This is a genomic window from Streptomyces sp. NPDC059534 (assembly GCF_042743475.1).
Lineage (GTDB): Bacteria > Actinomycetota > Actinomycetes > Streptomycetales > Streptomycetaceae > Streptomyces.
In genome coordinates, this window is sequence record NZ_JBHWAQ010000043.1 from 1 (window position 1) to 54,577 (window position 54,577).

Genomic DNA, 54,577 nt, shown 5'->3' on the forward strand with positions numbered 1-54,577 from the left:
TGCGGGTTCGGGCGCGGAAGCCTAGGCCCGGCAACGGGCACCGTTCCGTTGTGCCCACCCGTTCCGCCCCAGCGGAACAGTTGCCCACAACGTGGTGGGCCCGGTCACGGCCGCGGGAGCGGCACACGGCGAGGGGCCCCGGGGCCGGACGGGCGCGTGTGAAGGGGCCCGGGGCGTGGCCCCGGGCCCCGTACCGCGGTGGCGGTCAGAGGTTGCCGCGCTTCTCCTGCTCGCGCTCGATCGCCTCGAAGAGGGCCTTGAAGTTGCCCTTGCCGAAGCCCATCGAGCCGTGGCGCTCGATCATCTCGAAGAAGACGGTCGGACGGTCCTGGACCGGCTTGGTGAAGATCTGCAGCAGGTAGCCGTCCTCGTCGCGGTCGACGAGGATCTTCAGCTCGCGCAGGGTCTCCACGGGCACGCGGGTCTCGCCCGCCCACTCGCCGAGGGTGTCGTAGTACGAGTCGGGGGTGTCGAGGAAGGCGACGCCCGCCGCCCGCATCGCCCGGACCGAGGCGACGATGTCGTTGGTGGCGAGGGCGATGTGCTGGACGCCGGCGCCGCCGTAGAAGTCCAGGTACTCGTCGATCTGCGACTTCTTCTTCGCGATCGCCGGCTCGTTGATCGGGAACTTCACCTTGAGGGTGCCGTCCGCGACGACCTTCGACATCAGCGCCGAGTACTCGGTCGCGATGTCGTCGCCCACGAACTCCTTCATGTTCGTGAAGCCCATGACCTTGTTGTAGAAGCCGACCCAGTCGTTCATCTTGCCGAGTTCGACGTTGCCGACGCAGTGGTCGATGGCCTGGAAGGTGCGCTTGGCCGGCGGCTCGACGATGGGCTTGGCGGTGACGAAGCCCGGCAGGTAGGGGCCGTCGTAGCCGGAGCGCTCGACGAGGGTGTGGCGGGTCTTGCCGTAGGTGGCGATGGCGGCGAGGACGACGGTGCCGTTCTCGTCCTTCACCTCGTGGGGCTCGGTGATGCCGGTGGCGCCGTGCTCGACGGCGTAGGCGTACGCGGCCCGCGCGTCCGGCACCTCGATCGCCAGGTCGACGACGCCGTCGCCGTGCTCGGCGACGTGGTCGGCGAGGAAGCGGCCCCAGTCGGTGGAGACCTTGATGACGGAGGTGAACACGAAACGGGCGGCACCGTTGGTGAGCACGTAACTGGCGGTCTCGCGGCTGCCGTTCTCCGGTCCGGAGTAGGCGACGAGCTTCATGCCGAAGGCGGTGGAGTAGTAGTGCGCGGCCTGCTTGGCGTTGCCGACGGCGAAGACGACCGCGTCCATTCCCTTGACCGGGAAGGGATCGGCCTTACGCGCGGTGGAAGGGGTGTGATCGATGGTCTCAGTCATGGCAGCAATGTCCCGCCGTTCGGCAAGGTGCGCAAGAGTTCCCTAATCTACTGGTCAACTTGTACAGCGATCGTCGAGTATGGCGGTGCGACTTGTACATCATGACCATGGGGAGAGCGCTGTGGCGATCGATCATTTGGACGGCCGGCTGATCGGGCTCCTGGCCCGCGAGCCCCGCATCGGCGTCCTGGAGGCGTCCCGCCGCCTCGGGGTGGCGCGCGGCACGGTCCAGGCGCGCCTGGACCGCCTCCAGGAGAGCGGGGTGATCCGCGGCTTCGGACCCCAGGTGGACCCGGCGGCGCTGGGCTACCCGGTCACCGCCTTCGCGACCCTGGAGATCAAGCAGGGCCAGGGCGCGGACGTCCGGGGCCATCTGGCGACCGTCCCCGAGGTGCTCGAACTGCACACCACGACGGGCCACGGCGACATGCTCTGCCGGCTGGTCGCCCGCTCCAACGCCGACCTCCAGCGGGTGATCGACCGCGTCGTCGGCTTCGAGGGCATCGTCCGGGCCTCCACGGCGATCGTGATGGAGAACCCGGTGCCGCTGCGGATCATCCCGCTGGTGGAGCAGGCGGCCGGGGACGAGCCGCTGTAGCGGGCCCTCTTCGCGACGGGACTCCGGAGCCGCCGCCGGACCGGAGGCGCCGCCGACCGGGGGCGACACCGGCCCGGGGCGACACCGGCCGGGGGCGACTCCGGCCCGGGGCGCCAGGAGCCCGGAGACCCCGGCCGCCACTTACAAAGAACCAGTTGCAAAGAATCCCTTGCAACTGGTTCTTTGCAACTCTACGCTCGGAACATGCCCGAGCCCGAGGAATACCTGAGCCGCCAACTGGACCCGCGCTCCCTGCGCGGGCTCGCCCACCCGCTCCGCATCCGGCTGCTGCGCGCCCTGCGCCGGCACGGCCCCGCCACCGCCTCCCAACTGGCCGAGCAGCTGGGCGAGTCCAGCGGAGCGACCAGCTACCACCTGCGCCAGCTCGCCGCCCACGGCTTCGTGGAGGACGACCCGACGCGCGGCAAGGGGCGCGAGCGGTGGTGGAAGGCAGGCCAGCAGGGCACGAGCGTCGACGAGTCGCTCTACCGGAACCCGGACCCGGAGGTCCGCGGCGCCCTCGACATCTACGTCCACGAGATCGCGACCATCCACACCCAGGAACTGAGCACCTACCTCGGCACCTGGCACGACTGGGACCCGAGCTGGCTCGGCGCCTCCGACATGAGCGACTTCACCCTGCGCCTGCCCCCCGAGAAGCTCCGCGAGCTCGACGAGAAGATGCACGCCCTCATCGAGACGTACCGGGACATCGAAGAGGCGGACGCGCCGGGCGCCGAGCGCGTACGCATCCATCTGCACGCGTTCCCGCAGCACGACAACTGACGGAAGGAAACCCCCGAGCCATGCACGCGGACATCCACCTCCAGCTGCACGGGCTGCACGCCGCCGAGCTCCACCGGCAGGCCGCCGCCACCCGGTCGCGCACCCCGCTCCACGCACCCGCCCCCACCCCGGCGCTTCGCGTCCAACTCGGCTGGAAGCTCGTCGAGTTCGGCCTCAGGCTCGCCACGCCCGGCCCCACCGCCACCACCCGCTTCACCACCGCCACCTGACGGAGCCGAACCACCCCGGGGGGAACCACCCGTGCACCCGCGCACACCACTGACCACCGTCCTGGCCGCCAACGCCATCTCCATCAGCGGCAATTCGCTCACCCTCATCGCCGTCCCCTGGTTCGCCCTGGAGACCACCGGCAGCCCCGGCAAGGCGGGGCTCGTCGCCTTCTGCGCCGCTCTGCCCGTCATCGCCTCCGCCGTCGTCGGAGGCCCCGTCATCGACCGGATCGGCCGCCGCCGGGTCTCCGTCGCCTCCGACCTCGTCTGCGCCCTCGCGCTCGCCGCCATCCCGCTGCTCAACCACGCCGGCGTACTCCGGTTCTGGATGCTGTGCGCGCTGATGGCCGTCACCGGCTTCTTCCACGCCCCCGGCGAGACCGCCCGCAACGTCCTCACCCCCGACCTGGCCGCACGGGCCGGCATGCCGCTCTCCCGCGCCACCAGCTTCTACGACGCGGTCTCACGCGGCGCCCGCATGACCGGCGCCGCCCTCGCCGGCCTCCTCGTCGCCCTCATCGGCGCCGACACCGTGCTGTACGTCGACGCCGCCACCTTCACGGTCTCCGCGCTCCTCGCCTTCATGGGCCTGCGCGGCGTGCCGTCCGCCGAACCCACGCGCGGAGCACCGCCGCTGTCCCTCGCGCTCTACCGGTCGGACCTGCGCGAGGGCTACGCGTTCCTGCTGCGCACCCCGCTGATCCTCGGCGTCAACCTCATGGTGATGATCACCAACGGCCTGGCCCAGAGCTGGAGCGCGGTCCTCCTGCCGGTCCACGCGCGCGAGGAACTCGGCGGCTCGACGGCGCTCGGCCTGCTCGTCGCCGTCTTCGGCGGCTGCGCCCTCGCCGGCGCCCTGCTCTACGCGGCGGTCGGCCACCGCTTCCCGCGCCGCCCCGTCGTCACGGTCGGCTTCCTGCTCGCCGGACCACCCGTGTACGTGACGGCGGCCCTCACCGACACCACCGCACCCCTGCTCGTGGCGATGGCGCTCGGCGGGCTCGGCGCCGGGGTCCTCAACCCCATCCTCGGCGCGGTCTTCTACGAGACCGTCCCCGAGGAGCTGCGCAGCCGCGTCGGCAGCGCCAGTACCGCCAGCGTGCTGCTGACCACCCCGCTCGGCGGGCTCGCGGCCGGACTCCTGGTCGAGCGCACGGGCATCACCACGGCGCTGCTCACGGTCGGCGCGCTGTACTTCCTGGCCACGCTCTCGCCGGTGATCCTCCCCTCCTGGCGCGGCATGGACGCGCCGCCCGCCGGGAAGAGCCCCGGCGGCCCGGGGGTCAGCAGGCCGGAACCTGCTTCTCCTGCCCCTGTTCCAGGGCCCGGAGGGACGCCACCGCGTCGTTGAGCGCGGTGACGGGGACGAGCCGCATGCCCTTCGGCAGCTCGGCCCGCGCGTCCGAGCACTCGTCCTTCGGCACCAGGAAGACGGTCGCCCCGTCCCGCGCGGCGGCCTGCGTCTTCAGGGAGACCCCGCCGACGGCGCCGACCGTGCCGTCCGCCTCGATCGTGCCCGTACCGGCGACGATCCCGCCGCCGGTGAGGTCGCCGCCGTCCCCGTCACCGTCCAGCTTGTCGACGATGCCGAGGGAGAAGAGCAGGCCCGCGCTGGGCCCGCCGATGTCGGCGAGGTGCAGGTCCACCTTCACCTTCGCGGGGTCCATCTTCAGATAGCCGAGGGCGGCGAGGGTGGCCGCGTCCTGCGACTCCTTCATCTGTCCGAGGTTGTGCTTCTCGATCTCGGCGTCGGACTTCCCCGACGGGTAGACGGAGTCGTGCGGCAGTACGGCCCGGTCCGTCCGGAACCACGCGTCGACCACGTCGCCGAGGTCGACGTCCGTCGACGGCCCCGTCGCGACGATCGTCGTCATCCGCAGCTGTCCCTCGGTCGGCCGCACCGGGGCACCCGTGATCGTGATGATCTCCCGGCCCTGGTCCTTGCCCAGCACATCGGCGGTCGAGCCGGGCTGCGCGATCGCGTACGGCAGGGGCGCGAGCCCGACGACGGCGAAGAGCGCGGCGACGGGGAGGGCGCACACCGCGAGGGCACGGGGGCGGGAGAGACTGGAGAGCACGTCCCCAATCTACTGGGGCGCGCGGGGGGCCGGGGCGTGGGTGTGCCGGGGGTACGCGCGGTGGGGCGGGAGACGGCGGTACGTGCGCAGCCGCCGCGGCCTCCCGCCTGTCGCTGTTCGCCACCCGTCGCGGTGCGGGCCCGGGCACGGATGCCCAGGCCCGGCCGGGGGCGCCGTCCCGTGTGCCCACCCGTCCCCGCCCCAGCGGGGCGATTGCCCACACGTGGGGGGGGTGGGCAGGCCCGGCGGGGTCACGGGCGCCGCGCCGCGACGACGGCGGAGGCACAGGGGCCGCGCCGTGTCGGCGGGGGCGCGGGGCCGTGCCGCGTCGGTGGCGGGGCCGCGGGGTCAGCGGAGGGCGTCGGCGACCTCGCGGGCGGCGTCGACGACGCGGGGGCCGACGCGCTCGGGGACGGCGTCCGCGAGCATGACGACGCCGACGCTGCCTTCGACGCCGGTGACGCCGACGAGGGGCGCGGCGGCACCGCTGGCGCCCGCTTCGAGTTCGCCGTGGGTGAGGGTGAACCCGGGTTCGATCAAGGAGCCCTGGCGCGCGGCGAGGATGGCGCGGCCGGCGGCGCCCCGGTCCAGCGGGTGACGGAAGCCGGCCCGGTAGGCGACGTGGTAGTCGGTCCAGGTCGGTTCGACGACCGCGACGGCGAGCGCCTCGGCCCCGTCGACGAGGGTCAGGTGGGCCGTGGCCCCTATGTCCTCGGCGAGCGAGCGCAGCGCGGGCAGGGCGGCCTCGCGCACCAGGGGGTGGACCTGGCGGCCGAGCCGCAGCACACCGAGGCCGACGCGGGCGCGTCCGCCGAGGTCGCGGCGGACCAGGGCGTGCTGTTCGAGCGTGGCGAGCAGACGGTAGACGACGGTCCGGTTGACACCGAGTTTGTTGGACAACTCGGTGACCGTCAGGCCGTGGTCGGTGTCGGCGAGCAGTTTGAGGACTCTGAGTCCCCGGTCGAGCGTCTGGGAGGTCTCCGCGGTCACGACGCCCTCTCCTTCGGAGTGAGTGGCGACGGGCTCTCACGGGATTGCGACGCCGGTCCCGTCGGCGACGCACGTCAGAGGCCGCCGGCAGGAAGGGGTACACCGGCTGCGCTCCGCGGCGGCGCTGCCACGGGGCGATTGCTTTTGAGCCGGGACAGTAGCGACCCGCTCCGCTCAGCGGAAGACCTCGTCCAGAATCCGGGCGTCGGCGACCGGATAGAGACGGTTCGGGACCTTCGTCGGCCGGACTGAGGACTTTGGCGGACAAGATCGGCTTTGTCGTGCCCGTAGCGTGGAGGGTGCCCGGAGGCCGACCGTGGGGGCCGGCCGCCGGTGTGTCCCGCCGCCGCGGGACGGCCGAGGCCCGTACGAACGACGTCGTACGGGCCTCGGTCATGCTCGGGGTCCTCGCCCCGGGTCACCGCATCCGGTGCCCCGGGTCACCGCATCCGGGTGGCCCACTCCTGCACCTTCTTGATCCGTTCCCGGATCTGTCCGGCGGTGGCCTCGGCGCTCGGCGGCCCGCCGCACACCCGGCGGAGCTCGGTGTGGATCACACCGTGGGGCTTGCCGGTCTGGTGGACGTACGCGCCAACCATCGTGTTGAGCTGCTTGCGCAGCTCCAGCAGTTCCTTGTGGGAAACGACAGGGCGCCGCTCGGCGGGCAGCTCCAGGAGGTCCGCCTCGTCGTCCGGCTTCTTGCGGCTGTGCGCGATCTGCCGGGCCTGGCGCTTCTGCAGCAGCAGCTGCACCTGGTCGGGTTCGAGGAGGCCGGGGATGCCGAGGTAGTCCTGCTCCTCGGCGCTGCCGGGGTGGGCCTGCATGCCGAACTCGGCGCTGTTGTAGAGCACGCGGTCGAAGACGGCGTCGGACTCCAGCGCCTCGAAGGGCAGCATGTCCTGCTCGCCGGTGTCCTCGTCCTGCAGCTTCTCCGCCTCCGCCAGCTCCTTCTCGGACTCGGCGTAGGGGTCGTCCTCGCCCGCCTTCTTGGGCTTGTCGAGGACGTGGTCGCGCTCGACCTCCATCTCGTTGGCGAAGCCGAGGAGGCTGGGGATCGTCGGAAGGAACACGGACGCGGTCTCGCCGCGCCTGCGCGAACGCACGAAACGGCCGACGGCCTGCGCGAAGAACAGCGGGGTCGAGATCGTCGTCGCGTACACGCCCACGGCGAGGCGGGGGACGTCGACGCCCTCGGACACCATGCGGACGGCGACCATCCACCGGGCGTCGTTCTCGCTGAACTCGTCGATGCGGTTCGAGGCGCCGCTGTCGTCGGAGAGGACGACGGTGGCCTTGGTGCCGGTGATCTCGCGGATCAGCTTGGCGTACGAGCGGGCCGACTCCTGGTCGGAGGCGATGACGAGGCCGCCGGCGTCCGGGATGGACTTCCTGACCTCCGTCAGCCGCCGGTCGGCGGCGCGCAGCACGTTCGGCATCCAGTCGCCCTTGGCGTCCAGCGCGGTGCGCCATGCCTGCGAGACGGCGTCCTTGGTCATCGGTTCGCCGAGGCGGGCGGCGATCTCGTCGCCCGCCTTGGTCCGCCAGCGCATGTTGCCGCTGTAGGAGAGGAAGATGACCGGCCGCACGACGCCGTCGCCGAGGGCGTTGCCGTAGCCGTACGTGTAGTCCGCCGAGGACCGCCGGATGCCGTCGTTGCCCTCCTCGTACGTGACGAAGGGGATCGGGTTCGTGTCCGACCGGAAGGGCGTACCGGTCAGCGCGAGGCGCCGGGTCGCGGGCTCGAACGCCTCCAGGCACGCCTCGCCCCAGGACTTGGAGTCTCCGGCGTGGTGGATCTCGTCGAGGATCACGAGGGTCTTGCGCTGCTCGGACCGGTTGCGGTGCAGCATCGGGCGGACGCCGACACCGGCGTACGTGATGGCGACCCCGTCGTACTCCTTGCTGAGCGGCCCGGCGCTGTAGTCGGGGTCGAGTTTGATTCCTATGCGGGCCGCGGCGGCCGCCCACTGCTTCTTCAGGTGCTCGGTGGGCGCGACGACCGTGATCTGCTGCACGACGTGGTGGTGCAGCAGCCACGACGCCAGGGTCAGCGCGAAGGTGGTCTTGCCGGCGCCCGGCGTGGCGACCGCGAGGAAGTCACGGGGCTGCTCCTGGATGTACCTCTCCATCGCCCCCTGCTGCCAGGCGCGCAGCTTGCCGGCGGTACCCCACGGGGCCCGTCCTGGGAAGGCGGGAGAAAGGTGATGTGAGGTGGTGGTGGTAGTAGTCACGATCTCCGGGTTCGACGCTCGTCCAGATATGACAACCGGGCCACCTTACCGGCGGCCCGGTCGGAACCTCGTATGAAACCAGGTGGGTGCGCCCCGGTTGCGATTCAGCTCACGTCGCGGGGGAACTCACCCCGCGTCGGGGGCGATCAGCTCGCGCAGCCCGTCCGCGATCACGTCGACCTCGTCGGTCTCGCCGGTAGCCACGGCGATGACCAGGCGTTCCGCGGCGTCGATGTCCGGCCGCAGCTGGACGCCGTTCATGGCGAGGAAGGTGACGCAGGACAGCCAGGCCGTGCGCTTGTTGCCGTCGACGAAGGGATGGTTGACCGCGAGGGACTGCAGGAGCGCGGCGGCCTTCGCCAGGAGGTCGGGATACGCCTCCTCCCCGAACATCGCGGCCGAGGGGCGGTGCACCGCCGAGTCGAGCAGCCCGGCGTCCCGGACGACGATCTTCTGGTCGTCGACCGCGTGCTCGGCGATGATCAGGACGTCTTCGCCGGAGAGGTAGACGCAGGTCACTTGAGCCGCTCCATCAGCTCGTGCCACTTGGTCGCCTGCTCCATGGCCGTCTTGCGCACGATGGCCTCCTGGGCCGTACGCGCGAGGTAGTCGTCGACGGCCCGCAGCAGTATGGCGTGCATGCTGGTGCCCTCCTGCTCGGCGCGCTGCTTCAGGGCCTCGGTCTGGTCGTCGCGGAGACGCAGGTTCATAGCCATACCAGAACGGTACCACCGTGGGGTCAATCTGGTACCGGAGACTCAGCCTTGCGCCGGCGCCGCGTGCAGCCGCGTCGCCACCCACGCCCCGACCGCCGCCACGCCCGCCATCGGCAGGAAGACCGCGGCGAAGGCCGCCGGGTGGGAGCCGGCGCCGGCGTGGGAGGTCACGGCGTGGCCGACGGCGCCGCCGCCCAGGGCCGCGAAGGCGGCGCCGCCCGCGGCGAGCAGGAGGACGTTGGAGAGGCCGTCGGAGATCTGGAGGGCGGCGGAGTTGGCGCCGACCTCCTCGGGGGCGGAGAGCTTCATGAGGATCACGCTCGTGGAGGCGATGACGGCGCCCATGCCGAGGCAGCCGAAGCCCCAGACCACCGCGAGCGCCCACACCGGCACGGAGGCGATGAGCACGCTCGGCGCCGCCGCGATCGCGAGGGCGACCAGGACCATGCCGAGGACGACGAGACGCTCGCGGTACGGCTCCGTCCACGGCCGGGACTGGATCCAGGAGCCGAGCGCCCAGGTGAGGCCGCCGGCGGCGAGGGAGAAGCCCGCCAGGGTGGGGCTCAGGCCCCGCTGGGTGACCAGCATCAGCGGCACGAAGGACTCGGCCGCGATGAACGCGCCGGCGGCGATGCCCCGCAGCAGGACGACGGACGGCAGGCCCCGGGCGGCCCGGTAGGTGCCGCGCGGCAGCAGCCCGCGGACGGCGGGCACGAGGAGCGCGACGCCCGCGGCCGCCGGAATCAGCGAGAGCCACCGCAGCTCCTGGCCCGCGTACTGGAGGAGCGCCGCGCCCGCGGAGATGCCGAGCGCCAGCCGGATTCGGTGCCGGTCCCAGGGGGCGACGGGCGCCTCCGGGTCGGCGGGGCCCGAGGCGGTGCGGCGTATCGCGGGGAGGGCGAGGGCGAGCGGGAGGACGACGAGGGCGGGGATGCCGACGAAGACCCAGCGCCAGCCCAGGTGCTCGGTGATCGTTCCGGCGGCGAGGGGTCCGACGACGGAGGGGACGACCCAGCCGGCGGCGAAGGCGGCCATGATCGCGGGCCTGAGGTGTTCGGCGTAGGCCCGGCCGACGACCACGTACAGCGCGACGATCACGAGGCCGCCGCCGAGCCCCTGCACGGCCCGGCCGAGGATGAACAGCCACATGGTGCCGGCCGTCCCGGAGAGGAGCAGTCCGGCGGCGAAGGCGCTCATCCCGGCGGCGAGGGGGCCGAGCGGTCCGCTGCGGTCGGACCACTGGCCGGCCAGGACCATGCCGAAGAGGCTGGTGGTGAAGTACGCGGAGAAGGCGAAGGCGTAGACGGAGACGCCGTCCAGCTCGCGGGCGGCGACGGGCATGGCGGTGCCGACGGCCGTCGCCTCGAAGGCGATGAGCAGGACGACGGAGACGATGCCGATGCTGAGCGCCCGGTGGGCCGGATCGAGGACGGACCCCTGGGCGTCGTCGTCGAGGGCGGCACGGGGCCCGGGGTGCGGGGCGACGTCGGCGTCGCGGGGTTCGAGGGCGCTCATTCCCCCAGGGTAAGAGGTGAAGCGCTCGGTGACCCCTGTCAGGAGTCCCGGCTCCCCTCGGTCCTTGGACGTACGACCGCGAACGGAGTGTTGCGGCCGTGTGGCAGTCGTATGGCACGGCCCGGGAACCCCTTGAGCCCCTTCCGGACCCCGCCTACGGTCGTACTCGTTGCACCACACGACCGTGTGCCCGAGTGGTTCAGGGACTCGCCTGCAAAGCGAGTTACGTCGGTTCGATTCCGATCACGGTCTCTGAATGATCTTCCTTACGGAACCTTCACATCCGCAGGTCGGCTGTGCCAGAGTCCCCCCATGAGCGATCAAGGCGTACGCAAGCTCGGCGTCCTCGTCGGAGTGGCGCTGGCCGGGGGGCTGCTGCCCGGCATCACCCTGGGCGCGGAGACCGTCGACGCGGCCCTCGCCGTCCTCCTCGCCACCGTGGTGATCGTCGTCCTCACCCAGGTCGTCCACATCGGACCGTCCGGCCGCGTGCCGCTCCCCGCGCTCCTCGCCCTCGGCGTCGCCGGCTTCGTCCAGGACGCCCTCATCTGGTGGCTGCTGTCCTGGCTGGGCCCCAAGCTCTCCGACCTGCGGATCGACGGCCTCGCCACGATCCTCCTCGCCGCCCTCATCACCCGCGCGACGGTCCTCCTCCTGTCCCAGCTGTCCCCGGCCGCGCAGACCGCCGAGGACTGAGGCCCCCCCGCCGCCGAGACGGCCGAGGCGTGAGCCCGCCCCACGCTCGCCGCCTCACCCCGGCAGGGCGCCGGGAACGGTCACCTTCTCAGCAGGCCGTCGGGGATCGGGGGCTTCTCCGCGCAGCCGAGGAGTGCGCGCGTGCTCTCCGCGAGGGACTTCAGGAGCCGGTCCGTGGACACGGACCGGTCCGTGCGGTCCGTGTCGGCCACGGAGACCTGGAGCGGCAGCTCCTCGCCTTGTCCGGCGCGGGTGCCGGGAACCGTGCACGACATGATGAGGGGGTAGCCGTCGAGCCCCTCACGGCTGTCGAGATAGACCCCCTTCGCCACCTCACGGAAATCGCGCGCGTGCTTCCCGTCGGTCACGAAGGTCACGTCGTACGTCGACCATCCGACCTTGGCGTTGACCCAGGCTTCCTTCCCGTCCACCCGGCCCTCGATCTGACAGGGACGGAACGTCGTCCGCGAGAGCTTGTCCGTGTCGGGATTCCAAGCCTGCGCCTCCGCGAGCATCCGCTCCTTCATCTCGGTGAGCGAGCGGTCGTGCGGCTGGAAACCCTCCCCGAGGTCGGTCCGGAGCGCCTCGACGTTCCGCTCCCCGAACACCTGCCCGCAGTTCTTCAGCGCCGCCGGGGACACGGCCTCCGCGCGCCCCTCCCGCTCGCCGTCCCCCTCGCCGGAGCACCCGGTCAGGACCAGGGCCGCGGCCAGGGCAACGGCGGCGATCCCCGGCAGCCTCCGCCTCGTGTCGTTCACTGTCCGCTGCCTCACTTGTTCGCGGTAAGGTCGTCGACGCTCTTCGCGCCCGTGTTGTACGAGTACTCGATCTCGCGGATCAGTTCCTGCCGCTCGGTCCGCGTCAGCCCCTGCGTCTCGGCGACGTTGAGGGCGGGAACGACCACGGCGCGACGGCCTTCCTGACGGGCGTCCACGACCGCGGAGTCCGCGTCGTCGTCGTTCTTGTACTCGTTGTCCTTGAGGTACTGCAGGGTGTCCGAGGCGTAGTCCGTGCTGACCGCGGAACCGACCGTCTCCATGATGATCGGGACCGCGGTCGCCGCCACGAGTCCCGCGGCGGGCCCGAGCACCACGGCGGAACCGACGCCGACCACCGCGGCGACACCGCCGCTGACGGCGGACTTCCGCCACTCGGCCTGCTTCTCCATCTCCAGGTTCTTGGCCTCCTCCTGGTCCTTGAACTCCAGGGAGATGGCGTCGATCCGCGACTCGTCCAGGATGCCGTGCAGCTTGGTCGAGTTGTGAAGGAAGGTGAGCTGGGAGTCCTTGTCCCCTTCCAGCGCCTTCAGACCGCCGGCCTCGAAGACCTGCTGCGCGGCGGAGAGCGTCTTGTACCCGTCCTCGTCGCCCGCGACGGCGTTCATGAACCGGAGGCTGGCGCCCTCGCCGAAGTCCGTGCGCCGGCTTCCGTCGCTGCTCGCGCCGAAGAGCGTGTCCCGGCCGAGGGCGTCGCCGGAATCGCCGAAGTTGTACGTCGAGTAGTTCAGGTCGTCGATGTACGCCGCGCCCATCCGGCCGAGGCTGTCCATCAGCGGCTTGTGCTGCCCGCGCAGTTCGGTGTTGGTGCCGTAGGAGTCGATCACCTGCTTCATGATCTCGGCGGACTTCTCGTCGCGGTGCAGCTGGGGGTTGGGGTCGTCCCAGCCGTGGCCCGTGGTCGCCGCCTCCAGCGCGTGGCCGAGGGCGTCCGGCATGTACTCCGCGGTCTTCTTCCAGTCGTCCGGGTTGTGCCCCTCGACGTCGGGGAAGAAGTCGTACTCCTTGTTCTGGAAGTAGTCCAGGTAGCTGTTCTGGTCCCCCTTCTTCTTCCCGTCCAGGTCGACCGTGCCGCCGGGGCTGCCGTCCGTGTTGTACGACGTCGGCTCCTTGGAGAAGTACTCCTTGGCCGCGTCCGGGCTGTGGCCCAGCGCCTCCAGCATCGGGATCATCGGGTCGAAGCCCGAGCCGTTGATCCCGGACGGGTTGTACTGGTTCTTCAGCCAGCCGCCGCCCAGCGGCTTGCTGTTGGCGAAGAGGTACGGGTCCTTGGCGTGGAGCTGGGTGACGTGCTCGGCGATGGGGACCAGGAACTTGGGGTCGTAGTTGCCGTAGCGCATGATGCCGCCGAGCAACTGGTATCCGAAGGCCGGGTTGTTGTCGTACTTGACGAGCGGGATGCGCTCCGTGCCGATCCTGCGCATCTCCGTGGACCACTTGTCGGTCCACGCGTCGCCGCCCTGCGTGGCCGTCGCCAGGTTGAGGCCCAGGTTCTTCTGCAGGTCCTGGACGTCGGCGAGGCGCTCCTTGTCGACCTTCGAGTAGTCGTACGTGTCGGTGGAGAGCTGGCCGAAGAACTCCAGCGCGCCCTTCGGGCCCATGCCGTCGTAGAACGCCCGGGAGAACTCCTTGGAGCCGCTGTTGTCCTTGAGCAGCTCGTTGAGGCGCATCAGCTCCTCGTGGGAGATGTCCCGGCCCTTCTTGGCGAGGTCGACGGCGCGCTGCGCCTCCTCGGCGTCGAGGCTGGTGTACTTCGGGCCGCTGAAGTTGTGCCGGTCGCCGGTGATGTTCGCCTTGAGGGCGTTGGAGCAGGACACGTCGGCGTCGTCGCAGGTCTCGATGATCGCGTCGATCCGCCGCTGCATCTCCAGGATGTCGGCGTTCTCCTTGCGGACCATGTCCTGGAAGTCGGGGTCGTGCCGCATCCCCTGGTCCTTGGTCCGGGACAGCGGCTCGACGGCCTCGACCGTGCCGTCCGACCGCACCCTGAAGCCCTTCCCCGGGGCCTCCGTCTCGACGATCTTCTTCAGGTCGTCCCTCGCCTTCTTGAAGGCGTTGTGGCCGTCCTCCAGGACCTTGTGGATGCCCTCGGCCGCCTTGGCGGCGTCGCCGAACTCCTTCGCCGTCTTGTCCACGAAGGGCTTGGTGACCTCGGCGTTCACCCCGCGCCAGTAGTCGTCCCTGGCCTTCGCGGCCATCGTCGACTGCGCGTCCTGGGCGAGCGTGTCGAGCTTGCCCTTCATCGCGGCCCAGTCGTCCGCCGACGCCTTCATCTTGTCGAGCGGCGCCTGGTACACGTTGTCAAAGGTCAGCACAGCAGGTCCCCCGCCTACTTGAAGTACTCGTTGATCTTGGATGCCGCGAGGGCCGCCGTGATGTCCGCCTCTTCCTTGGCGTGCGAGGCGGCGCTGTAGTCGAGGTGGTTGGAGATGTTGGCGCAGGCGTCGAGCAGCGTGTTCAGCTGCGAGCTCCACGTCTCCTGGACGGTCGACATCGCGGACCCGGTGAGGAAGCCGTGGCTGGACATGCCCGTCGCCGCCTCCGTCGTGTTCGTACGGGCGTGGTTGCCGTCCTTGACCAGCCGGCCGTGCAGCGCGTACGCGGCGCTGCCGATCGCCCCGAGCTTGTCCTGGTCGACGCTGAGGTCGGCGTTCCCGCCGCCACCGCCCCCGGGCTCCGGGGCGACCTGATTGAGCCGCATGCTCACGTTGGCCGTCGACGTGGACCTTACGGACGCCCACTCCTCTTCGAACGACATGCTCGCCCCCCGCTGCTCCCGTGACCCTCTGACGGTGTTCGTTCCGGCTTCGCCCCAGCAAGTTCCACGCCCAGGGAAACATCGCGATCGTAGTCCCCGCGTACGCGTTCGAGCACGAGCTGCCGGGAAATACCCCGACCTTCACGCTCCCCACGAGGTCCACGCGCCCACTTCACCTTCGCAACTCGGACAGCCCGGACGTTCTCGGCACCACCACCGCGCCGCAACCCCTCCCGCACAGGCCCCCGAACGGCACCGCACCGCCCCCGGACCCGACGGCACGGGCCGCTCCCGGCCACGGCCCCGCGCCCCCGCCTCGATAGGCTCGTCCCGCCCCCGTCGTCACGGGGCGCCGGAACGACGGGGGGACGTACACGTGGAACAGTCGCGCACGCAGTCGCGCACGCGGGAGGAGTCCGCCCGCCTGATCGGCCCGTACCGGCTGATCACCCGCCTCGACCCGCCCGGCCCGGCCGCCCCCTGCCGCCGCTTCGTCGCCCGCACCCAGGACGGCGAACGCACCGTCCTGCTGCACGCCCCGCTGCCCGGCACCGACCCGGCGCGCTTCGCCACCGAAGCCGACGAGGCCCGCCGCCTCCTCGGCCCCTGGACCGCCCCCGTGACGGACCTGGCCGCCCCCGGCGAGACCCCCTGGTACGCGACCCCCTACCTCCCCCTGCTCCCGCTCCCCGTGGCCCTCGCCGTCCACGGCGGCCCGCTGCCCGAGACGACCGTACGAGCCGTCGGCGCCGCCCTCGCCGAAGCGCTGGCCGCCGCACACGCCCAGGGCCTCACCCACGCCGGCGTCTCCCCCGCCGCCGTCCTCCTCACCTCCGACGGCCCCCGGCTGAGCTGCTACGGCGCCGTACGGGCAGCCGGCCCCGACGGCGAACCCCGCACCGGCCTGCCCGGCCTCGACCCGGGCGCCCTCGCCCCCGAGCAGGCATCCGGCGGCCGCCCCCGCCCCCCGGGCGACGTCTTCGCGCTCGGCGCCGTCCTCGCGTACGCCGCCACCGGCCACACCGTGCCCGAACGCGACGAACTCCCGCCCTCCCTCCGCCCCGTGATCTCCTCCTGCCTCGCCCGCGACCCCGCCGACCGCCCCACCGCGGCCGCCCTGACGGCAGCCCTCGCCCCGCCCACCACCCACCGGACGGTCCTCGACTCGGCCGCCGCCCTCCTCACCCCCGGCTGGCTCCCCGGCCGCGTCATCGCCGCCCTCGCCCGCCAGTCCGCGGAACTCCTCGCCGCGGAACTCCCCGCGCTCCCCGCCCCGGCCCCGGCCCCCGCCCGGACCTGACGCGGCGACAGCCGCCGGACACGACCGACCCGCCACCGATCACACGGACCTGACCTCATGCTGTCGCCCCTGACCCACGACGACCCGGCCACCGTCGCCGCCTACCGCCTCCTCGCCCGCCTCGGCTCCGGCGGCATGGGCACGGTCTACCTGGCCCGCACCCCCGGCGGCCGCACGGTCGCGCTCAAGACCGTGCACGCGCGACTCGCCACCGACCCCGCCTTCCGGGCCCGGTTCCGGCTGGAGACCGACGCGGCACGGATCATCGGCGCCCGCCACGGCGCGGCCGTCGTCGACGCCGACCCCCTCGCCGAAACACCCTGGCTGGCCACCGAATACGTCCTCGGCCCGCCCCTCGACGACGCCGTCGCCCTCGGCGGCCCCCTCCCCGAACCCACCGTCCGCGCCCTCGGCGCCGCACTCGCCGGCGCCCTCGCGCAGCTGCACTCCTCGGACGTCGTCCACCGCGACCTCAAGCCCTCCAACGTCCTCGTCACCGCCTACGGCCCGAAGATCATCGACTTCGGCATCGCCCGCGCCGCCGGCGACGAGCACCTCACCCGCACCGGCGCGGCGGCCGGCACCCCCGCCTACATGTCGCCCGAGCAGGCGAGCGGCCAGGAACACCCCCCGGCCGGCGACGTCTTCGCCCTCGCCGGCGTCCTCGTCTTCGCCGCCACCGGCCACGGCCCCTTCGGCACCGGCTCCCCCGCCGACCTCCTCTACCGCGTCCGCTACGCCGACCCCGACCTCACCGGCGTACCCGCCTCCCTCCTCCCCCTCCTCACCGCCTGCCTCTCCAAGGACCCCGCCACCCGCCCCACCACCGCCACCCTCACCTCCCACCTCCACGACGGCCACGGCGACTTCGCCGACCACCTCCCCCCACTCGTCCTCACCGACATCGCCCGCCGCGCCACCGACGTCTGGCTCCCCGCCCCCCACCGCCTCCCCACCCCCGCGACCTCCGCCCTGGCGGACACGGTGGCGGCCCCCCGGGTGTCCCGCCGCCGCGCCCTCACCCTGGGCGGCACGGCCCTGCTGGGAGTGGCGGGGGCGGGCGGGGGGCTGTGGGCGTGGCTGGACTCCCGTACCGCCGAAGCCCCTTCGGCCGGCGCGCCCGCCCCCACCGGCCCCACCGCGATCCCCGCCACCACCACCGCCGACGGGGCGCCCGCGGCACTGTGGCAGGGCTCGTCCCTGGACCGCGAAGAGCGGACGACGCAGCTGCTGGCCGGCGATGTGGTGGGCTTCGCGGAGACCGTGTCCTTCCGCGCGCTGGACCCGAAGAACGGATCCGAGCTCTGGGCCGAGAGCGCGGTCATGGAGCCCCATCAGATCACCGGCGACGGCACGTCCTTCTACCTGTCGGAAGGCATCTACGAGGGACCGGGCGCCCTGCGGATCCGTACGCTCGCACCCCGCACCGGCAAGGACGCGGCACGGACCATCGTGCTGAAGGGCTTCGACGGCACCAGCTCGGGCACGGAGCTCCTCACCGCCGCCGGCGGGACGCTCTTCGCCGCCTCGCGGCGCGGGGACCACAGCATCGACTCGGACACGAACGAGAAGGGCTGGCACCTGCTCGCCGTCGATCTGCGCACGGGCAAGGAGATGTGGCGCCAGGCGTACGAGTGGGACGGCGTCCGCCCCTGGCTCTCGCAGGTCGTCGGCAATCGGCTGATCCTCGGCAAGAACAGCGGCGACCTGGATTCCTTCCTCGTCCAGGCCCGCGACGTGCGCACCGGCCGGCAGCTGTGGAAGCGACGGCTCCCGCTGAAGGACTCCCCCTCGTACATCCCCGGGCAGCTCGCCACCGACGGCCGCCACGTCTACACGGGCGGCGACCGCCTCCGGGCCGTGCGCCTCACCGACGGGGCGGTCACCTGGGAGTTCGGCACCGGCTCCGGCGGCACCTCGTACGGAATGCCGACCGTCTCGGGCGGTCTCGTCTACGCGAACGAGGCGGTGCGCGGACTCATGGCCTTCAGCGCGGACAAGGGCCTCAAGCGCTGGGAGGAGGCCCCCTCCGGCCGTGACCTGACTCCCGAGCTCCTCACCGTCCCCGTGGTCGGGAGGAAGTACGTGTACGCGCCGGTGCGGGGCGGTCTGAGCGCCGTCGACCTGACGACCCACCGCTCGGCCTGGGTGTTCCCGACGGACGCCAGCCGCTACGTCGTCGACAGGGAGCGGACCCGGATCATCGGGGCCGGGAAGACGTCCGTCGTCGCCCTGCCCTACGCCTGACCCGGCCGCCGGCCCTCCTCCCCCTCCGACCAGGAAAGCGATCCCGTGACCACTCAGCCCCTCGCCACCGGCGACCCGCTCCGGCTCGGCCCGTACCGCCTGCTCGGCGTCCTCGGCGAGGGCGGCATGGGCAAGGTGTACGTGGGCCGCGACGGCGACGGGACACCCGCCGCCGTCAAGGTCCTGCGCCCCGAACTCGCCCACGACCGGCACCTCACCCAGCGCTTCGTCCGCGAGGCCGACATGGCGCGGGCCGTCACGAGCAAGGGCGTGGCGCGGGTCCTCGGCGCGCAGACCGAGGGCGGACGGCCCTGGATCGCCGCCGAGTTCCTCGCGGGTCCGACGCTCGACGAGGCCGTCCGCGCGTACGGGCCGATGGACGTGCCGACGGTCCGCGCCCTCGCCGACCGGCTGGCCCGCACCCTGCACGACATCCACGTGGCCGGTCTCGTCCACCGCGACCTCAAGCCCGCGAACATCGTGCTCACCTCCACCGGCCCCCGGATCATCGACTTCGGCATCGCCCGCCCCGAACACGGCCTCACCCTCACCACCACGGGCCAGACCCCCGTCACCCCCGGGTACGGGGCGCCGGAGCAGGTCCTCGGGCAGCGGGTCGGCCCCGCGTCGGACGTCTTCTCCCTCGGCGCGGTCCTCGCCTACGCGGCCGGCGGGCGCCGGACCTTCGACGGCGGTCACGTGGCCGCCGTCCAGTACGAGGTCGTCCACGGCACCCCGGACCTGAGCCTGGTCCCGCCGGAGCTCACGGAGCTGATCGGCCCGTGCCTGGCGAAGGATCCGGCCCACCGCCCCGCACCCCCGCAGATCGCCGAGGCGTTCGCCCCGCCCAAGGGCGCCGAGCGCGCCTGGCGCAAGGGCCCGCTCGCCGACGACATCAAGCGGCGCGAGACCGCCATGAAACGCCTGGTCGTGCCCGCCGACACCGCCGTACCCGCGTCATCGCCGTCACGGCGCCGCTTCCTCACCGGCGCGGCCGTCGGCGTGGCCGTCCTGGGCGCCGGCGGCGGGGCGGGCGCATGGTGGCTGAACCGGGGCGAGGCGAAGTCACCGACCGCGGACGTACCGGCCGCCGTCGCGACCCCGGAGGCGGCGTTCGTCTCCGCCATCGACACCCGGCAGGGCGAGGCTCCCGACCCGCTGTGGGGGCCACTCGACGTCACGGCGGCCGAGGGCGAACTCCCCCTGCCCGTACGGGACTTGGTCGTCGTGCAGGCGAAGACGGGCGGGCTGCTCGCCCTCTCCGTCACCGACGGCAGGGAACGGTGGCGCGCGAAGGACATCGACGCCGACACCGGTTTCGTCTCCGTCGCCGACCGGCTGGTCGTGGGCGCCGACAAGAACGGCGTCCTCCACGCGTTCGTCGCCTCCACCGGCCGCCACGTCTGGCAGTCCCAGTCCGACGTCGACGCCGTCCTCGCCGCCGACGACACCCACGTCTACCTGGTGACCGAGGACGACCAGCTCCGCGCCGTCGACGCCTGGACGCTCGCCACCGCCTGGCAGCGCCCCATGACGTCCCCCCGCTCCCCGAACGGCGCCGCGAAGGCCGCCGCGGGCGGGAAGCGTCTCGTCGTCCACGGCCGGGACGGCCACGTCGCCGCCCTCTTCACCGAGAACGGCGAGACGGACTGGGAGATCAAGGACCAGGGCACCGACGGCCAGGCCCCCGCCCTCAGCGCCGACAACATCGCCTACTTCGGCGGCCGCACCCTCATGGCCCGCCGCCTCGACCGCGGCGACTTCCTCTGGCAGGACGACTCCAACCGCTCCGACTCCTACCCCGGCTGGGGCACCCCCGTCGTCGACGGCGACCACGTCATCGCGGTCGACGCGTACACGGTCGCCCGTCTCGGCACCATCCGCGAGGTCCGCACCCCGACCACGGCCTGGTCCGAGATCCTCAGCGGCTACGGCGCCGGCAGCGTCAGCCCCCCGGCCGTGGAGGGCGCGACGGTCTGGGTCCACTCCCCCGACAACACCTACGTCCAGGTCATCCACAAGGCATCGGACGCCCTGCTCTTCACCCTGAAGATGCAGCGCGAGGGCTCCTACCAGCTCTCGAGCGGCGGCAACCGCGTCTTCATCGCCCGCGGCGGCCGCATCCTCGCCATGCCCGTCCTCGGCGTCTGATCCGGCCGCCCCTCCCGGCTCAGCCCTTCGCCTCCGCCGGCACGCCCTTCGCCAGCCCGTCGTCCTGGCAGCCCAGCTCGGCGGAGATCTGCCGGGCGGTGGCGTTGGCGAGGGTGACCAGACGGGTCCGCTGCTCCATGTCCTCCTGCGGGAAGCCTCCCGGACCTTGGATGGTCGTCTCGACGACCATCTGGTGGGCGGGTGCCTTGAGCCGGCAGGAGAAGTAGACCTTGCCGAGCCCCGAGGAGGAGTAGGCCAGCAGCCCCGAGGTGTACATGGTCACCTTGGGGAGGAGCTCCGGATGCATGCCCGGCGCCCGGCGAATCGCATTCACTCCGATCACGAGACTGTCGCCCTCGGTGTCCTTGGGCAGGAGCCAGCAGTACTTCACCGGCTGCGGCCGGTAGGAGTCGGCCAGTGGCGCGCGGGTCGCGTCGCGCAGCGCGGCAAGGGCCTCCTCCGGCTCCGACAGGTTGTCGGAGAACCGCTTGGCACCCATGGCACCCTCGAGTGCCGCCGCCGTGGCCGGGTCCTTGGCGAAGCCCCCGCACACCTCGGCCGCCGACAGGTGGTCCGATTCCGGCGCGGCTTCCCCGCCGTCGCCGCCGGAGCAGCTCGTGAGGAGGGCGGCGACGGCGACGGCCGCACCGATCCGTGCCAGCGCAGACCGCATGTGCATCACTTCTTCTCGTACGGGTCGGGGAGCGAGTTGTCCCGGGCGTGCAGGCGCGCGTCCCGGACGTAGTCGACCAGCGTCTCGTCCAGGTAGTTGCGGTCCCGCTCGCTCCAGCCGGGCGCGTTCGCGTAGGCGATGCCGGGGCGGAGCGAGTTCTCCTTGCCCATGGCCAGCGACTCGTCCTTGAGGTCGTCCGACTTCTTCTTGAGCAGCTCGTCCTTCTCGTACTTCTCGCCCATGTCGTCGGCTTCCATGCCGATGAAGGTCGTCACGGCGCCGCCCACCGTCTCGGCGGCCAGCGGGACGAGTACGCCACCGGCACCGCCGGTCAGGGCGACGACACCGCCCGCGGCGACCGCGCCGACCCCGAACTTGACCCATTCGGTCGTCCTGCCGACGGCCTTCTTGTGCTCCTCGGAGTCCTTCTCGTAGTCCTTGTCGATCTGCGCCATACGGGACTCGTCCATGATTCCCTGTGCCTCGGACCCGATGCGGAGCGTGGTGCGGGCGTCGGTGAGGTCGCGCTCGTCGAAGGTGGACCCGGGCTTGGGGCCGACCTCGTCGAGGACGCTCGTCGTGTACAGCATCTCGGCCGCCGAGAGGGTGGAGTGCCCGGTCTCGCTCTGCGACACGATGCCCATGAAGTTGACGGCGTCCCCGCGGTTCCAGAGGAGCCCGGTGTCGAACTCCTCGCCGAACCGGGACTTGCCCTTGTCGTCGTTGTTGCCGAAGGGGGAGTTCTTCTTCTCCTCCATCGTCGTGTCGCTGTCCGTCTCCAGGGAGCGGTTCAGCTCGTCGATGTAGGCGGCGCCCATCTTGCCGAGGCTGTCGTCGATGCCCGGCTGCTTGTGCATGTACTTGGGGTCGTCCCCGTACCGCTCGACGACCTTCTGCATGACCTCCGCGTTCTCCTTGGTCCGCACGTCCTTGAGGCCCTCGGCCTCGGCGTCGTACGGGTGGCCGGTGGTCGCGGACTCCAGGGCGTGACCGAGCGCGTTGTAGCCGGGCTCCTTGGTCCTGTCACCCTTGTCGTTGAGCTCCTCGGGCCACTCGCGGTCCTTGGTGAAGTAGTCGAACGGGTCGAGCTTCTTGTTGTCCTTGGTGTTCTCGGGCGTGACGTCGATGCTGCTGTTGAAGAACTCCGTCGACGCCTTGGGGTTGTGCCCGAGCCCCTCCATGAAACCGATCATGGGGTCGTTGCCCAGGTCGCCGCCCTGCCAGTTCAGGTGGCTCGGCATGCCGCCCATCGCGTGCCAGGCACGGTCGGCGGGCAGCCGCCCGTCGTGGGTCATCTTCCGCTCGGTGACGACGAGACCGTTGCCGTAGTCCTTCAGGAACTTGTCGTCGTAGTCGCCGACCCGCATCAGGTTGCTCATGACCTGGAAGCCGTACGGGCTGGTGCCGCGCGTCTGGATCGGCTCGCTGCCGGCCTTGATGACGTCGGCCTTCCACTGCTCCATCTCGGGGCTCGTGGAATGGGTCGCGGTGGCGAGCGTCATACTCCAGTTCGTCTGGAGCTCCTTCAGCTTGTCCCGGTGGTCGACACCGAGGCGCGAGCCGTCGCTCGGGTCGCCCATGTCGGCCCAGTACTCCATGCTGCCCTTCGGCCCGACCTCCAGGGCGAACTTCTCGGCGAAGTAGGGGTCCTTCTGGTTGGCCTTGAAGAGGGCGTTGAGCTTGTCGATCTCCTCCGGGGTGGCGTCGTCGCCCTTCTTGTACAGCTCGTAGGCGGCGTGCGCGTCCTCGGCGTCCTGCGCCTTCGAGGCGGCCTTGAGGGAGTCGTAGTTCGTGCCGGAGAAGTTGTTCTTGTCGCTGCCGACGAGTCCGCGCAGGGCGCGGGACGCCACGTCGTCGGCGTTGTTCGCCCGGTCGATCGCGGCCTTGATCGCCGACCGCATCGCCTCGAAGTCGGCCTGTTCGGGCTTGGGCCCGGCGTAGTCCTTGGACCTGCGGTCGGGGTGGATCAGATAGCTGACGACACCGTCCTGGTCGATGCGGATGCCCTTGCCCGGGGCTTCCCCGACCAGCCTCTCCAGCTCGCTCTTCGCGGCCTGGAACTCGGACTCCGCGTCCCGCAGGATGTTGCGGATGCTGCTCGCCTCGGTGAGGGCGTCGCCGAACTCCTTGGCGGTCTTGCGGACGAACGCCTGGGTCACCCCGGCGTTCTCGCCCTTCCAGTCGGCCTTGTCGGCCTTGCCCTGAAGGCCGGTCTCCGCCTTCTCCTTGGTCTTCTCCAGCTTGGTCACCGTCTCCGACCAGACGGTGACCGCCTCTTTGAGACCGCCGAGCCGGGCGTGGAGGACCTGGTCGAACTTCAGCATCTGTTTCCCTCGTCAGCCGGGCGGTCGCCGCCGTCACCGGCGTCGGCTCAGTTGAAGTGCTTGTCGATCGTGGATATGGAGAAGTTCGTGACCAGCGCCTCTTCGTGGTTGGCGTGGCTGGTGACGGTGTCTTCCAGGTGGTTGTGGATGTGCGCGCAGGCGCTCAGGAGCGTCTCGGCCTGGCCGCGCCAGGTGTCCCACATCGTCCACATCGCCGACCCGGTCAGGAACCCGTCGCCGTCCAGGCTCTTGGAGGCCGCGTCGGTCTGCGCGCCCGCGTGGAACGCGTCCCGCTCGAACCAGTGGAAGAGCTCCTGCGCCTCGTTGCCGATCGCCTTGAGATCGGCGGACGTCACCTTGTAGTCGGTGGGACCGCCACCGCCCCCGCCAGGGTCCGCGGGCACGCTGTTGAGCCTCATCTCCACGGCCTGGCCGCGGGCTTGGCTCCACTCCTCGTCGAACGACATCTACTTCCCCATGGGTGAGTTACGGACGTCCAGCGGCAGGGTGCGGGCTCAGCCCCGCCGTGAACGGAGTACGGGTACGGCGACGGCGGCACCGACCAGCACGGCCGCACCGATACCGAGGCCGATCCAGAGGCCGGTGTTGCCGCCGTCGTCGGAGGAGGCGGCCTGGGGCTCCGGGGCGGGTGCGGGAGCGCCCGACGACTCCGCCGGCGCCGGACCCGTCGAAGGCAGATCACCCGACGGCGAGGCGGTCGCCACTGCCGCGAGGTCGTCGATGGGCCGCACGTCCGCCGGGCCCGGGTCACCGGGCGTCTTCAGCGCACGGAGCGGCCGAATGGCCCCGTAGCCGATGTAGTCGTTCCGCTTCTCGCCCTCGTTGGGCGCGGCGATCGTGTTCAGCATGACCTTCAGGACCTGGTTGTTGGTCCAGTCGGGGTGCTTGGCCCAGATGAGCGCGGCGGCGGCGGAGGCAAGGGCGGTGGCGTCACTGGTACCGGTGGACTTGCAGATACCCGTTCCGCCTCCGCAGGCGGAGACCGTGTCCTTGCCGGGTGCCGCGATGTCGACCTGCGGGCCGTGCTGGGACATCGGGATGCGCGTCAGCTTCTTGTCGATGGCGCCGACACCGACGACGCCGGGGGTCGCTGCCGGGTACATCGGACGGTTGCCCTTCTCGGCGTCGTTGCCGACACCGGCGAAGACCAGGGCGCCCTTGGCAAGGGCGTGCTTCACCGCGTCCGTGAGCTGAGGCGAGTCCGTCGCCACGGCCATCGAGATGTTGATGACCTTGGCTCCGGAATCCGCGGCGAAGCGGATCGCGTCGGGTACGACGCGGTTGAACTCCGCGTCGGCCGCTGCCTGGTTCTTCGCGTTGTCGTCCCCTCCCGGCACCCGGATGGGAAGAATCTTCGCGGCGGGGGCCAGACCGAACGCCCCGTTGCCGCCGTCGCGTTGCCCCGTGCCCGCGATGAGGCCGGCCATGCCGGTGCCGTGGCCGTCGTAGTCGGTGTATTCGTCACCCGGCTTGTCCGTGGCGAAGTCCTTGCCCTTGAGGACCTGGCCCAGAAGGTCAGGGTTGTCCTTCTCCACGCCGGAGTCGATGACGGCGACGGTGACGCCCTGGCCCTTGCTGAGCTGCCAGATCTCCTCGGCGCCGAATACGTCCAGGTGCCACTGCTGGGCACGGACGCCCTCCGCGTGGGCGGGTACGGATGCGATGCCCACCAGCAGCATCCCCAAGGCGGCCGAGGCGGTGACTCGGACACGGCTCCGACGCGTACTGCTGGTAGACATCTGCTTCCTCGCGCTGATCAGTCGATGACGGGCGGCGCCACGCGGCGGCCCTGCTGCCAGGTCTCCTCGTCCTCGACCAGGTAGTCGGGACGCTCTCCGTTCTGCTCCTCGCGGTCGCCGGGCTTCGTGGCGCCTCCGCGCACGAGGCCGGAACCACCGGCGGTGAAGGGGCGCCCCGCGCCGCCGGCGCCACCCGCGGCGCCGGCGCGCTGCGCCTTGCCGCCGACGACTCCGCCCGACTCACCCGCGAGCCTGCGTCCGCCGCTGATGCCGTTCTGGCTGCCCGCGCCGCCCATGGGGCCGCCCATGCCGTGGCCGCCGCCCATCGGGCCGCGGCCCATGCCCGAGCCGTTGCGCCCGGTGGGTTCGTTGCCGACGACGGTGCTGCGCGGGATGCCGGTCGAGGGCCGGCCCGTGGTGTTGGGGACCTGACGGCCGCCGCTGATGCCCTCGCGGGTGCCGCCCAGCGGACCGGGCATCCCTCGCAGGCTGTTGGGCAGCTGGTTGCGCACGCCGCCGGTGCCGGGACCGGTGGGCCCCAGCGGCCCCGGGCCGCCCTTCCCGGTGAACGGGGGGACGCCGGTGGTGACGAACGGGGGCGTCCCGCCGTCGGGCTTGGTGATCGGCGGCGGACCGCCCGGCGTCTGCGTCGTCGGCACGGTCGGGGTGTGCGGCCGGGTGTCCACACTGTCGATTCCGAGGTCCACGGGCACGTCCGGCCGGACTTCGGGGCGCACCACGTGCGTGGGCCCGGTCGGGTCACCCTTGGGCGGAATGACGTTCGACTCGGGCGTGTTCCGCGTCTCGGGCTGCGAGCGCGTGGTGTCCGTCCCCGTGCCCGTCTCCGTGTCCACGGAGTACTTCTGACCCTTCGACGACGGGTTGACGTACGAGCTCTCCCCGCCGACGAAGGGGCCACCGGCCGGCACGAAGTCACCCGGCGGCGGCGGGAACGTCGGCGGGTCGAAGTTCGTCATCTGGAAGCTCGACCACTGGTAGGAGGAGGAGAGCTTCTCCATCTCGGCCGCGGCCGCCTGCCGGTTCGCCTCCTCCTTGGCGGCGATCACCTTGGCGTCCTCGCTGTCGGCCATGGATGCCTGGGCGTTGCGGGCGACGGACTGCGAGTCGGGGTCGTTGTGGTACTTCCGCGCGGCGTCCAGGTTCTCCTTGGCCTGCGCGTGGGAGGTGTAGCGGGGCATGGCGCCCTGTGCTGTGGCGATGGCCTCGGACGCGTCGCCCATCCAGGTGGAGGCGTGGGTGCTGTAGTCCGCGAGCTTGTTCGTGGAACTGGCCACGCTCTCGGCCCAGTCGGTGAACGCCTTCTCGGCTTCGCCCTGCCAGTCCACGCGGCCGGTGCGGTCACGCAGTTGCTGCGCGATGGCGCGCATTTTCCCGGACGCTTCCGTGAGCCGGTCCGCCGCGTCCCTGACGTAGAAGCTGCTGGCTTCGTCCAGCCACGCCAACATCTGCTGGTGGGACATGGAGCGGAAGTCGGTTCCGCCGCCTCCGCCGCTCTCTGCGGGCCTCATCTGTCGCCTCTTCCCCGTGTCCCTGATGTTCCGTCCGCACCCGCCTACTGGAGGGAGCCGTCGCCCTCGGCCGTCTGAGAGCCTTCGCTCGCCGGTGCCCCGCGGCCCGCTTCCTTGTCCGCCTTGTCCTTGGCGACCCAGGTGCGGTCGTGGATGCCGATCATCTTCTGCTTGACGTCGTCGTCCATCTGCTCGAAGCCGTCCTTGGACGCGACGACGGCGATCCCGAGACCTTCGAGGCAGTCGCGCAGCAGGCCGGAGAGGTCCGTCAGCTGCTTGAGGACGGTGTTGTACGAGTCGTAGACGCTGTTGGCCTCGGACCAGGCCGCACCGCCGCCGCCGAACTGCGCGCGGGACACCGGATCCGACTCCATCTTCTTCGGGTCCGCCTGCGATCCGGTGAGCAGGTCGATCAGCTCGTCGATGCCCTTCTTGAAGTCCGTCATCGACTCGGAGTTGTAGCGCACGGCATCCGCGCTCATCCCCCGCATCCCGTCCACGTAGGCTTCCATGCCCGCGCTCCTCCCCCGTGTGAACAACCGTGCTGCTACTGCAAGTCTAGAAGTTCACTGTAGTCAGGAACGACGACAGTGCGCACCTCCCGGTTGCACAAGCAACGGACATCACATGGTTACGAATTGGGCACGGCGACGGCCGCCTGGGGGCGGATGGGGAGGCGGTTGACCGGGCGGCCGGTGGCGGCGCGTACGGCTGAGGCCACAGCGGCGGGGGAGGTGACGACGGGGACGGCGCTGGCGGGTTTGGCGCCGAAGGGGGCGAGGACGTCGCGCTCTTCGACGAGTTTCACGATGCGAATGTCCGGGGCGTCCAGGGATGTCGGGAGTGCGTAGCCGGTGAGGTCGGGGTGGCGGACGAGGCCGCGGGCGGTGCGGAGGTTCTCGGTGAGGGCGGCGCCGACGCCCTGGGTGACGCCGGCCTCGATGCGGGTGGCGAGCTGGGCGGGGTTGAGGATGCGGCCCACGTCCTGGGCGACGGCCATCTCGACCACGCGGACGGCGCCGAGTTCGATGTCGACGTCGACGACGGCGCGGATGGCGCAGAAGGCGAGGCCGACGAAGGCGTCGCCCTGGCCCGCCTCGTCGAGCGGTTCGGTGGGGTGGGGGCGGCACTGGGCGGTGGCCCAGAGTTCCTTGCCGTCCATCGCCTCGGTGACGGTGGTGGAGAGGACGCCGTCGTAGGAGGTGATCTTGCCGTCGGTGATCTGGAGGAGCTCCGTCGACATGCCGAACTTGTGGGCGAGCGGCTGGAGGAGCTGGGTGCGGACCATCTTCGCGGCCCGTTCGACGGCGCCGCCGGAGACCCAGGTGTGGCGGCCGTGGGCGGCCGGGCCGGCCGGGGGCTGGTCGGTGTCGACGGGGGCGACGTGGACCTCGTCGATGCCGAGGGTCTCCTGGACGATCTGGCGGGCGAGGGTGGAGAAGCCCGAACCGGTGTCGACGGCCGAGCAGATGACCGTGGCGACGCCGTCCATGACGCGGACGGTGGCGGTCGACACCTCGTCGGTGCCCTCCGCGCCGAGCATGTGCACCATGCCGAGGGCGTAGCCCACGCCTCGCCGGACGGCGCCGGGTTCGCCCGCGCCCTCGGGGCCGCCGGGCAGCAGCCAGTCGCCTTCGGGGGTGTCCTTGGGGAGCGGCGGCAGCGGGAAGTCCCGTACGGCGGCGAGGAGTTCCGCGACCGGGGCCGGGCAGGTGACCGTCTGGCCGGTGGGCAGGATGTCGCCGGTCGCCATGACGTTCCGCATGCGCAGTTCGGCCGGGTCGACGCCGAGTTTCGCGGCCAGTTTGTCCATCTGGGCCTCGTAGGCGGCGCACACCTGCATGGCGCCCTCGCCCCGCACGTGGCCGGACGGCGGGTTGTTCGTGCGGACGGCCCAGCCTTCGACGAAGGCGTGCGGGACGACGTACGGGCCGCAGGCGAAGGCCACGGCGGCCGCGAGCGACTCGGAGGACGAGTCGGCGTACGCGCCCGCGTCGAGCAGGATCTGCGCCTCGACCTTCACCAGGCGTCCTTCGGCGTCCGCGTGGTGGCGGTAGCGCAGCAGGGTCGGGTGGCGGTGGGCGTGGCCGAGGAAGGATTCCTCGCGCGTAGCGGTGAGCTTGACGGGGCAGCCGGTGCGCAGGGCGAGCAGGCCCAGCGGGATCTGGAACCCCGGGTCGTCGCGGTCTCCGGTGGCGCCGGGGACGCCGGTGACGACCAGCTTGACCTGTTCGAGGGGCAGGCCGAAGCAGGCGGCGGCCAGGTCGCGGTCGGTGTGCGGGTCGGTGGAGGCGGTGTAGAGCTCGACGCCGCCGTCGGGGCGGGGTACGGCGAGGCCCGCCTCGGCCCCGATCGGCGCCGGGTCCTGGCGTCCGATCCGGTACAGCCCCTCGACGACGACCTCGCCCGTGGCCTCCGGGTCGCCGAAGCGCAGCGGAATGTGCCGGATCAGGTTTCCGTCGGGGTGCAGTGCCTCGGCGGCGAACGCCTTCTCCGGGTCGGTCACCGGGTCGAGGAGTTCGTACTCGACGCTGATCGCCGCGGCCGCGAGCCGGGCGGTGTCGGGGTGGTCGGCGGCGACGGCCGCGATGGCCTCGCCGTGGTGCCGGACCAGGTCGGAGGCGAAGACGGGCCGGTCGGCGACCTGGCGGCCGTAGGTCGCCGCGCCCGGCACGTCGGCGGCCGTCACCACGGCCCGTACGCCCGGCATGGCGGCCGCGGCCGCGGTGTCGACGGAGACGATCCGGGCGTGCGGGTGCGGGGAGCGCAGGATCGCGGCCCACAGCAGCCCCTCGGCCCACAGGTCGGAGGCGTACGGGAACGTGCCCTCGGTCTTCGCCCGCGCCTCGGCCTGCGGGAGCGAGGTGCCGATGCCGTGTGCGGGCGGCTCCTGGCCGATGGTCCCGGGAGCGTCCGGGACTACGGGAACGGCGGTGGTGCCGTCGCTGCTCACGCCATGCCTCCGTCGTGCGGGTGGGGGATCTGGTGCGGGACGCGGATCTCGTGCGGGGCACGGGTCTCGTCGGAGGTCTCGGAGGCGCCGGCCGCGGCGCTCGCCTCGCGCTCGGCGACGACGTCCCGTACGGCTTCGAGGACGCCCCGGTAGCCGGAGCACCGGCAGAGGTTGCCGGCGAGTGCCTGGCGGGTCTCCAGCTCGGTGGGGGCGTGGTTGCCCTCCAGGAGGTCATGCACGGTCATGCACATGCCGGGGATGCAGAAGCCGCACTGGACCGTTCCGCACTTCGACATCGCCCGCTGCACGTCGGACGGCTCGCCGTCGGCCGCGAGGCCCTCGACCGTCCGCACCTCGCTCCCGGCGGCGGTCGCCGCCGGGACCAGGCAGGAGGCCACGAGACGGCCGTCGACCTGCACGTTGCACGCGCCGCACTCGCCCTGCGAGCAGCCGTCCTTGGCTCCCGCGAGACCGAGCCGCTCGCGCAGCACGTAGAGCAGCGACTCGCCGATCCAGGAGCCGGTGACCGGCCGGTCGGCCCCGTTGACCCGCAGGGTGTACGAGGTGTGGGGGTGCTCGTCGCTGTCCGTCGAGGCGTAGGGGCTCGGGGAGGGGGCGGGGGCGGGAATGGGGAGGGACGCCGGAGCGGCCTCGGGGGCGGGTGCGTGCCCCTCGTGCCCCTCGTGCCCGCCGTGCCCCTCGTGCCCGTGCCCGGCATCCCGGTCGGCTTCCGCGTGCTCGTCGGCCCCGGTGTGCTCGTCGGCTCCGGCGTGCTCGTCGAGAGCCTCCGGGCCTTCGGTGGCTCCGGGGGCGTCGGGGTCCTCGGCGGCGTCCGAGTCGTCGCCCGGGGCCTCCTCCGGGACCTCGGCCTCGGTACCGGCCTCGTCGTGGGCGGCCCGCGGGGCCGTGTTCCCGTCCTCGTCGGACGCCTCGGCCGCGGCGTCCGCCGCCGGGTCCTCGGGAAGCGCCCAGGGCGCCGGGGCGCCGCCCGGCAGGGTCGCGGGGGCCTCGGCGTACGGGGCGAGGGCCGAGGGGGCGAACTCGCCCGAGTCCTCGCCGACCGCGTCGGCCGTGTCCGGCACGACCGGGATCTCCCACTGGCCCGTGGTGCCGGAGGCGGACGCGGAGGCGGGCGCCGCCGCCTCGCCGAAGCGCCACTCGGCCGTCGCGTGCGGGTCCTGACCGGCGTGCGGGTCCTGACCGGGGTGTACGTCCTGCCCGGCGTGCACGTCCCGGCCCGGGTACTCGGGGTGCCGGAGGTACTCGGCGTACTCCGCCCGCTGTCCGTCGTGCTCGGCCGGCCCGCCGTACGGAGCCTGGCCGGCGTACTCGCCCTGCCCGTCGTACTCGCCCTGGCGCCCGTCGTACTCGGGCTGCTGTCCGGAGTACTCGGAAGGGTCGGGGTAGTCGGAGTGGTCGGGGTACTCGGGGTGGTCGGCGTACTCGGGCCGGTCCGCGTAGTCGGCGCGCTGGTCGGCGTACTCGGGCATGCCGTCGTAGCCGGCCGGGCCGCCGTACCGCGGCTGCTCGAAGTACTGGGTCTGCTCGGCCTCCGTCGGGAGGTGCACGTTCCAGGTGCCGGTCGCCGAGGGGTCGGTCGCGGCGGCCGGGGTGAGCGGCTGGAGCGGGGTGATCATCGGCGGTACGTAGCCGTGGCCGGGCGCTTCCAGGGGGACGCCGTCGAGCATGAAGTCGGGGGGCAGCTGGACGAACGCGGTGGCGTCGCCGTCGTACCCCTCGCTCTGCGGGATCGGCTCCCAGCCGCCGGGGTAGCCGCCCTGTCCGGTCCGCCGGTCCCCGTGCTGGTCGTTGGTGCTCACGACAGTGCCCTCCCCAGTGCCCGTCGGGCGAGTGCGGCGACGGTGCGCCGCAGGTGCAGTACGCCGGGGGGCGGCTGTTCGTCGCCCGGCGGGTCAGGGATGCAGGCGGCGGCGACGTACTCGCCGAAGGCCGCGAGCGCCTCGGGGGCGAGGCCCCGGTCGTTGTCCCAGTCCACGAGCGAGGCGATCCAGCGCTCGGCCTCCAGGGGGCGCAGCGGCATCGGGGCGACGGCGCCGACGGCGCAGCGCACGCCGCGCCGGGCGGGGTCGAGGACGACGGCGACGGAGGCGGTGGCGCGGGCCGGGCCGGTGCGGCCGGTGGCCTTCACGAAGACCTGGGGGGCGTGGAGCAGCGGGACGCGGACGAAGGCGACGAGCTCGCCGGGGGCGAGCAGGTCGCGGCCCGCGAGCAGGTGGGAGACGGGGATCTCGCGGCTGCCGAGCGGCCCGAGGACGACGAGGTCGGCCTCCAGGGCGGCGAGGACGGGCAGCGAGTCGCCGGTGGGCGCGGCGGTGACGACGTTGCCGCCGAGGGTGCCGGCGTTGCGGATCTGGGGCGGGCCGGCGGCGCGGGCGGCGGCGGCGAGGGCCGGGATGAGGGCGGCGAAGTCGGGGCGGCCCATCCGGGCGTGGGTGAGGCCGGCGCCGAGGAGGGCGTGGCCGTCCTGGTACTGCCAGCCGCGGATCTCGTTGATGCGGCTCAGGCCGACGAGTCCGGCGGGGCGGAGCTGCCCCCTGTTGACGGCGGCCATCAGGTCGGTGCCACCGGCGACGGGCACGGCGGCCGGCATGGCCGTGAGCGCTGCCACGGCCTCGTCGAGCGAGGCGGGCAGCGTCACGGACTGCGCCGTCTGTGGTGCGTGCGTGGTCAACCCGCTGCCCCTTCCCGGTGTCCCGGTGGTCCCCGACTGTGCCCGGCCGTCGCGCCTGCTGTCACGTCTGCTGTCGCGCCTGCGTGTGGGCGTACCGTACGTGCTCACACGCCGGACGTGGCAACTCTGGCACATCTTCCGAGCCGTCCGGCGCGAGGGTCCGCGAAGGACTGTTCCGTCCGGGACGCCCCGGGAGCGACGGTGACTTCCGTTTCGCCGCTCTTGGGTGACACGGGGGCGTCGGGTCTCTCACACGATCGACGTCAGGGCTTCCCGAGGTCGACGGCGGGTCTCTCACACGATCGGGGGCGCCCCCTCGATGGGGCGGCCGAGGACTCCGGGGCGCTGCTGCCGGGGGTGGGGGCCGGCGGGCGGGCGGTAGTCGACGCCGAGGGCGTCGAGGCGCCGGTAGTGGGTGCTCATCCGGCGCTCGAAGCCGGCGTAGTCGCGCGCGTCCGGCGCGGGCAGCGCGGACCAGGCGACCTCGGCGAAGGCGGCGAGGCGCGGGAAGACCTGGTAGTCGACGCGGTCGCGGTTCTCCATCACCTCGGTCCACACGTTGGCCTGGGTTCCCAGGATGTGGGCGGCGGCCTCCGGCGGCAGGCCCGGCGGGACGGGCTCGAAGCGGTAGACGTCCTCCAGGGTGCGGACGAATCCGATGGGCATCGGCTCGTCCTCGCCCGGTGCCTGACGGTGGTCCAGGTAGACCTGCTGCTCGGGGCACATGACGACGTCGTGGCCGGCGGTGGCGGCGGCGATCCCGCCGCCGTAGCCGCGCCAGGACGACACGGCCGCGCCCTCCGCGAGGCCGCCCTGCAGGATCTCGTCCCAGCCGATGAGGCGGCGGCCGCGGTCGGTGAGCCAGCGGTCGAAGTGGCGGATGAACCAGGACTGGAGCTCGTCCTCGTCGGCGAGTCCGAGTTCCTTGATGCGGGTCTGGGCGGCCGGGGACTCCTTCCACTGGTCCTTGGGGCACTCGTCGCCGCCGACGTGGACGAAGGTGGACGGGAAGAGGTCGAGGACCTCCTCGAAGACGCCTTCGTAGAAGCGGAGGACGGCCTCGGTGGGGGCGAGGACGTTCGGGTTGACGCCCCAGGTGTCCCAGACGGTGAGGGCGGTGGTGTCGACGACGTCGGTGTTGCCGAGTTCGGGGTAGGCGGCGATGGCGGCCTGCGAGTGGCCGGGGAGGTCGATCTCGGGGACGACGGTGATGTGGCGCTCGGCGGCGTACGCGACGATCTCGCGGATGTCGTCCTGGGTGTAGAACCCGCCGTAGGGGGTCTCAGTCCAGAGCGGCGAGGCCCGGTGGCCCCACTTGGTGCGGGAGCGCCAGGAGCCGACCTCGGTGAGCCTGGGGTGGCGCTTGATCTCGATGCGCCAGCCCTGGTCGTCGGTGAGGTGGAGGTGGAAGACGTTCAGCTTGTGGGCGGCGAGGAGGTCCAGGTACCGCAGGACGTCGTCCTTGGGCGTGAAGTGCCGGGAGACGTCGAGGAGGAGGCCGCGCCAGCCGAAGCGGGGTCCGTCCTCGACGGTGACGCGCGGGAGGACCCAGCCGCCCTCGCGCACCGGCGCCTTGCGGTACGCGTCCGGGCCGAGGAGCTGACGGAGCGTCTGGGTGCCCCAGAACACGCCCGCGGGTCCGCCGCCCTCGACGAGGACGGCCGTGTCCTCGATCGAGCCGTCGGTGGAGAGGCGGTAGCCCTCGGGGCCGTACCGCCGCTCCACCTCCTCGCTGACGCGCAGCCGGATCGCCCCGGGGCCGGGGCCGTCGGCGAACGGGAATCCGGTGGCGGCGCCCAGGGCGCTCCGCAGCCGGCGTGCGGTGGATTCGGTGCCGGGGCCCGCGTCGAGCGTCGTCCGCTCGTCGAGCGGGACGTATCCGGGGGTGTCCCCGCGGTCCTCGACCGAGAGGGGTGCGGGGATCAGGGCCAGGTCGGAGGTCATCGCGTCAGTCCTTCACCGCCCCGCCCGGTCCGGAGACCAGACGGCGCTGTACGAGTACGAAGAAGACGAGCACCGGGATCGTCATCACGGTCGACCCGGCCATGATGCCTCCCCAGTCGTTGTCGTCGGGCTTGAAGAAAACGAGCAGGGCCATCGGGAGGGTCGACTGCGAGGTGTCGCTGATGAGGAACGACTTCGCGAAGAGGAAGTCGTTCCAGGTGGAGATGAACGAGAAGACGCTGGTCGCGACGAGGCCGGGGAGCACCAGCGGGAAGAGGATCTGCCACAGGAAGCGGGTGCGGCTCGCGCCGTCGATCCGGGCCTGCTCCTCCAGGGCCTCCGGTACCGCCTTGACGAAGCCGCGCAGCATCCAGATCGCGAAGGGCAGCGAGAAGGCGAGGTGCGGCAGGATCAGCGAGCCGAGGGTGTTGAGCTGTCCGAGGTCCCGCATGAGGAAGAAGAGCGGGATGGCCAGCGCCTCGACGGGCACCATCTGGGCGATCAGGAACATGATCAGGAGCGTGGTCCGGAACCGGAAGCGGAACCGGGTGACGGCCGTCGCCGCGAGGAAGGCGATCAGCGCGGAGGCGACGACGACCGTGCCCGCCACGATCAGCGAGTTGAGGAAGCAGCGCCCGAACTCCTGCTGCGCGAGGACGCGCCGGAAGGAGTCGAGCGACGGCGCCAGGGTCCACGGGCGGGGGCTCGTGGACTGGATCTCGCCCGCCGGCTTGAAGGCCGAGAGGACCATCCAGTACAGCGGGAAGGCGACGGCGGCGGCGACGAGCAGGGTGGCCGCCTCGGCCGCGAGACGTCCGGGGCGCCGGATCCGCGGGACACTCACAGCTCTTCCCCCTGTCGTCGCAGCAGGCGCAGGTACACGAGCGTCACGGCCAGCAGGATCAGCAGCATGACGACGCCGATCGCCGAGCCCAGGCTGTACTGGGACGAGGCGAAGGCCGTCTGGTACGCGTACACGTTGAGGACGAGGTTCTGGCCGGCGATGCCGCCGCCGTTCGTCATCACGTAGATCTGGGTGAAGACCTTGAAGTCCCAGATGACCGACTGGATGGTGACGACGACCAGGATCGGCCGGAGCATCGGCGCCGTGACCGAGCGCCAGATCCGCCACTGCGAGGCGCCGTCGAGGGCGGCGGCCTCCAGGACCTCGGACGGGACGGACCTGATGCCGGCGAAGACGGTGACCATCACGAACGGGAAGGAGCACCAGACGACTTCGAGGAGGACGAGGGCGAAGGCGCTGTACCGGCCGTAGGTCCAGGAGTGGTCGCCGAGCCCGAGCAGTTTGTTGACGGGGCCGAAGTCGGGGTCGAAGAGGAAGACCCAGACGGTGGAGCCGGTGATCGCGGGGGTCGCCCAGGCGCCGAGCGCGGCCGTCATCAGGACGAGCCGGGGCAGGGCACGCACGCGCGTGAGGAGGACGGCGAGGGCGCAGCCGACGGCGAGCGTGGTGACGACGCAGGCGGCGGCGAAGACGATGGTGGTGAGGAGGACCTGCCGGAACTGCGGGTCGGCGAAGAGGGGCGTGTAGTTGCCGAACCCCTTGAAGGAGGTGGGTCGGCCGCCGCTGACCTGGGCCTGGGTGTACTCCAGGAAGGAGATGAGCCCGAGCTGGTAGACGGGGTAGAGGAGGAGCCCGCCGAGGACGGCGAGTGCGGGCAGCAGGTACAGCCAGGGGGTCCAGGGGCCGGCGTGCCGGGGGGTACGGGTGGTCCGGGCGCAGCCTTGGGGGGCCGGGGGCGCGGGCGCGCCGGTGCGCTTCTCGGTGAGCCGGGTCGTCATGCGGCTCAGCCCGCCGGCGCGAAGGCCGCGTCCATCTTCCGCGCGGCGGTGTCGGCGGCGGACCTGGCGTTCTTCCGGCCGCTGACGATCTCCTGGAACATCGTCGGCAGGACGAGGGAGGCGTCGATCCGCCCCCAGCCGGGGGACGCGGGGACGAACCTGGTGCCCGCGCCGAGGGTGTCGATGAAGGGCTTCACGAAGGGCTGCCGCTGCGCCGCGGAGGCGCGGACGTCGGTGTAGGTGGGGAGGAATCCCATCGCGTCGAAGAGCTTGCCCTGGGTGTCCTTGCCGGTGAGCGACTTCAGGAGGTCGACGGCGAGGGTGCGGTGGGAGGTGCTCCTGAGGACGCCGATGTTGTTGCCGCCGGCGAAGGCGGGGGCGATGGTGCCGGGGGTGGTGCCGGGCAGCGGGACGACGGCGTACTTGCCCTTCACGGCACCGGCTTCGACGGCCGCGTGGCTGAAGTCGCCGCCGATGGCCATGCCGGCCTTGCCGGCGGCGAAGGCGGTGACGGTCGCGTTGCCGCCCATCTGGGCGCACTTGGCGGCGGGGCAGTTGCCGTCGCCGAAGAGCGAGGTGTAGGTGGTGATGCCCTGGAGGGCGGGCAGCTTCATGACGGAATCCCCTCCGGAGTGCGCGTTGCAACATGCGCAATGGGCGTTTCGTGCTGCACAACACGCGTGAGGTTAGGCGGGGCCCGGCGGCCCGACAAGAGGTCTCGACCACCTCAACCACTCCGTGACCGACGAAAGCACCCTGCGCAACGCGAAAGCCGCCCCGAACCGGCCGACACGGCCCCGGGCACGCCGCACCGCCCCCGACCCGACCCCCGGAACCGGGAGAAACGGAACGGCCCCCGTCGTACGCACCGAAGTACGTACGACGGGGGCCGTCCCCGACGTCAGGACCGCTTACTTGTCCTTGCCGCCCTTGTCCTTGTCGCCACCGCCGGCGCCCATGGAGTCGTAGATCTCCTTGCACATCGGACAGACCGGGTACTTCTTGGGGTCGCGCCCCGGTACCCAGACCTTTCCGCACAGCGCCACGACGGGGGTGCCGTCGAGGGCGCTCGCCATGATCTTGTCCTTCTGGACGTAATGGGCGTAGCGCTCGTGGTCGCCGTCACCGTGGGACACCTGCGGCGTCGGCTCGACGAGGGTTCCCGTACCTGCCCCGCGCTCGGGCTCGAGAGTGCTCATAACCGCCAAGGGTACTGAAAGCCGGGGGCTCAGTTGAGGGACGGGTCGTCCGGGTAGGTCGCGATCATCGCGAGCTCGCCGCGCTGGCGGCGCAGCACCTGGCGCCAGAGCGTCTCGGGCTGCGGCGAGGAGACGTCGCCGGGCTCGGACTCGACCACGTACCAGGCGCCGTCGCCGAGCTCGGACTCCAGCTGGCCGGGGCCCCAGCCGGCGTATCCCGCGAAGATCCGGAGGGAGCCGAGCGCCGGGCCGAGCAGTTCGGGCGGGGCCTCCAGGTCGACCAGGCCGATCGCGCCGTAGACCCGCCGCCAGCCGAGGGGGCCCTCGTCGCCGGGGATGACGGCGACGCCGAGGGCCGCGTCGAGGGAGACGGGGCCGCCCTGGAAGACGACGCCGGGTTCGCCGGCGAGTCCGGCCCAGGGGGCGAGGATGTCGGAGACGGTGACCGGGGTCGGCCGGTTGAGGACCACGCCGAGTGAGCCCTCGTCGTCGTGATCGAGCAGCAGGACCACCGCGCGGTCGAAGTTCGGGTCCGCCAGCGCGGGGGTGGCCACGAGCAGTCGGCCTGTGAGCGAGGACACCTCGGTCATGCGACACATGATCCCGCATGTTCGGCGTTCGTGGGGGTTGTCGGGCGGGATACGGGGAAGGCGGCGCCCGCGACGGTCCTGAGCCGCAGGTCGGACGGGACGGGCGGGGAGCCTCGGGGCGCCCCGCCGGAACAAGCGGACGGTGACACTCCGCAAGATCACGGGAACAGAGGGTGTTGTGCCGAATTCATTACATCTGACAGACCCCCCGACACACCCGATCGGGGTCTCATGGCCCCTTACCCTTTTCACTGGCCACCCGACCGACCCCACTCCGGAACGCGAGATTCATGACCGGCACAGACGATGTCCTGCTTGTCCACGGCGGAACCCCGCTGGAGGGTGAGATCCGCGTCCGCGGCGCGAAGAACCTCGTGCCCAAGGCGATGGTCGCCGCCCTGCTCGGCAGCGGCCCCAGCCGCCTGCGCAATGTGCCCGACATCCGTGACGTCCGCGTGGTCCGCGGACTGCTCCAGCTGCACGGAGTGACGGTCCGCCCGGGCGAGGAGCCCGGTGAGCTCGTCCTCGACCCGACGCACGTCGAGTCGGCCAACGTGGCTGACATCGATGCCCACGCCGGTTCGTCGCGCATCCCGATCCTCTTCTGCGGCCCGCTGCTGCACCGCCTCGGCCACGCCTTCATCCCGGGCCTCGGCGGCTGCGACATCGGCGGCCGGCCCATCGACTTCCACTTCGACGTGCTGCGCCAGTTCGGTGCCACCATCGAGAAGCGGGAGGGCGGCCAGTACCTGGAGGCGCCGCAGCGTCTTCGCGGTTGCAAGATCCGGCTGCCGTACCCGTCGGTCGGCTCGACCGAGCAGGTGCTGCTCACGGCGGTGCTCGCCGAGGGCGTCACCGAGCTGTCGAACGCGGCCGTGGAGCCCGAGATCGAGGACCTGATCTGCGTCCTGCAGAAAATGGGCGCGATCATCTCCATGGACACCGACCGGACCATCCGGATCACCGGTGTCGACCGTCTCGACGGCTACACCCACCGGGCGCTCCCGGACCGCCTGGAGGCGGCCTCCTGGGCGTCGGCGGCGCTGGCGACCGAGGGCAACATCTACGTGCGCGGCGCCCAGCAGCGCTCGATGATGACCTTCCTCAACACGTACCGGAAGGTCGGCGGCGCCTTCGAGATCGACGACGAGGGCATCCGCTTCTGGCACCCGGGCGGCTCGCTCAACGCGATCGCCCTGGAGACGGACGTGCACCCCGGCTTCCAGACGGACTGGCAGCAGCCGCTGGTCGTGGCCCTGACGCAGGCATCGGGCCTCTCCATCGTCCACGAGACGGTGTACGAGTCCCGGCTCGGCTTCACGTCCGCGCTGAACCAGATGGGCGCGCACATCCAGCTGTACCCCGAGTGCCTCGGCGGCTCCGACTGCCGCTTCGGCCAGCGGAACTTCCTGCACTCGGCGGTCGTGTCCGGCCCGACGAAGCTCCAGGGCGCCGATCTGGTCATCCCCGACCTGCGCGGCGGCTTCTCGTACCTGATCGCGGCGCTCGCGGCGCAGGGCACCTCCCGGGTGCACGGCATCGAGCTGATCAACCGCGGCTACGAGAACTTCATGGAGAAGCTCGTCGAGCTCGGCGCCAAGGTCGAGCTCCCCGGCAGCGCGCTGGTGTAAGGCGTCACGGGCCCGCAAGGGCCCGTACAGGCGCGAACGAAAGGGCGGCCACCCCCTGACAGGGTGGCCGCCCTTTCTGCGCCTACAGGCTGCCTTGCTTGCGCTCGGCTGCCTTACTTGCCCTTGGCGGCTTCCTTGAGCTTCGAGCCCGCGGAGACCTTCACGCTGTAGCCGGCCGGGATGTTGATCGGGTCGCCGGTCTGCGGGTTACGAGCGGTGCGAGCGGCACGGTGGGTGCGCTCGAAGGTCAGGAAGCCGGGGATGGTGACCTTCTCGTCGCCCTTGGCGACGACCTCACCGACGGTCTCGGCGAGAGCGGCCAGCACGGCGTCGGCGTCCTTGCGGGTCACCTCGGCGCGGTCGGCCAGGGCGGCCACCAGCTCACTGCGGTTCATGTTGTTACTCCCGTGTTCTTCTTGCCTGTGAGGCGTGCCACGCGGCGGAAGCCGCGTGATTGGGTACAGCGAAGCCGATGCTGCCAGGGCCTTCGGACAGTCCCCGGACCCGGGTCTAATGACAGACCCTCGCGCCCAAACACGCATCCTGCCCCTACCAGCGGCGGGAACGCCAATCCGGCACCCCCTGGGGTCACACGAAAAGCGCCAGTGCCCCGCCGTGGTGACGTTCTGTCGACTCCCGCCGACTCCACGAAAGCCACGCGGAGCCGAAAAGCCACCCTAAAGGCGGGTTTACGGCTCCGCGAATCGCGACGCGCCGTCAGCGCCCGCTCGACGCACCGCCCGCGCCCGCCGCCTTCGCCGCGGTGCGCACCGCGCCGGCGACCGCACCGGCCACCTTGTCGTTGAAGACCGACGGGATGATGTAGTTCGGGTTGAGCTCGTCCTCGGTGACGACGTCGGCGAGGGCCGAGGCGGCCGCCAGCATCATCTCCGTGTTGACCGTGCGGGACTGGGCGTCCAGCAGACCGCGGAAGACGCCCGGGAAGACCAGCACGTTGTTGATCTGGTTGGGGAAGTCCGAACGGCCGGTGGCGACGACGGCGGCCGTCTGGCGCGCGGCGGCCGGGTCGACCTCCGGGTCGGGGTTCGCGAGCGCGAACACGATGGCGCCCTCCGCCATGGCGGCGACGTCGTCCGCACCCAGCAGGTTCGGGGCCGAGACGCCGATGAAGACGTCCGCGCCGACGACGGCCTCCTTGAGGGTGCCGGTGACACCCTCGGGGTTGGTGTTGTCGGCGATCCAGCGCAGCGGCGAGTCGGCCGGGGCGTCCACCAGGTCGGGGCGGTCCGCGTGCACGACGCCCTGGATGTCGGCGACGACGGCGTGCTTCACGCCCGCCGCGATCAGCAGCTTCAGGATGGCCGTACCGGCCGCGCCGGCACCGGACATGACGACCCGTACGTCGCCGATGCCCTTGCCCACCACGCGCAGCGCGTTGGTGAGGGCGGCCAGGACGACGATGGCGGTGCCGTGCTGGTCGTCGTGGAAGACGGGGATGTCGAGGGCCTCGCGCAGCCGGGCCTCGATCTCGAAGCAGCGCGGCGCGGAGATGTCCTCCAGGTTGATGCCCGCGAAGCCGGGGGCGATCGCCTTGACGATCGCGACGATCTCGTCGGTGTCCTGGGTGTCGAGGCAGATCGGCCAGGCGTCGATGCCCGCGAAGCGCTTGAAGAGGGCCGCCTTGCCCTCCATGACGGGCAGGGAGGCCATCGGGCCGATGTTGCCGAGGCCGAGGACGGCGGAGCCGTCGGTGACGACCGCGACCGAGTTGCGCTTGATGGTGAGGCGGCGGGCGTCCTCGGGGTTCTCGGCGATCGCCATGCACACGCGGGCGACACCCGGCGTGTAGATCATGGAGAGGTCGTCACGGTTGCGGATGGGGTGCTTGGACGCCATCTCGATCTTGCCGCCGAGGTGCATCAGGAACGTACGGTCGGAGACCTTGCCGAGGACGACGCCCTCGATGGTCCGCAGCTGCTCGACGATCTCGTCGGCGTGCGCCGTGGAGGTCGCGGCGATGGTGACGTCGATGCGGAGCTTCTCGTGGCCGGAGGCGGTCACGTCGAGGCCGGTGACGGACCCGCCGTGGGACTCCACCGCCGTGGTGAGCTGGGAGACCGCGGTTCCGCTCGCGGGAACCTCCAGCCGGACCGTCATCGAGTACGAGACGCTGGGCGCCGTTGCCATGGCCGACTTCCTCTGCTTTCCCTGAGCTTCGTTGCTACGCCGCCCCGGCTGGTTGCCTGGCGGCGCCCTCCGATGGTCGCACCTACCTGCCGGTAGCAGGTAATGCGGTCATTTTGTTTTCGGAAAGTAGTTTCCACCATACGAGAGACGCTGGGGAAACAGAAGAGGCCCCGGTCACCAGAGGTGACCGGGGCCTCAACTTCGTACATACATCTAAGCGGCACCGACCCGCCATGCTCGCCTCGCGGCAAGTGGTCCCTCAAAGGGACGAAGGTTGGGCCCGGGGGCTTGGATCGAGCCGGTGCCACGACAAGGCTAACAAACCACCCTGCCCGGCGATTCCAGCGCCACAGGTTGACCTGAAATCGGTCCCGCGGCCTTGACCGGCCGCGGGAACCGCACCGGCCGGCTCAGTCCCGCAGCAGATCCGGCACGCCGTCCTCGTCCGGCATGTCACCCGCCCCCGCGACAACCGTGAGCTGCTGCGTCGCCCGGGTCAGGGCCACGTAGAGAACCCGCAGGCCCGCCGGGGACTCGTCCGCGATCTCCGCGGGCGAGACGACCACCGTGGCGTCGTACTCCAGACCCTTCGCCTCCAGGGAGCCGAGCGCCACCACCCGGTCGCCCAGCTCCGCCAGCCAGCGGGCCGCCTCGGCGCGCCGGTTCATCGCGACGACGACACCGACCGTGCCCTCCACCCGCTCCAGGAGCAACCGCGCCTCGGACCGTACGGTTTCGGCCAGATCCGCCTTCGCCAAGGCCGATACGAAGCGGGGCTCGACACCCGTCGAGCGGACCGCGCGCGGCGACTCCTTGCCCGGCATGGCGAGGGCGAGGACCTTGGCGGCCAGCTCGGCGATCTCCGCCGGGTTCCGGTAGTTCACGGTCAGCTCGAAACGACGCCTCGGCCGGGTGCCGAGAGCCTCGTCCCGGGCCTCGGCGGCCTCGTCCGGGTCCGACCAGGACGACTGCGCCGGGTCGCCGACGACCGTCCAGGTGGCGTGCCTGCCGCGCCGCCCGACCATCCGCCACTGCATGGGCGTCAGGTCCTGCGCCTCGTCGACGATCACGTGCGCGTACTCGGTGCGCTCCGCCGCCAGCCGCTCGGCCCGCTCGCGCTGCGTCTCCTCCCGGACCGGCATCAGCTCCTCCAGACCCGTGAGCTGGTCCAGCGGGTCGTACTCCCGCTTCCTGCGGGGCCGCGCCGGCGCGCCGAGAAGCATGTGCAGCTCGTCGAGAAGCGCCACGTCGTGCACCGACAGCTCACGGCGGCGCAGCGAACGGGCCAGCCGCCGGACCTCGCCGGGGTTGAGGATGCGGCGGGCCCAACGGCCGAGCCGCCGCTCGTCGGCCATCGCGTCGAGGACCTGGCGCGGGGTGAGCTCCGGCCACCAGGCGTTCAGGAAGGCCAGGAAGGAGTCCTCGGTCGAGACGTCCTCGTCGAAGGAGGAACGCAGCTCGGCGGCGAGCTCCGGGTCGCTGTGCCGGCCCGACGCCCCGGACTTCGAGTACAGCGCGTCGAGGAGCAGCCGACGGGCCCGCGGGCGCAGCAGGTTCACCGGGGCGGTACCGCCCAGGACGTTGTGGCGGATGCGGCGCAGGTCGTCCGCCTCCAGCTCGATGCGGCGGCCGAAGGCGACGACACGCAGGCGCGTGGGCGTGCCGGCGGGCACCGCGGCCTCGTCCTCCCCCAGCTCGGGCTGGTTCCTCGGAGCCGGGGTCTCCAGGGCGCCGCGGGCCGCCTTGCGCAGCACGTGGAGCATGCGGGACGAACCCTTGATCCGGGCGACGGCCGGATCGTCGTACGCGGTGGCCTCGGCACCGTCGACGAGGCTGCCGACGGCACGGATCGCCACCTGCCCCTCCTCGCCCAGCGACGGCAGGACGCCCTCGGTGTACGAGACGAGCAGCGGGGTCGGCGAGACGATCAGGATGCCGCCCGCGTACCGCCGCCGGTCCTGGTAGAGCAGGTACGCGGCCCGGTGCAGCGCCACGGCGGTCTTGCCGGTGCCGGGGCCGCCCTCCACGTACGTCACCGAGGCGGCGGGCGCCCGGATGACGAGGTCCTGCTCCGCCTGGATGGACGAGACGATGTCCCGCATCGTGTGACTGCGCGCCTGGCCGAGCGCGGCCATCAGGGCGCCGTCGCCGATGACGGGCAGCTCACGCCCGTCGAGCGTGGCCCGCAGCTCCGGACGCATCAGGTCGTCCTCCACCCCGAGGACCTGGCGGCCCTTGGAACGGATGACCCGGCGGCGCACGACCCGGCCCGGGTCGACCGGCGTCGACCGGTAGAACGGCGCGGCCGCGGGGGCGCGCCAGTCGATGACCAGCGGCGCGTAGTCCGAGTCGAGGACCCCGATACGGCCGATGTGGAGGGTCTCGCCGATCTCGGCCGTGTTGTCGCCGCGTACGGCGTCCTCCGCCGGCTCGACGGAGGTGTACGCGCCATCCGGGCCCTTCTTGCCGTCCTTCCCGTACAACAGGTCGATCCGCCCGAAGAGGAAGTCCTCGAACTCGTTGTTGAGCCGGTTGAGGTGAATGCCGGCGCGGAACACCTGGGCATCGCGCTCGGCGAGGGCGCCGGGCGTGCCGACCTGACCCCGCTGGGCGGCGTCGTTCATCAGGAACTCCGCCTCGTGGATCTTCTCCTCGAGACGGCGGTAGACCTGATCCAGATGTTCCTGCTCGACACCGATCTCACGGTCTCTGACCGTGTCCACGGCTTCCTGCGCGGCCACCTAAGGCCCCCTTCTCACGTGCACTGGGCAGCCGTCGAGCGTACGCCACCACCACCCCCCCTGTCAGTCCACCCCACCACGCCCCTCCCCACCCCCCTCGCCCCCACGGTCCCCCGGCCGCCCGCACCCGCCTCCCCACGTCCCCGCGCGCCGCTCCGTACGGACCCGCGCCGCCCGCGCCCCCGCGTACACCCGCCGCCCGCACCGCCGTCCGCGTGCCCGCACCGACCGCGCCCCACTCCGCGCCGGCCGCACCCCTCCGTGAACCAGCGCACCCGGCACCTCCGCCCGCGCGTGTCCCCGGCCCCGCCCCGCAGGTGCCCGCGCGCCGGCCGGCCGGCCACCCTCCGTGTGGGCACGGGACGGCGCCCCGCGCCACGACCGGGGCGCGCGCCTACTGGCCGAGCCCCCGCCTCCGTGTGGGCAATCGTCCCGCGGGGCGGGACGGGTGGGCACACGGGACGGCGCCCTCAGCGGCGCCTCCGCCCCCTGCGCCTGGACCCGCACCGACAGCGCGACGCGCAACAGGTGCGGGTTCGGGCGCGGAAGCCTAGGCCCGGCAACGGGCACCGTTCCGTTGTGCCCACCCGTTCCGCCCCAGCGGAACAGTTGCCCACAACGTGAGCGGCGGCCCCGGCCGGACGGATTCACACGAAGGAGGCCGGGGGAGGGCCCCGGGGCATGGCCCGCATGGGGCGTGAGGGCCATGCGGGCGCGGGATCACGCCAGGGGGAAGCCCCCGGGGCGCGGGGCCCACCCCCAGGCCCAGGGGTGCGGGCTCGTGAGGGAGGGGCTGGTTAGTCGGTGTATTTGGCGGTGGCCGAGGGGTCGAGGGCAAGCCGGTAGCCGCGCTTGACGACCGTCTGGATCAGCTTGGGCGTGCCGAGCGCGGCCCGCAGCCGCGCCATCGCCGTCTCGACGGCGTGCTCGTCGCGCCCGGCCCCGGGCAGCGCCCGGAGGAGTTCGGCGCGGGAGACGACCCAGCCGGGCCGTCGGGCGAGGAGGCCGAGGAGGGCCATGCCGGCGGGCGGGACGGGGCGGAGGGCCCCGTCGACGAGGACGGCGTGGCCGCGGACCTCGACGCGGTGTCCGGCGACGGGCAGGGCCTGGGAGCGGCCGGGGAGTTCCCGGCAGAGCAGTTGGACGAGCGGCCCGAGCCGGAACCGCTCGGGCTGGTAGGTGTCGATGCCCTCGGCCTGGAGCGGGAGCGCCGTCACGGGGCCCACGCAGACGGCGAGCACGTCGTGGCGGAGCGCCGCGACGAGTTCGTCCCGTACGCCCTTGCCCTGGGCGCGGGAGAGCAGGGAGACGGCGGCCGGTGCGCTGGTGAAGGTGACGGCGTCGAGGGTGCGGGCGAGGGCGGCGTCGAGGAGCCGGTCCAGGGGGCCGGTGTCCTCGGGTGCCATCCAGCGGTAGACGGGGACGCCGACGACTTCGGCGCCGCCCGCCGTGAGTGCCTCGACGAAGCCCGGGAGCGGCTCCCCGTGGAGCTGGAGGGCGATGCGGCGGCCCGCGACGCCTTCACCGAGGAGCCGGTCGAGGACTTCGGCCATGGATTCCGAGGTGGGCGACCAGGATTCGGTGAGTCCGGCGGCCCGTACGGCTCCCTTGACCTTGGGGCCGCGGGCGAGGAGTTCGACGTCGCGGAGGACGGTGAGGAGTTCTTCCCCGTACCCCCAGCCTTCGGCTGCCTCGACCCAGCCCCGGAAGCCGATCGCGGTGGTGGCGACGACGACGTCCGGGGTGTTGCCGATGATCTCCTTGGTGGCGGCGAGGAGTTCGGTGTCGTCCGCGAGGGGCACGATCCGCAGTGCGGGTCCGTGGACGACGGCCGCGCCGCGCCTGCGGAGAAGCGCGATGAGTTCGTCCGCGCGCCGCGCCGCGGTGACGCCGACGGTGAAGCCGGCGAGGGGGCCGTGTTCTTGCTCGTCCATGAGGCCCGAGCCTGACGGGGACGCGTGACGGACGCGGTTCGCGCGTATTTCCTGGTCGTTACGGTCCGCGCCGGGCATCGGGGTTCACACCTTCGCGTAGCCGGGCCGGGTCTCCGGGTCCGTGACGGCTTCGGCGGTCTCGGGGACGGCCGAGGGGTTGCGAAGGTATACCGCCCAGGTGACGGTCATGCAGGCCGCGTAGAAGGCGAGGAAGGCGACGAAGGCTCCGGTGCCGGTGCCGGCGGTCTGGAAGGACTGGCGGAAGGCGAGGTTGATGCCGAGTCCGCCGAGGGCGCCGACGGCGCCGATGAGGCCCATGGAGGCCCCGGAGAGGCGGCGTCCGTAGGCGGCGGCGGGTTCGCCGGTGAGGCCCTTGCGGTGGCCTTGGGCGAGGAAGATCGCCGGGATCATCTTGTAGGTGGAGCCGTTGCCGAGGCCGCTGAGGACGAAGAGCCCGATGAAGCCGATGAGGAAGACGGCGAGGGATTCGACGACGGAGGCGTAGATCACCACGGCGGTCGCGGCGGCCATGGCGGCGAAGGTCCACAGGGTGATGCGGGCGCCGCCGTGGCGGTCGGCGAGGGAGCCGCCGACGGGCCGGATGAGGGAGCCGAGGAGGGGGCCGATGAAGGTGAGGGAGGCGGCCTGGAGCGGGGTGCGGCCGAACTGGGTCTGGAGGACGAGGCCGAAGGCGAAGCTGTAGCCGATGAAGGAGCCGAAGGTGCCGACGTACAGGAAGGCCATGATCCAGGTGTGGCGGGCGGTCACGGCTTCCTTGACGGCGCCGGTGTCGTTCTTGACGGGGGCGAGGTTGTCCATGAAGAGCGCGGAGCAGACGGCGGCGATGACGATCAGGGGCAGGTAGACGCCGAGCACGATCCGGGGGTGGAGGGCGCCGGCGGTGCCGATGACGAGGAGGCCGATGAGCTGGACGACGGGGACGCCGATGTTGCCGCCACCCGCGTTGAGGCCGAGTGCCCAGCCTTTTTTGCGCAGGGGGAAGAAGGCGTTGATGTTGGTCATCGAGGAGGCGAAGTTGCCGCCGCCGACGCCGGTGAGCGCCGCGACCAGGACGAAGGTGGTGTACGAGGTGCCGGGCTCCATGACCGCGAAGGCGAAGCCGGTGGGGAGCAGGAGCAGCAGGGCGCTGAAGATCGTCCAGTTGCGGCCGCCGAACCGGGCGACGGAGAAGGTGTACGGGATGCGGATCAGCGCGCCGACGAAGGTCGCGGTGCCGATCAGGAAGAACTTGCCGGCCGGGTCGATGCCGTACTGCGGTCCCATGAAGAGCACCATGACGGACCAGAGGCTCCAGATGGAGAAGCCGATGTGCTCGGAGAACACGGAGAAGAGCAGGTTCCGCCGGGCGATCCGCTCTCCCTTCTCGCGCCAGAAGGTCTCGTCCTCCGGCTCCCACTGTTCGATCCAACGGCCGCCCATGTCGTACCTCCGCGGGTGTCGGGTCCTGGGGCGTCCACAGCCCCGGTCCTCCTGTCGCCGACGCTAGGGAGGCCGCGTTTCAGGCCGGTGCCGCGAGGTGACGGGTGCGGAACCTTGCTCTCACCCGGAGTGCGGGGGGCCTGTGAGCGCCCCCGCATTCTGGGCCCGCCCCGCTTCGGGCCCGCTCAAGCCGTGCTCGACCCGGCCGGCCCGCGCGGCCCGTACCGCCCGCTCACGCCGTGCTCGACCCGACCGCCCCGCGCGGTCCCGGCAGGCCCGGTTCGTCGGCGGGGAGCCAGGAGCCGGTGGGGCGGGCCTGCCAGCCCTCCCGGGCGCCGATCTCCGCGGCGGCGGTGCGCAGGGCGTCGAGACCGGGATGGCGCAGCCCCTTGCGCCACACCAGGCTCACGGGTGACAGGGGGACGGGGTCGACGAGCGGCCGCAGGACGCAGTCCGGCATGGGCGGGAAGTCGACGACGGCGAGGACCGGGTGGCGGTGCTTGGCCATGATGCGGCGGAACTCCTCGTGGCCGATCGCGAGCGGCGCGGGCGGGGAGACCTCGATGCCGCGCCCGGCGAAGAGCCGGGTGGCGAGGTCGGTCCACTCGGGCGTCCGGTCGTTGCCCGCGCCCGCGTAGACCCGCTCGCCGGCGAGGCGGGCGAGCGGCACCTCGGGCAGGGCGGCGAGGGCGTGGTCCTCGGGGAGGAGGACGGCCATCCGCTCGTACCGGACGAACTGGGCGTCGAGCCGCGTCCTGAGTCCGGCGTCGAGGCCCCCGTACCGTCCGAAGGAGGTGTCGAGCCGCCCGGCGAGGATCTCCCGCGCGGCGCCGGTGAGGCCGCTCTCGAAGCGGGCCATCAGCTCCTGCTCGGGGGCGAGTTCGCGGGCGCGGCGCAGGATGCGCTCCTGGACGAGGCCGGGGGTGTTGAGGTCGACGAGGAGGGGGCGGTGCGCGGCCCGGAAGGCATCGAGGAGTTCGTCGTGGGCGGCGGACACCCGCCGCGCGTACGGGAGGAGACGCTCGCCCTCGGGGGTCAGGGCGACCTGTCGGGTGGTCCGTACGAACAGCTCGACGCCCGACTCGCGTTCCAGGCGCCGGATGTCGCGGCTGAGGGCCTGCTGGGCGACGTGGAGGCGGGCGGCGGCGCGGGTGAAGTGCAGCTCCTCGGCGACGGCGGTGAAGGCGCGCAGCAGCCGGGGGTCGATGTCGTGCGAGGGTGCCATCGGCGCATTCAACAACACAGGTGCGTGAATGGCCACCGATCAGGTGTTGGACCCCTCGGGCCCGCCCCCGCGAGGCTTGTCCCATGCCGCAACCGGACCTCACCCTCACCCCGGCGGGCCCGGCCCTCGCGCCCCGCTACCGCGCCACGACCGCGCCACGCGAGCGGCGCGGCCCGTACCTCCTGCTCTTCGCCGTCCCGGGGACCCGTGCCTTCACCGCGGGGAACCTGGTCGCCCGGCTGCCCGCGGGGATGTTCGGCATCAGCGCGGTGATCATGATCGCGGGCGGCTACGGCTCGTACGCCCTGGCCGGCGCGGTCACCGCCGCGGGCCTGGCGGCCGGGGCGCTGACCGGCCCCTGGATCGCCCGGCTCGTCGACCGGTACGGGCAGGCCCGGATCGCGGTCCCGGCCACCGTCCACGCGGTCCTGGGCCGGCTGGTCCTGGTCGTCTGCGTCCACGAGAGGGCGCCCGCCTGGACGCTCTTCCTCGTCACGGCCCTCACCGCCACGCTGCCGAACACGGGCGGGATGTCCCGGGCCCGCTGGGCCCACCTCCTGCGGGGCGACGCGGACTCCCTGCACACCGCCAACGCCTTCGAACAGGCCGCCGACGAGCTGTGCTTCATGCTCGGCCCGGTCCTGGCGGTGTTCCTCTGCTCGGCTTTCTTCCCGGAGGCGGGCACCCTCGTCGCCGCCGCCCTGAACCTCGCCGGGATCCTGCTGTTCGCCGCCCAGCGCGCGACCGAACCGCCGGTCTCCCCGCGGACCTCCCACGGCTCGCCGCTGCGCGCCCCCGGCATGGCGCCGCTTCTCGCGGTCTTCCTCGCGACCGGGGCGGTCTTCGGCTCGATGGAGGTGGTGGCCCTCGCGTACGTGGACGGCCCCGTCGCGGGCCCCGTCCTCGCCCTCCAGGCCGCCGGCTCCTGCGCGGCGGGCCTCCTCTACGGCCGTGCCCGCCGGACCGTCCGGCTGCGCACCTGTCTGGCCGCGATGACCCTCCTGATGACGATGCCGCTGCTCGCGGCCACGACCGGCTCGCTCCTCGCGCTGGCCGCCGGTCTCCTGGTGGCGGGCATGGCCACCGCCCCGACGATGGTCACGGGCATGGCGCTGGTCCAGCGCCTCACCCCGGAGCCGCAGCTCAACGAGGGGATGACGCTCGCCGTCACCGCCCTCCTGGCCGGTATCTCGGCCGGCTCCGCCGCCGGTGGCTGGGCCGCCGACCACGCCCCCTTCCCCGCGTTCGGCTTCCTCATCCCGGCGGCCGCCGCGGCCCTGGCCCTCGTCCTGTGCGCGGCGACCGGCGTGGGCCGGCCCCGTGTCGGGGCACGGGCACGGCCATGACGTCCGGGCATGACAAAGGCCCGGCAGTCGTGACGACTGCCGGGCCTCTGCCCACATGGGATGAGTGGAGATGGCGGGAATCGAACCCGCGTCCAACGGTGCGGAATCAGGGCTTCTCCGTGTGCAGTCTGGTACGAGTTTCTCAGCCCTCCGGATCACCCAGACAAGTCCGGAACGGGCTCAGCCACTGTTTGATTTCCCTCCAACCCCCGTGACCGGGGCTGGAGGTTTAGATCCCTAAATGACGCCAGGATCCGGGTCGGGACCACCCCCGGGCTGACGCTCCTCACAGAGGCTTCTGTTCGTTACCTAAAATTAGGCAGCGAGGGCGAAGCGGGAGTTATCGCTCTTGGAGTTGGCGATTATTGGTTGCGACATATGGTTTACGAGATCATTGCCGCTTCCTCGACACGCTTCCCACTGCTTCGACATCCGCTGTCGAAACCGATCATCCCCATGTTGTTTTTTCAAAAGGCGCACCCTCGCTGGGGTGCAGGTCCCATCGTACGTGACCGACGGGGGCCGTCGCCAGCGTATTACCGGCGCTAGGCGGTCTGGGCCGCCCGCTGCTTCCGCTTCGCCGCCGCGACGGCGCGGTTCGTCTCGCGCGTGTCCTGCTTCTCCCGCAGGGTCTGGCGCTTGTCGAACTCCTTCTTGCCCTTGGCGAGCGCGATCTCGCACTTCACCCGGCCGCCCAGGAAGTACAGGGCGAGGGGCACGATCGTGTGACCCGTCTCCTGCGCCTTCGACTCCAACTTGTCGATCTCGGCCCGGTGCAGCAGCAGCTTGCGCTTCCGCTTGGCCGAGTGGTTGGTCCAGCTCCCCTGCATGTACTCGGGGACGTGGATGTTGTGCAGCCACGCCTCGTGGTCGTCGATCTGGACGAATCCGTCCACCAGCGACGCCCGGCCCATCCGCAGTGACTTCACCTCGGTGCCCATGAGCACCACACCGCACTCGTAGGTGTCGATGATGTGGTAGTCGTGGCGCGCCTTCTTGTTCTGCGCGATCAGCTTGCGCTCGGGCGCCTTGTCCGTCGTCTTCTTCGCAGGCTTGCCCTGCACGTTCACGAGTCCCTTTGCCATAGTGCGGTCATTTTCGCACTACGAGCCCCCTCCGAGGCCACTCAATACCGTCCGGGCCCGCTCCTCGGCCCGCTCCCCCGCCGCCAGGTCCGGCGTGATGCCGTTGCCGTCGACCGCGTGACCGGCCGGAGTGCGGTAGTGGCCGACGGTCAGCTCGGCGACGGAGCCGTCCGGCAGGGCGCTCGGCATCTGCACCGAGCCCTTGCCGAAGGTGCGCGAGCCGACCGTCACCGCCCGGCCCCGGTCCTGCAGGGCGCCGGTGAGAAGCTCGGCCGCGCTCATGGTGCCGCCGTCGATCAGCGCCACCAGGGGCCGGCCCGTGTCGCCGCCCCCCTCCGCGTACACGGCCCGCTCCTCGCCCTTCACGTCGTACGTGGCGACCAGCCCGCCGTCGAGGAAGGCCGAGGCGGCGACGGCGGCCTCCGCGACCAGCCCGCCCGCGTTGCCCCGCAGGTCCAGGAGGACCCCGGCGCCGGCCGGGGCGGCCCGTACCGCGTCACGCACGCGCGTGCCCGCGCCCTTGGTGAAGGCGGTCACCCGGATCAGCACGGTCCCGTCGTCGAAGCGGCGGACGGTGACCGGGTCCGTCGCGAGCCGCGCCCGGCGCAGGGTCTGCGCCCAGGCGGCGCGGCCCCGCTCCAGCCGGAGGACGACGGACGAGCCGGGCACGCCGTCGCCGCGCAGCAGGGAGACGACCTCGGAGACGGAGAGCCCCTCGACCGGACGCCCGTCGACGGCGACGAGCCGGTCCCCGGCCCGCAGCCCCGCCCGGGCCGCCGGGCCGCCGTCCTGCACGCGGGTCACCCGGACCCCCTTCGCGCCGGACCGGCCCGCGGACAGCCCGACCCCGGTGTAGGCGCCGTCGAGGGCCTGCTCGAACTCGGCGTACTCCTTCTTGTCGTACACCGCGCCCCAGCGGTCGCCGCTGCGGCTGACGAACTCCTCCGCGGCCTGCTTGCCCGACTTCCCGTCGGCCATGGCCGCGGCGGCGGCCCGGCTGAGCGCGGCGCTGTCGACGGTCGACGGGTCGGCGCCCGCCCGGGCCACGGGCCGCTCGGCCCCCGCACGCGCGGCCGTGGAATCCTGCCGCGGCAGCGAGCCGGTGGCGGCGGCCGTGGCCAGGACACCGGCGAAGACACACGTCAGAACGGCCCCACGGAGCACTCCGCGGGGCCGGATACAGAGGCGCTCGGTGCCGGCCGGCATGGCGCCCACTCTAGGACAAGGCGATGGCGCCGTACGGGCTTTGGCCGTACGACGCCATCGGCCGTCAGGGGTGTCTTCTCACACCTTGAGGTACTTGCGCAGCGCGACGAAGGCGGCCACGGCGGGCATGATGAGCCCGATGGCGATCACCAGCGGCAGCTTGGCGAGGACGGCGTCCCAGCCGATGAAGTTGACCAGCTGCATCTTGTCGGCGAGCGCGATGCCGTGGTCGATCAGGAAGTACCGGCCGACGAGCAGCAGGACGCAGGCGACGCCGCCGCCGAGGAGACCGGCGAAGGCGGCCTCCATGATGAACGGCATCTGGATGTAGAAGCTGGACGCTCCGACGAGCCGCATGATGCCGGTCTCGCGGCGGCGGCTGAAGGCCGAGACGCGGACGGTGTTGACGATCAGCATCAGCGCGATGATCAGCATCAGGCCCATGACGCCGAGGGCGGCGATGTTCATGCCGTTCATCAGGTCGAACAGGTTCTGCAGGATGTTCCGCTGGTCCTGGACCGACTCGACGCCGTCCCGGCCGGCGACGGCCGTGGCGACCACCTTGTACTTCTCCGGGTCCTTGAGCTTGACCCGGAACGACTCCTGCATCTGGTCCGGCGTGATGACGGAGGCGATGGCGGTGTCGCTGTACTGCTCCTTGTAGTGCTTGAACGCCTCGTCGGCCGACTCGTGGTGCACGGACTCGACGATGTCCATCTTCTTCAGATCGGCCTCGATCTGCTCCTTCTGCTGACCGGTGACCGCGCCCTTGGAGCACTTGGGCGCGGTGGCCGCGTCGGTCTTGTTGCAGAGGAAGATGGAGACGTTGACCTTGTCGTACCAGTAGTCCTTCATCGTGCTGACCTGCTCGCGCATGAGCAGCGCGCCGCCGAACAGGGCGAGCGAGAGGGCCACGGAGACGATGACCGCGAAGGTCATCGTCAGGTTGCGCCGGAGACCGACGCCGATCTCGGAAAGCACGAACTGAGCGCGCATGGGTCTGCTTTCTCCTACTCGCTACAGGCTCAGTGCTGGTATCCGTAGACGCCGCGCGCCTGGTCGCGGACGAGGCGGCCCTTTTCGAGCTCGATGACGCGCTTGCGCATCTGGTCGACGATGTTCTGGTCGTGGGTCGCCATGACGACGGTGGTCCCTGTCCTGTTGATCCGGTCGAGCAGCTTCATGATGCCGACGGAGGTCTGCGGGTCGAGGTTGCCGGTGGGCTCGTCGGCGATCAGCAGCATCGGGCGGTTGACGAACGCACGGGCGATCGCGACGCGCTGCTGCTCACCGCCCGAGAGCTCGCCGGGCATCCGGTCCTCCTTGCCGCCGAGCCCGACCAGGTCGAGCACCTGCGGTACGGCCTTGCGGATCTCGCCGCGCGGCTTGCCGATGACCTCCTGGGCGAAGGCCACGTTCTCGGCGACGGTCTTGTTGGGCAGCAGGCGGAAGTCCTGGAAGACGGTGCCCAGCTGGCGCCGCATCTGCGGCACCTTCCAGTTGGAGAGCCGGGCCAGGTCCTTGCCGAGGACGTGCACCTGGCCCTGGCTGGCGCGCTCCTCACGCAGGAGCAGTCGCAGGAAAGTCGACTTTCCGGAGCCGGAGGAACCGACGAGGAAGACGAACTCCCCCTTCTCGATCTCCAGGGAGACATCCCGGAGCGCGGGGCGGCTCTGCTTCGGATAGGACTTGGAGACGTTGTCGAATCGGATCACGGATGCACCACGGTCGGCCGGGAGTAGGTGTGCGTGACCTTACGCGACCAGGGAAGGCCCGCGCAGTCGCGGTCCTGGCTTGCGTGCTTTATCCTTTTCGCGCTCGCGGCGGAACGGGGACGAGGCTGTCGCACGACTTCCCCCGTCCGGGAGTCAAGAGCGATTCGATGTTCGGCTCGGGTCGTTGCGGGGATGGTGGAGCCTGGTTCGGTGGGG

44 protein-coding genes, 1 tRNA gene, 1 other RNA gene and 1 pseudogene are annotated in these 54,577 nt (G+C 71.9%); 11 read left to right on the forward strand and 36 right to left on the reverse strand.

Translation table 11 applies throughout. From position 1 onward, the window contains the following. Positions 1 to 205 precede the first annotated feature (205 nt). A complete protein-coding gene (hppD, locus tag ACFVZH_RS34015; protein ID WP_384903524.1) occupies positions 206 to 1,351 on the reverse strand; it encodes a 4-hydroxyphenylpyruvate dioxygenase in 1,146 nt (381 codons plus the stop codon). A 121-nt stretch (positions 1,352 to 1,472) separates the two neighbouring features. On the opposite strand from hppD, the gene ACFVZH_RS34020 reads away from it, so the two are divergent. The 4 genes from ACFVZH_RS34020 (at position 1,473) to ACFVZH_RS34035 (ending at position 4,316) form a co-directional block, all read left to right on the forward strand. Further along, positions 1,473 to 1,949 carry an Lrp/AsnC family transcriptional regulator gene (locus ACFVZH_RS34020; protein ID WP_384903526.1) on the forward strand — a complete coding sequence of 159 codons (477 nt, stop codon included), beginning with the start codon at positions 1,473 to 1,475 and terminating at the stop codon, positions 1,947 to 1,949. A 204-nt stretch (positions 1,950 to 2,153) separates the two neighbouring features. Beyond that, the gene (locus ACFVZH_RS34025) at positions 2,154 to 2,735 is read left to right on the forward strand and encodes a helix-turn-helix domain-containing protein (protein ID WP_384903528.1); all 582 of its coding nucleotides are present in this window, start codon (positions 2,154 to 2,156) and stop codon (positions 2,733 to 2,735) included. 20 nt (positions 2,736 to 2,755) lie between these two features. Then, a complete protein-coding gene (locus ACFVZH_RS34030) occupies positions 2,756 to 2,965 on the forward strand; it encodes a hypothetical protein (RefSeq protein WP_384903530.1) in 210 nt (69 codons plus the stop codon). A 31-nt stretch (positions 2,966 to 2,996) separates the two neighbouring features. After that, complete coding sequence (locus tag ACFVZH_RS34035; RefSeq protein WP_384903532.1) at positions 2,997 to 4,316, forward strand: MFS transporter; 1,320 nt, start codon at positions 2,997 to 2,999, stop codon at positions 4,314 to 4,316. Here the strand turns inward: ACFVZH_RS34035 and ACFVZH_RS34040 are convergent. The 6 genes from ACFVZH_RS34040 to ACFVZH_RS34065 all read right to left on the reverse strand — a co-directional run bounded on the left by ACFVZH_RS34040 (position 4,249) and on the right by ACFVZH_RS34065 (position 10,495). Continuing rightward, positions 4,249 to 5,043, reverse strand: coding sequence for a S16 family serine protease (locus ACFVZH_RS34040; RefSeq protein ID WP_384903533.1), 795 nt, complete (start codon positions 5,041 to 5,043; stop codon positions 4,249 to 4,251). The genes ACFVZH_RS34035 and ACFVZH_RS34040 overlap by 68 nt on opposite strands. 348 nt (positions 5,044 to 5,391) lie before the next feature. Beyond that, positions 5,392 to 6,033, reverse strand: a complete 642-nt coding sequence (locus ACFVZH_RS34045) for an IclR family transcriptional regulator (protein WP_017237054.1) — start codon at positions 6,031 to 6,033, stop codon at positions 5,392 to 5,394. A 440-nt stretch (positions 6,034 to 6,473) separates the two neighbouring features. After that, the gene (locus ACFVZH_RS34050; RefSeq protein WP_384903589.1) at positions 6,474 to 8,267 is read right to left on the reverse strand and encodes a DEAD/DEAH box helicase; all 1,794 of its coding nucleotides are present in this window, start codon (positions 8,265 to 8,267) and stop codon (positions 6,474 to 6,476) included. Positions 8,268 to 8,390: 123 nt separating this feature from the next. Continuing rightward, a complete protein-coding gene (locus tag ACFVZH_RS34055; protein WP_384903535.1) occupies positions 8,391 to 8,783 on the reverse strand; it encodes a type II toxin-antitoxin system death-on-curing family toxin in 393 nt (130 codons plus the stop codon). Beyond that, positions 8,780 to 8,980 carry a ribbon-helix-helix protein, CopG family gene (locus tag ACFVZH_RS34060; RefSeq protein ID WP_017237051.1) on the reverse strand — a complete coding sequence of 67 codons (201 nt, stop codon included), beginning with the start codon at positions 8,978 to 8,980 and terminating at the stop codon, positions 8,780 to 8,782. The genes ACFVZH_RS34055 and ACFVZH_RS34060 overlap by 4 nt, the downstream gene beginning before the upstream one ends. A gap of 42 nt (positions 8,981 to 9,022) precedes the next feature. Continuing rightward, complete coding sequence (locus ACFVZH_RS34065; RefSeq protein ID WP_384903537.1) at positions 9,023 to 10,495, reverse strand: MFS transporter; 1,473 nt, start codon at positions 10,493 to 10,495, stop codon at positions 9,023 to 9,025. Positions 10,496 to 10,675: 180 nt separating this feature from the next. On the opposite strand from ACFVZH_RS34065, the gene ACFVZH_RS34070 reads away from it, so the two are divergent. Together ACFVZH_RS34070 and ACFVZH_RS34075 are read left to right on the forward strand one after the other, a co-directional pair. Beyond that, positions 10,676 to 10,747, forward strand: a tRNA-Cys gene (locus tag ACFVZH_RS34070). A gap of 60 nt (positions 10,748 to 10,807) precedes the next feature. Then, positions 10,808 to 11,191, forward strand: coding sequence for a hypothetical protein (locus ACFVZH_RS34075; protein ID WP_384903538.1), 384 nt, complete (start codon positions 10,808 to 10,810; stop codon positions 11,189 to 11,191). Positions 11,192 to 11,271: 80 nt separating this feature from the next. Here the strand turns inward: ACFVZH_RS34075 and ACFVZH_RS34080 are convergent, their stop codons facing one another. The 3 genes from ACFVZH_RS34080 to ACFVZH_RS34090 are packed head-to-tail and all read right to left on the reverse strand — an operon-like array spanning position 11,272 to position 14,725. Then, a complete protein-coding gene (locus ACFVZH_RS34080; RefSeq protein ID WP_384903540.1) occupies positions 11,272 to 11,949 on the reverse strand; it encodes a hypothetical protein in 678 nt (225 codons plus the stop codon). A gap of 11 nt (positions 11,950 to 11,960) precedes the next feature. Further along, positions 11,961 to 14,282, reverse strand: coding sequence for a hypothetical protein (locus ACFVZH_RS34085; protein ID WP_384903542.1), 2,322 nt, complete (start codon positions 14,280 to 14,282; stop codon positions 11,961 to 11,963). 14 nt (positions 14,283 to 14,296) lie between these two features. Next, positions 14,297 to 14,725 (reverse strand): hypothetical protein, encoded by a 429-nt coding sequence (locus ACFVZH_RS34090; protein ID WP_384903543.1) that lies wholly within the window; start codon positions 14,723 to 14,725, stop codon positions 14,297 to 14,299. A 376-nt stretch (positions 14,726 to 15,101) separates the two neighbouring features. Between ACFVZH_RS34090 and ACFVZH_RS34095 the strand changes: the two genes are divergently transcribed. The 3 genes from ACFVZH_RS34095 to ACFVZH_RS34105 are packed head-to-tail and all read left to right on the forward strand — an operon-like array spanning position 15,102 to position 20,423. Further along, a complete protein-coding gene (locus ACFVZH_RS34095; RefSeq protein WP_384903545.1) occupies positions 15,102 to 16,025 on the forward strand; it encodes a serine/threonine protein kinase in 924 nt (307 codons plus the stop codon). A gap of 57 nt (positions 16,026 to 16,082) precedes the next feature. Further along, positions 16,083 to 18,272 (forward strand): PQQ-binding-like beta-propeller repeat protein, encoded by a 2,190-nt coding sequence (locus tag ACFVZH_RS34100; protein WP_384903546.1) that lies wholly within the window; start codon positions 16,083 to 16,085, stop codon positions 18,270 to 18,272. A gap of 45 nt (positions 18,273 to 18,317) precedes the next feature. Beyond that, positions 18,318 to 20,423, forward strand: coding sequence for a protein kinase (locus tag ACFVZH_RS34105; protein WP_384903548.1), 2,106 nt, complete (start codon positions 18,318 to 18,320; stop codon positions 20,421 to 20,423). Positions 20,424 to 20,442: 19 nt separating this feature from the next. Here ACFVZH_RS34105 and ACFVZH_RS34110 read toward each other — a convergent pair whose 3' ends face one another. The 15 genes and pseudogenes from ACFVZH_RS34110 to ACFVZH_RS34180 all read right to left on the reverse strand — a co-directional run bounded on the left by ACFVZH_RS34110 (position 20,443) and on the right by ACFVZH_RS34180 (position 37,890). Continuing rightward, a complete protein-coding gene (locus tag ACFVZH_RS34110; protein ID WP_384903550.1) occupies positions 20,443 to 21,096 on the reverse strand; it encodes a hypothetical protein in 654 nt (217 codons plus the stop codon). Between the two features lie 5 nt (positions 21,097 to 21,101). Then, positions 21,102 to 23,420 (reverse strand): hypothetical protein, encoded by a 2,319-nt coding sequence (locus ACFVZH_RS34115; RefSeq protein WP_384903552.1) that lies wholly within the window; start codon positions 23,418 to 23,420, stop codon positions 21,102 to 21,104. 47 nt (positions 23,421 to 23,467) lie between these two features. Beyond that, entirely contained in the window at positions 23,468 to 23,887 is a 420-nt protein-coding gene (locus ACFVZH_RS34120) for a hypothetical protein (protein WP_384903554.1), read from the reverse strand. Between the two features lie 48 nt (positions 23,888 to 23,935). Then, positions 23,936 to 25,120 carry a type VII secretion-associated serine protease mycosin gene (mycP, locus tag ACFVZH_RS34125; RefSeq protein WP_384903591.1) on the reverse strand — a complete coding sequence of 395 codons (1,185 nt, stop codon included), beginning with the start codon at positions 25,118 to 25,120 and terminating at the stop codon, positions 23,936 to 23,938. 77 nt (positions 25,121 to 25,197) lie between these two features. Next, positions 25,198 to 26,709 carry a hypothetical protein gene (locus ACFVZH_RS34130; protein WP_384903556.1) on the reverse strand — a complete coding sequence of 504 codons (1,512 nt, stop codon included), beginning with the start codon at positions 26,707 to 26,709 and terminating at the stop codon, positions 25,198 to 25,200. Positions 26,710 to 26,753: 44 nt separating this feature from the next. Next, positions 26,754 to 27,221: a hypothetical protein gene (locus tag ACFVZH_RS34135; RefSeq protein ID WP_384903558.1), complete on the reverse strand. Its 468-nt coding sequence runs from the start codon at positions 27,219 to 27,221 to the stop codon at positions 26,754 to 26,756. Positions 27,222 to 27,340: 119 nt separating this feature from the next. Further along, entirely contained in the window at positions 27,341 to 29,662 is a 2,322-nt protein-coding gene (locus ACFVZH_RS34140) for a xanthine dehydrogenase family protein molybdopterin-binding subunit (protein ID WP_384903560.1), read from the reverse strand. Then, positions 29,659 to 31,482, reverse strand: a complete 1,824-nt coding sequence (locus ACFVZH_RS34145) for a 2Fe-2S iron-sulfur cluster-binding protein (protein WP_384903562.1) — start codon at positions 31,480 to 31,482, stop codon at positions 29,659 to 29,661. Before ACFVZH_RS34145 ends, ACFVZH_RS34140 begins: the two co-directional genes overlap by 4 nt. After that, on the reverse strand, positions 31,479 to 32,354 hold the full coding sequence (locus ACFVZH_RS34150) for an FAD binding domain-containing protein (RefSeq protein ID WP_384903563.1): 876 nt from the start codon (positions 32,352 to 32,354) through the stop codon (positions 31,479 to 31,481). Before ACFVZH_RS34150 ends, ACFVZH_RS34145 begins: the two co-directional genes overlap by 4 nt. 294 nt (positions 32,355 to 32,648) lie before the next feature. Continuing rightward, positions 32,649 to 34,298, reverse strand: a complete 1,650-nt coding sequence (locus tag ACFVZH_RS34155; protein WP_384903564.1) for a beta-N-acetylhexosaminidase — start codon at positions 34,296 to 34,298, stop codon at positions 32,649 to 32,651. Between the two features lie 4 nt (positions 34,299 to 34,302). Continuing rightward, a complete protein-coding gene (locus ACFVZH_RS34160) occupies positions 34,303 to 35,142 on the reverse strand; it encodes a carbohydrate ABC transporter permease (protein WP_384903566.1) in 840 nt (279 codons plus the stop codon). Then, positions 35,139 to 36,101, reverse strand: coding sequence for a carbohydrate ABC transporter permease (locus ACFVZH_RS34165; RefSeq protein WP_384903567.1), 963 nt, complete (start codon positions 36,099 to 36,101; stop codon positions 35,139 to 35,141). The genes ACFVZH_RS34160 and ACFVZH_RS34165 overlap by 4 nt, the downstream gene beginning before the upstream one ends. Before the next feature lie 5 nt (positions 36,102 to 36,106). After that, positions 36,107 to 36,703, reverse strand: a pseudogene (locus tag ACFVZH_RS34170) (extracellular solute-binding protein); the annotation flags it as partial. A 309-nt stretch (positions 36,704 to 37,012) separates the two neighbouring features. Continuing rightward, positions 37,013 to 37,300: a DUF3039 domain-containing protein gene (locus tag ACFVZH_RS34175; RefSeq protein WP_015033918.1), complete on the reverse strand. Its 288-nt coding sequence runs from the start codon at positions 37,298 to 37,300 to the stop codon at positions 37,013 to 37,015. Positions 37,301 to 37,329: 29 nt separating this feature from the next. After that, positions 37,330 to 37,890, reverse strand: a complete 561-nt coding sequence (locus ACFVZH_RS34180) for a YqgE/AlgH family protein (protein WP_384903569.1) — start codon at positions 37,888 to 37,890, stop codon at positions 37,330 to 37,332. Between the two features lie 290 nt (positions 37,891 to 38,180). Between ACFVZH_RS34180 and murA the strand changes: the two genes are divergently transcribed. Further along, a complete protein-coding gene (murA, locus tag ACFVZH_RS34185) occupies positions 38,181 to 39,521 on the forward strand; it encodes a UDP-N-acetylglucosamine 1-carboxyvinyltransferase (protein WP_384903571.1) in 1,341 nt (446 codons plus the stop codon). 113 nt (positions 39,522 to 39,634) lie between these two features. Here the strand turns inward: murA and ACFVZH_RS34190 are convergent, their stop codons facing one another. The 6 genes from ACFVZH_RS34190 to ACFVZH_RS34215 all read right to left on the reverse strand — a co-directional run bounded on the left by ACFVZH_RS34190 (position 39,635) and on the right by ACFVZH_RS34215 (position 49,009). Next, positions 39,635 to 39,916 carry an HU family DNA-binding protein gene (locus tag ACFVZH_RS34190; protein WP_017237029.1) on the reverse strand — a complete coding sequence of 94 codons (282 nt, stop codon included), beginning with the start codon at positions 39,914 to 39,916 and terminating at the stop codon, positions 39,635 to 39,637. Between the two features lie 322 nt (positions 39,917 to 40,238). Beyond that, a complete protein-coding gene (locus ACFVZH_RS34195; RefSeq protein WP_384903572.1) occupies positions 40,239 to 41,669 on the reverse strand; it encodes an NAD-dependent malic enzyme in 1,431 nt (476 codons plus the stop codon). A gap of 410 nt (positions 41,670 to 42,079) precedes the next feature. Further along, entirely contained in the window at positions 42,080 to 44,410 is a 2,331-nt protein-coding gene (locus ACFVZH_RS34200) for a HelD family protein (protein WP_384903574.1), read from the reverse strand. 797 nt (positions 44,411 to 45,207) lie between these two features. Beyond that, complete coding sequence (locus tag ACFVZH_RS34205; RefSeq protein WP_384903576.1) at positions 45,208 to 46,344, reverse strand: uroporphyrinogen-III synthase; 1,137 nt, start codon at positions 46,342 to 46,344, stop codon at positions 45,208 to 45,210. 84 nt (positions 46,345 to 46,428) lie between these two features. After that, positions 46,429 to 47,784 carry a nitrate/nitrite transporter gene (locus tag ACFVZH_RS34210; RefSeq protein ID WP_384903578.1) on the reverse strand — a complete coding sequence of 452 codons (1,356 nt, stop codon included), beginning with the start codon at positions 47,782 to 47,784 and terminating at the stop codon, positions 46,429 to 46,431. 232 nt (positions 47,785 to 48,016) lie between these two features. After that, a complete protein-coding gene (locus ACFVZH_RS34215) occupies positions 48,017 to 49,009 on the reverse strand; it encodes a LysR family transcriptional regulator (protein ID WP_384903580.1) in 993 nt (330 codons plus the stop codon). Positions 49,010 to 49,092: 83 nt separating this feature from the next. Here ACFVZH_RS34215 and ACFVZH_RS34220 point away from each other — a divergent pair, with 83 nt between their 5' ends. Further along, positions 49,093 to 50,355: an MFS transporter gene (locus tag ACFVZH_RS34220; protein WP_384903581.1), complete on the forward strand. Its 1,263-nt coding sequence runs from the start codon at positions 49,093 to 49,095 to the stop codon at positions 50,353 to 50,355. A gap of 62 nt (positions 50,356 to 50,417) precedes the next feature. Here ACFVZH_RS34220 and ssrA read toward each other — a convergent pair. The 5 genes from ssrA to ftsE all read right to left on the reverse strand — a co-directional run bounded on the left by ssrA (position 50,418) and on the right by ftsE (position 54,361). Continuing rightward, positions 50,418 to 50,811, reverse strand: a transfer-messenger RNA (tmRNA) gene (gene ssrA, locus ACFVZH_RS34225). An 89-nt stretch (positions 50,812 to 50,900) separates the two neighbouring features. Further along, positions 50,901 to 51,440, reverse strand: a complete 540-nt coding sequence (gene smpB / locus ACFVZH_RS34230) for an SsrA-binding protein SmpB (RefSeq protein WP_384903583.1) — start codon at positions 51,438 to 51,440, stop codon at positions 50,901 to 50,903. An 18-nt stretch (positions 51,441 to 51,458) separates the two neighbouring features. Further along, positions 51,459 to 52,646 carry a S41 family peptidase gene (locus ACFVZH_RS34235; RefSeq protein ID WP_384903585.1) on the reverse strand — a complete coding sequence of 396 codons (1,188 nt, stop codon included), beginning with the start codon at positions 52,644 to 52,646 and terminating at the stop codon, positions 51,459 to 51,461. Positions 52,647 to 52,724: 78 nt separating this feature from the next. Next, positions 52,725 to 53,642 carry a permease-like cell division protein FtsX gene (ftsX, locus tag ACFVZH_RS34240; protein ID WP_384903587.1) on the reverse strand — a complete coding sequence of 306 codons (918 nt, stop codon included), beginning with the start codon at positions 53,640 to 53,642 and terminating at the stop codon, positions 52,725 to 52,727. A 29-nt stretch (positions 53,643 to 53,671) separates the two neighbouring features. Then, positions 53,672 to 54,361, reverse strand: a complete 690-nt coding sequence (gene ftsE, locus ACFVZH_RS34245) for a cell division ATP-binding protein FtsE (protein ID WP_030692056.1) — start codon at positions 54,359 to 54,361, stop codon at positions 53,672 to 53,674. Between the last annotated feature and the right edge of the window lie 216 nt (positions 54,362 to 54,577).

Excerpts from the sequence above, each read along its gene's own strand:
- ACFVZH_RS34195 (WP_384903572.1), bottom strand. The coding sequence starts at position 41,669 with ATGGCAACGGCGCCCAGCGTCTCGTACTCGATGACGGTCCGGCTGGAG.
- smpB (WP_384903583.1), bottom strand. The coding sequence starts at position 51,440 with ATGGCAAAGGGACTCGTGAACGTGCAGGGCAAGCCTGCGAAGAAGACG.
- ACFVZH_RS34220 (WP_384903581.1), top strand. The coding sequence starts at position 49,093 with ATGCCGCAACCGGACCTCACCCTCACCCCGGCGGGCCCGGCCCTCGCG.
- ACFVZH_RS34210 (WP_384903578.1), bottom strand. The coding sequence starts at position 47,784 with ATGGGCGGCCGTTGGATCGAACAGTGGGAGCCGGAGGACGAGACCTTC.
- hppD (WP_384903524.1), bottom strand. The coding sequence starts at position 1,351 with ATGACTGAGACCATCGATCACACCCCTTCCACCGCGCGTAAGGCCGAT.
- ACFVZH_RS34075 (WP_384903538.1), top strand. The coding sequence starts at position 10,808 with ATGAGCGATCAAGGCGTACGCAAGCTCGGCGTCCTCGTCGGAGTGGCG.
- ACFVZH_RS34215 (WP_384903580.1), bottom strand. The coding sequence starts at position 49,009 with ATGGCACCCTCGCACGACATCGACCCCCGGCTGCTGCGCGCCTTCACC.
- ACFVZH_RS34180 (WP_384903569.1), bottom strand. The coding sequence starts at position 37,890 with ATGACCGAGGTGTCCTCGCTCACAGGCCGACTGCTCGTGGCCACCCCC.
- ACFVZH_RS34120 (WP_384903554.1), bottom strand. The coding sequence starts at position 23,887 with ATGTCGTTCGACGAGGAGTGGAGCCAAGCCCGCGGCCAGGCCGTGGAG.
- ACFVZH_RS34030 (WP_384903530.1), top strand. The coding sequence starts at position 2,756 with ATGCACGCGGACATCCACCTCCAGCTGCACGGGCTGCACGCCGCCGAG.
- ACFVZH_RS34115 (WP_384903552.1), bottom strand. The coding sequence starts at position 23,420 with ATGCTGAAGTTCGACCAGGTCCTCCACGCCCGGCTCGGCGGTCTCAAA.
- ftsX (WP_384903587.1), bottom strand. The coding sequence starts at position 53,642 with ATGCGCGCTCAGTTCGTGCTTTCCGAGATCGGCGTCGGTCTCCGGCGC.
- ACFVZH_RS34060 (WP_017237051.1), bottom strand. The coding sequence starts at position 8,980 with ATGGCTATGAACCTGCGTCTCCGCGACGACCAGACCGAGGCCCTGAAG.
- ACFVZH_RS34235 (WP_384903585.1), bottom strand. The coding sequence starts at position 52,646 with ATGCCGGCCGGCACCGAGCGCCTCTGTATCCGGCCCCGCGGAGTGCTC.
- ACFVZH_RS34175 (WP_015033918.1), bottom strand. The coding sequence starts at position 37,300 with ATGAGCACTCTCGAGCCCGAGCGCGGGGCAGGTACGGGAACCCTCGTC.
- ACFVZH_RS34025 (WP_384903528.1), top strand. The coding sequence starts at position 2,154 with ATGCCCGAGCCCGAGGAATACCTGAGCCGCCAACTGGACCCGCGCTCC.
- ACFVZH_RS34205 (WP_384903576.1), bottom strand. The coding sequence starts at position 46,344 with ATGGACGAGCAAGAACACGGCCCCCTCGCCGGCTTCACCGTCGGCGTC.
- ACFVZH_RS34100 (WP_384903546.1), top strand. The coding sequence starts at position 16,083 with ATGCTGTCGCCCCTGACCCACGACGACCCGGCCACCGTCGCCGCCTAC.
- ACFVZH_RS34135 (WP_384903558.1), bottom strand. The coding sequence starts at position 27,221 with ATGGAAGCCTACGTGGACGGGATGCGGGGGATGAGCGCGGATGCCGTG.
- murA (WP_384903571.1), top strand. The coding sequence starts at position 38,181 with ATGACCGGCACAGACGATGTCCTGCTTGTCCACGGCGGAACCCCGCTG.
- ACFVZH_RS34155 (WP_384903564.1), bottom strand. The coding sequence starts at position 34,298 with ATGACCTCCGACCTGGCCCTGATCCCCGCACCCCTCTCGGTCGAGGAC.
- mycP (WP_384903591.1), bottom strand. The coding sequence starts at position 25,120 with ATGCTGCTGGTGGGCATCGCATCCGTACCCGCCCACGCGGAGGGCGTC.
- ACFVZH_RS34090 (WP_384903543.1), bottom strand. The coding sequence starts at position 14,725 with ATGTCGTTCGAAGAGGAGTGGGCGTCCGTAAGGTCCACGTCGACGGCC.
- ACFVZH_RS34130 (WP_384903556.1), bottom strand. The coding sequence starts at position 26,709 with ATGAGGCCCGCAGAGAGCGGCGGAGGCGGCGGAACCGACTTCCGCTCC.
- ACFVZH_RS34110 (WP_384903550.1), bottom strand. The coding sequence starts at position 21,096 with ATGCGGTCTGCGCTGGCACGGATCGGTGCGGCCGTCGCCGTCGCCGCC.
- ACFVZH_RS34190 (WP_017237029.1), bottom strand. The coding sequence starts at position 39,916 with ATGAACCGCAGTGAGCTGGTGGCCGCCCTGGCCGACCGCGCCGAGGTG.
- ACFVZH_RS34065 (WP_384903537.1), bottom strand. The coding sequence starts at position 10,495 with ATGAGCGCCCTCGAACCCCGCGACGCCGACGTCGCCCCGCACCCCGGG.
- ACFVZH_RS34165 (WP_384903567.1), bottom strand. The coding sequence starts at position 36,101 with ATGACGACCCGGCTCACCGAGAAGCGCACCGGCGCGCCCGCGCCCCCG.